We start from the raw sequence: 57,671 nt of genomic DNA, 5'->3' as shown, positions 1-57,671 counted from the left end.
CAATATATCCCAGGTTTATTACAGGTTGCCTATCCTATTATTGCTGTAGCGGTTAGTTGTGGCGCTGTGTTATTGGTTCGGGGCATCCAGAAAAAAAAATTGAATTATTTGATGGTTGGATCGTTCATCTTTATCGGGAATTTTTTAAACGCCAGTTTGAGTGGCTACAAAGAACCCATTATTATTAACATCATCATATTAAGCTGCCTGTTTCTACCTTATTATAAAAAAGTGATTATCTGGGGATCTATTCCCATCGCGTATATTTTGCTTTATTTTTTACCTACTTATAACACTGTTGTCAGGCAATCTTGGTCTGGCGATGTTTCGGCAGAAGAGGCCAGAACAGAAGCTTTTGAAACCCTGCTTGGCAATGAAAACCAGGAAGTGATTGAAGAAACCAACTGGACCTTTTTAACCAATAGGTTGAGTGAAATGGACATGTTTACCAAGTTTGTAAAGTATGTGCCGGCACACCGGGATTACTACGGTTCGGAAATTTTAGCTGATTCGTTTGAGGCACTGATTCCACGAATCTTCTGGAGAAACAAACCTAATATGGAGGAAGTTTCGATGGCCAGGGTTTATGAAGCAGGAGTTGTGAGTAGATATTCGAATGTTTCTGCCAAAACGCGGCCTATTGTTGATGCTTATTTAAGCTGGGGCATTCCAGGCGTGTTTTTCACCATGCTGCTTTATGGTATTATTATGCAAAGCATGTGCAATTTGGGCGAAGAATTGTTTGGCAGTTATGAATTGGGTTGTGTGATCGTTTTTAACAGTTTGTTTCAACAGATGTGGCGGGGCAATAATTTTGAGTTTATGATCAATAACTTTTTTTACAGTGCTCTGATTATGATTGCACTTTGTAAGTTGTTAATCGTGTTGAAAATATTGATGCCTAGATTTGCTTTAAAAAAGGAGCAATTTCTAACTTAAGCAAGATCTATTCGCTTCCCAGTAGTTCTATTACATATCACTAACTAATGAAGATTATCCACATCACAGCTTCCTATAAGCCAGCATACACCTACGGAGGCCCGATACAAAGTGTGGGAAAACTATGCGAGGCATTACAAAAGACTGATTCAGAACGTGGAGAGCCTGAGAATAGTATCATCGTTTTGACGACATCGGCTAATGGCAATAATGAGCTTAACGTGCAATCAGATAAACCTGTTCTTGTTGATGACGTTTTAGTAACGTATTTCAAAAGATGGACTAAAGATCATAGCCATTTATCGCCAGGATTATTATTGAGATTATGGCGAACGGTCAAAGAGCCACAACCTGACAATGAAAAGATAATCATTCACATCCATGCGTGGTGGAATCTCGTTTCTGTTTTAAGTTGCCTAATTGCCGTATTGCAGAAGATGACTATTGTCTTATCTCCCAGAGGAATGTTAACCTCCTATAGCCAAAATAATAGAAATTCAATTGCCAAGATTATCATTCACAAATTGATTGGAAAAAGACTTCTCGAAAAATGCCACATACATGCAACAAGTGAGCAAGAAAAGATAGAGATACTAAACATTGTCAAACCTAAAAGTATTCATGTGATTGCCAATTTGGTAAATATTGCAAAAGCGGAAGAATGCAAATCGAAGAGTGTTGACAGCAATCTCTTCAAATTGATTTTCTTATCTCGTATCGAAGAAAAAAAAGGATTAGAATTTCTGTTTGATGTATTAAGCCTCCTTGAATTCCCATGGAGTTTAACAATTGCTGGAGGAGGAGAAGAAAAATATATAGAAAGTTTAAAGTTAAAAGCTAAAGTACTGGAGATTCAACAACAAATTGATTGGCTGGGACCAATAGGTAACGGAAGTAAGTTTGAACTGATGTCAGTACATGATTTACTTGTACTGACTTCGTTCAATGAGAATTTTGCCAATGTGGTTATTGAAAGTTTAAGTGTCGGAACCCCTGTTTTGATTTCTAAACAGGTTGGATTATCAGATTATGTTCAAGATAAGAATTTGGGCTGGGTTTGTGAGCTTACAACTAAAAGTATACAAGATCAACTAATTGCAAGTTACCTGGATTTAAATAAAAGAGAAATTATAAGAAATACTGCTCCGACTATTGTTAGGGCCGATTTCAAAGATCAGGTCTTGGTTAGGAAATATTTGCAACTTTACTACGGGATTTTAGCATAACGATATACCTAGTACTGTATACAGAAAGACCTGGATTATAGTGAAACAATGAATAAGAACTTTACCTTCATCATACTAACCTTTAACGAAGAGATTCATTTGCCTCGTCTTTTGGCATCAATTCATGGGCTAGATGCGCAGGTTAACATTTTAGATAGCGGAAGCATCGATCAGACTACCAAAATTGCAAGGGAATTCGGTGCAGAGGTAATGGTAAACGAATTTGTTAATCATCCGCGACAGTGGGATTTTGCACTTAAGGCGTTCAAAATCAACACTCCATGGACAATAGGTCTGGATGCTGATCAGGTGGTGAGTCCAGAGCTTTATGAGATGCTCGAAAATTTTAATGATAGGCTTTATCAAAATATCAACGGGATTTATTTTAATCGTAAAAATTACTTTCAAGGCCATTGGATTAAATATGGAGGTTATTATCCTATTTACCTGCTCAAAATGTTTCGTACTGAAATCGGGTATTCTGATCTGAATGAAAATATGGATCATCGATTTATCGTTACTGGGAAGACATCGATATGGAAAAGAGGATATATTATCGAAGAAAACCTGAAGGAGAACGATATTAACTTTTGGTTTACCAAACATGAGCGATACAGCGATCTAGTTGCGCGAGAAGAGTTTGAGCGAAGTAAAAATTTCAGAATTCAAACCATCAAACCTAAGCTTTTGGGAAATCCGGATGAAAAAAAGGCCTGGCTCAAACGTTTATGGTGGAAATTACCCCTAGGAATGAGACCCTATCTATATTATGGATACAGAATGATTTTTAAATTTGGTATCTTTGATAGTAAGACAGCAAGAAGATTTCACTATTTGCAAGGGCTATGGTTTAGGAAGCTTATTGACCAAAAGATAATGAACCTCAGAAAAAACAATGATTAAAGATAAAAAGGCACTAAAATTTGTAGTTAGCCTATTATTATTTTATCTGATATTTAGTCAGGCGAATCTCTTCATGAATAGTGTAACAAGCTATGATGGAAAATATTATATGCCATGGTTTGCCGAAAATTTTAATTACATACAATGGTTGAGAATGGCAATTATTTTACCATCCGTGTCAATTATTAAAGTATTCGGATTTTACCCGATTCACAATAATAGTGACATATTGATTGTTGATGGACCTTACATGAGAATTAATTATTCATGTCTAGGACTTGGAGTAATGAGTTTTTTGCTGGCATTCGTGCTGGCATACCCGGCAAAGGCGATCTCCAAAATTAAAATTTTCATACTCGGAATACTCTCGATATATATTCTAAATGTTTTAAGGATCTCAATTCTTGGAGTTTTGATGAGTTTTTTCACGTCACAACGTCAAAATTTTAAATATCACCATGAGATATTTAACATTTTTGTATACATATGTATATTCTCTCTACTGTATTTTTGGATCAAAAGAAATTCGAATAGGGAATTGCATAACTCATAAATTCACATTAAATCCACATTATTGGAAGTAAGATTAGAAAAAAATTTTGACACCGGAGAATTCAAGGTCGGCGCATCATGGTTGAAACAATTTCTGTGGTACTTCTCAGATGTTTGCTTATTTAAATCTAAATTAATTCCTCTAAGTTCAGTGCTGGTTTTTATATTAAGATTGTTTGGGGCTCAAATTGGTAATCAAGTTAGGATTAAGCCAGGAATCCACATTAAATATCCTTGGAAATTAAAAGTCGGAGACTCCAGTTGGCTTGCTGATTGCTATATTGAAAATCTAGATTGGGTGTATATTGGGAATAATTGCTGCATATCTCAGCAGGCTATGTTGATGACCGGAAATCACAATTTTGCTAGTAAGAAATTTGATCTTTTCACAAAACCCATATGTATTGAAAACGGTGTTTGGGTAGGCGCAAGATCAAATATTGCACCAGGGGTCACAGCATATTCACATGCAGTTCTTGCATTTGGAAGTACTGCGACAGAAGATCTAGAGGCATTTGGCATTTACCAGGGAAACCCGGCCACAAAAATAAAACACAGATCGATAAAGTAATCTTTGAGACTCTTGATGGCCTAGCCTATTTCAAACTGGGCCATTTGCATTTACAAAAGTTTTGTTTGTCCACTTAATCCTCACAAAGGCTACAAATCCAATTACCCCAATAAGATAGTAAATATGATCATCTATCGGATAGTCATCGGGATCGTAGCAATCAAAAGGATCAGAGGGATTATCGCATATGATCTGTGCCGTTGCTGTAGCTGAGATTAAGGAAAGCATGCCCACCACGCAAACTATCATCAAAAATCTGGAAAATGTACTTCTCATCTTATCCTGTTATCACTTTCTTATAAACTTGCTTTTACCTATCTGGTTGCCGCTGACCACATCCTTCACCACGACCACATACATCCCCGAGGGAAGTTGGGAAACCGTATGTTCCGTTCCGCTTCCTGACAGGACTATACTTCCAACCATATTATATATGCTTACCTGGACCTTGTTGTCCTGTATAGAACGGTCGAGCTTAATGTTAATCTGTCTTTCGGCAATCGTCGGATAAACACTGAACGACTGAGACGCTAACCCACTCCTGCTGAAATCCAGGATCTCGATCGAGCTGTAAGTCACTCGCCCGCTAGGTTCAACCTGTTTTATTCGGTAGTAGTTAACATTCTTATTGGTATTCACATCAGTCTGATTGTAATCCCCGAACGCCGAACCGACATAACTGGCATTTATCATCCTCAGACTGGCAAAGTTAACTCCGTCCACCGATTTCTCCAGATCAAAGCTCAGAGTCTGCTTTTCGTGCTGTGTATGCCATTTAAGTATTGCTGACTCGCCGGATTTCGAGGCCGTGAAACTTAGCAATTTATAAGGTTGGGATTCCCTGTCAAAGATCAGGGAAAGCCTTCCGGCGCCGTAGCTCGCTTCAATGGACTTATCTATTGTAAAACTATATTCGTTTTTATTCAACACATCGATATCCTTACCCAGATAGCTGTCCCTGAGGATTACTCTATAGTCATATACCGGAGTAAGATCAGTAAAATTTATTTTTACCTCCCCCGTTTCATTGTTATTAACATATAGCTTTACCTCTCTAATCTGTTCTACCTCAGGAAGAAAATTGATCACAAGATTTTTCCCATCACTACTAATTGAAGAGAGTTCGACAATATTGTTCGTACTATGAACTGCATCATAACCGCCAAAGCCTGCACTATTGCCAGATCCAAATACAAGAGCTGTCTCCTCATAGCTGAGTTTGTTTGAGATCGACAACCGCATCACCGGTTGCGGTGAAATATTAGGGCCTGGTGTTCCCATGGTTTTATCAGCACTCATGAGCGTCATCGTTCCCAGTGAGTTTTCTGGGGCCGATAATAAACGTGCAGGAGCATTGATGTTCGCCAGCTTATGTGTTTCGTTAAAGTTTACTATTCCGCTTCCTGCAGTACTCTTTTTAACGTAGAATCCCTGGCCAGTCTGTATATAGCCATCAAAGCTGTGGTCTGCAGCACTAGAACCCCAGTTCGCATATACCCCGCCGCTCATTGTAGCAACAGCACCACCTGGCTTAATGATATTAACAAAGTTGTCTATTACACCGCTATTGCTATTGTAAAACTGACTGAAACTGATCGTGGAGGGATAGGGATTTCCCAGAGCGTAGTAGCCATTATAGATATCCCCTGAAATATTACTATTAAAGATAGTACGAGAGATCGTGTATTTATTGATCGGACCGGTATATGTAACCGCGAAGCTTTCAGGAACTGCATAAATCTGGTTGGTAGTGCTGCCCGCATCAATTTTAGTTCCTACACCAAAACCTCCCGAAACTGAATAATTTGAACGGTCCCCACGATAAAACAAAAAGAAGCCGTCCCCTGCAGGAGCTGGATTATTAATATTGGTAAGTGGTGAAAATGATTGCGTGGCAGTAGACTCTATAAATTTGGTAATGGTAGTCGCATAAGGACGTTGACTGTTTCCGATATCAAAACCTCCCCCATTGTTACCAGTGATGATGATAGAGGACTGCAACTGTTTATAGGTTTTAGTTGTGAGTGTAGCATCATTGATCGGCGTAGAAACGAGCCGGGTGCCCCGCCAGTAGTTTTGTAAAGGCGTACTCCCGTTTAATCCTCCGGTAAACCAAGACTCAATATTGAGATTGCCGAGGATATCTGAAGTCCCCGAAATCAGCGGGCCGATGTTTGCATTTGACGAAGCAGTGGATTTCAGGGTTACCCCGCCCGCACCAATCCCAGTTGTGTTAAGTGTGCCGCGAGTGATTGAAATCAGTTTCAAAACATCTATTCTACTGTTTGAACTAATGTTAACTGTTCCAGTTGAGCTATTGTTTATAGATAAATTGTCTAAGGTAGTCACTACTGAAGAACCGAAGTACTGCTGTGATGGTATACTACCATTGAAATTTAATGTTGAATTTGCTGAATTCAATATTTGTCCACTGTTGTACACATTACATCCCACATTCAGGATTTTTCCTTGCAAACCTAAAGAAGAACCATTTGCGATTGAGATGGCATAGACACTTTGATCTGCGGACAATACTGGTGCCTTACCTGCAGGAATTATAATTGAAGCAAAGTTTCCTGAAGGTGCACCTGATACGTTCGTAATCGAATTCGTCCAGTTACCAGGAGTGGTGAAATTGGTATTGTTACCAGTAAAGGTGTAAATTAAACCAGGAAAACCAGAGGCAATTGAAAGGTTTGCAACAATACTGCCTTTCGTAATCGCAGATGGATTATTCTGATTACGGAATTCTGATAAGAGCCAATTGGTAGATTTAGCAATATTAGATATGCGAACCTCATCAATAATACCATTAAACCAATATAGATTTCCGCCCTCTCCAACACCAATAAGCAAATTTCTTCCTGAGGTGGCAGGAAGGGAATTACTTCTTCTCTGACGCTCAACTCCATCCACAAAAGTGGTGACAATATCTCCATTGAAAACACTCTGAACATAATACCAGTTATTTAAGTTCAATTTTGTTGAGGTACCAGAAACGTTTGGATAAGTATCTCTATTACTGAAGGTAGTCCCATTAGTACTTCTGTTCTCCGATTCTGGAATCAAGTTATTTAGTCCAATCTTATAGCCTCCTTTTTTTGCAGGAAGATCCGGGTCAGTATTGGAGACAGATTCTATCTCCTGATTAGTAACCACCTTTTGATCATTTGCAGCTCCGGAAAGATTGATCCAAGCAGAAATTGTATAAGATGTGCCAGTAACGGCATATACAGGGCTTGCAGCCACACTTATCTGTTGATTACTTCCATTGTAAGTGTAAGCATTCCCGACCTTACCACTAGTAATGAGATTAGATGCATTCATATTCGATGCTGTTCCGACAAGTGCTGTGGTTGTAGCATCAACTGTTGAGCCGGAATAAGTAGATTCGTTAAAATGAAAAACTGCCTTATAATCAGCTGTCCAAGTATTAGAAGATACATTTGCAGGAGCTGAGGGATTACCAATCAAAATATTTAACTTTTTATTAGCTGATCCAGAAACAAATGGAAGTTTAACCCACACCAGAAGCGATCCTGTTGCAGGCACATATTTTTCTATATCGTAGCTGAGTGCAGCACCAAACTCATCAGTGAACGATATATCGTTACCTGTGGATGAAGTGACTTTTCCAAAGACTGGAGTGGGTGCACTTAAATCACAATCACCGGATAGTTTTAAATTATCGTCAACAATAGATATCAAGTAAGGAAAATTCACTTGAGTACCTGAGATGATACCTGAAGTATTTAAGGTTACCGGCAAAGTATAACCATAGTTAGTATATGCTGAAGAACTAAGTGATGCGATCTCAGCAGGTGAAAGCTCGTAACTAGAAATCTGTATATCATCTAATGATCCATTGAACCACCAGTTTGTAGCTATATTTGTCCAGCCATTGGTGTTATCGTATCCTATTCGCCAAAACCCGGAATATGACTGCGCAACTGTATTCGGATTGGTTCCCTGCAATACCCCATCAACATAGAGTTTCATACCAGTGCTGGACATCATCGCAATAGCATTGTGCCATTTATTGTCAATTACAGGATTAATAGATGGAATAGTCACCACGCTACCCGGATAAACGCCAAAATACAGCTTTCCATCACTACCAATGTACAATTGTCGATCATAACTTCCGCTAGATCCCGTTTGATTACTACCGAAGCCAATTAGTTTGCCCCCAGCAACCCCTGATTTAAACCAAATACTAATGGAAAAAACTTGCGGCCCATTCATAGAGGTTGATGTACTAATGTAATCATCAACTCCATCAAATGAATACGCACTATTTGCATTTCCAAATCTGTCTGTGCTAAGAGTTGCAGGACTTCCTGAAAAAGGTTGGGGTGTTCCGTTGTTATTGCTACCAGCCACATCCAGTGCATTCCCAGAAAAGGGATATGCGAATAAAAAACTGGTATTCTGGATTCCGGAACGAAACGTAGTTGAACTAATGCTTTCCCTAACAGTATATATTCGCCAAACATAAGATGTGTTAGGGTCAAGTCCGGTGGCAGTATACGACAGTACCCCGCCTAATACTTCTGACTCGAAGGTAAAAGTTGCTCCACCATCGGAAGACTTGTATATGGCATAACCTGTCGCATCTGCCACCGCTTGCCAATTTAATGTCATTCCGCTTTGACTGATATTTGAAAATGTCAACGCAGCTGGAGCAGCAAGCAAAGTCGGAACAAATGTAAACCTCTGATTACTAGCAGGCCTCGTATTAATGTTGCTGGTCTCGGTTGTCGTAAGTACGCCAGCAGAAGTTACCGACCTAAACGTTCCTGCATTTGGTCCATTGATACCAATTGAAGCACTTGGATTAGAAAGGGCGGTGCTAGCATTTACCTGAGTATAATTAAACTCAATGGATCCATTTGATTCATATAATCTGATTTGAAACGACATCCTACCGTCAGTTGCAGTTGCATCCCACCTAACAGACAGAAATTGAATCGTGAAGGTTCTGGATCCAGGCGTCCCAGACGTCATATAGGACACTGTGCTTCCAGTTAATGATAAGTCATCCCACAGAGGTGCTAAGACATTTCTTTGAATACCATTTGTTAAATTATTCGGCGCCCCATAGTTGTTATTAGTTAATATATTATCAAAACTAATAAATCCATTGGTTGAGGCCGAAACCTCCGTGAAACGATTTCCCATGTACCAAAACTCAAAACCAATGGGGATACCACTTAACCTTCCACTATTTAAATCTCCAGTAGTTACTGTAGAAATTACTATAGGAGATGGGCTTAATGACACAAAAGTGGCAGTGGAAGCAGTAAATGTGTAATTACTTATAGCTTGCGACCTAACTTGAATAGAGAATGAAATAAATAAAAATAAAAAGCATAACAATTTCTTGAACGAGGTAGATTTTTTTGCCATAAATAGGGGACGATAGTTACACTACAAAAATAGTGAAATTATTGCTCAGGGAGTAAATTTAATAAATTATTGTCTTGACAGTTATCAATAAACTTTAACATAGAATTAAGGACTATTGAAAAATAAGTTTGCGATAATAATACATGCTTTTAGTAGTTTTTGTCTGATTACCGCTATTTACGTGTTTTTGAATTGTACAGTTTTCAAATAAAAGACAATTTCAAATGTTTGTTAAAAAATACGTTCGTTTCTTGACTTCCATTAACAAATGGTTATCACAGATATCCACTATTGAAAACCATAATTTAATAAAACATTTCGGTACGCTTGAACCAGAATTTGCTTCTAACTTTGCCAAAAATTTAGCAATGATCAATTCTCTCCATAACGAAATTAATGAGATTAGGTTAAGAAGCACTTCAATAGAAAGTAATAATTATCAGCTACACTATTATCTGCATATTTGGTTTAATGCGTTATCAATGATATTGGCAAATGGATTCCATCTGTACTGATTTATTCGGATCTGTTATTCGGTTTTTTCCTTCAATCGATGCTTCTCGTTTAATATTTTAATTCTTAATTTTGGAAATGTTCAAAAGCTGGATCCAAACAACAACTTTAATAAAATTTATAACATTCTTTGTGTCATTAGTTGCAAATGCGCAAACTCAAACTAATGGGAGTCAATCAAATAACCTCATAACAGCTGTACCTTTTTTATTGATCACACCTGATGCTCGTGCGGGTAGTATGGGAAATGCCGGGGTAGCTGTTGAGGGCGATGCAAATAGTTCTAGTATTAATGCTTCTAAACTCGCCTATTTGACTCAAGATTATGGCTTTGCCATATCTTACAGTCCATGGTTAAAAAATCTTGTACCAGACATTAATCTTTCATACCTAAGTGGCTATTATAAGTTAAATGATCGTAACACCATAGGAGCTTCCATGCGTTACTTTTCGCTTGGAAACCTGAGCATAATTGATGAAAATCAACAAGACTTAGGAAGTTTTAGTCCCAGTGAATTTGCCGTTGATGCCTCTTTTGTCAGAAAATTTGGTGAGGAGTTTGCTTTGGGGACAACACTACGATATGTTCGGTCAAATCTATCCTCTGGCTTATTCGGCACTACGCAGCAAAATTCTGCCGGCCAGGCTGTTGCCGTTGACGTCTCAGGAATCTTCAAAACTAGAACGCAATTTCTAAATACCGATGCTACCCTCTCTCTTGGAGGAAACATTTCAAATATTGGAACCAAAATGAGTTATTCTAATGGCGGAACAAACTATTTTCTTCCAACTAATTTAAAGCTTGGAGGAGCAACTACTTTTGAACTTGATGCTTTAAGTGAATTCACGATTGCCCTTGATTTTAATAAGCTGCTCGTGCCAACCCAGCCTATATATGATATAGACGGTAATATAATAAAAGGAAAAGATCCAAACCGTTCAGTACCTGCGGGAATTTTTGGTTCATTTGGTGATGCCCCTTTAGGTTTCAGTGAAGAACTCAAGGAAGTTGGCATTTCTACAGGGATCGAATATATGTATGACAAAAAGTTCGCTCTACGCGCTGGCTATTATTATGAGAATCCACAAAAAGGCGATACAAAGTATTTTACTGCCGGTGCTGGTCTTCGATATAATGTTTTTAATGTTGACTTGTCGTACTTGGTGGCTAGTCAGCAGCAAAGTCCACTAGCCAACACATTAAGATTTAGTTTGCTATTTAACTTCAGAAACACTAAATCTATAACTTGGGACCCGAAAATAAGATAAATTATATTGAGAATGTCGTTAAATTCATTTCGTTAAGCTTACAGAATACCAGTTATTGTATTAATGTTCATCAGAATTATTGTTAATATGGTTTTATTTTTAAATAAATTATGAATTAGTTTTCTCAAAATAATTTGTCATTTCATTGATTGGGAAAAAAGAAAATCTGTTTTATTTTATTATTCTATGCCGAAAGTCCATCAATCCCTCCTTGTGATATCAACGAAATTCTGAAATAGTTGTTCCAATGGAAAACTAACCCATTATAATCATGAACATCATACTTGCTTCAACCTCCACCCTATTTGGCGGCAACTATCTGGAATACCTTAAATCAGAAATTATTTCGCTTTATCAGAATATCGATGAAATCGTATTTATTCCCTTCGCCAGACCAGGAGGAATTTCACATGATGAGTACACTTCAAAAGTGAAATCCTTCTTTGCAACATTAAATATAAAATTAACCGGATTGCATGAACTGCAAGATCCGAAAGCGGGAATTAATCAGGCTAAAGGATTTTTTACCGGCGGAGGTAATACCTTCCTTTTAGTGAAAAAGCTGCATGATCTAGGGTTAATGGAAGTTTTAAAAGAAAACATTGAAAGTGGCAAACCTTACCTCGGTTGCAGTGCAGGCAGTAACATCGGCGGAATCAACATGAAAACCACCAATGATATGCCCATTGTTTATCCTCCATCTTTAGATTGTATGGGTCTTGTTCCCTTTAATATTAACCCACACTATCTAGATTCAAATCCGGACTTAAAACATAATGGAGAGACCAGGGAAACCCGTATAAAAGAATTTTTGACTCAAAACGATACTAAAGTAATTGGTTTGAGGGAAGGAAACTGGATTAGAAAAGTGGGCGAAAAAATTACTGTAGAAGGAACTGAATTAACCCGCATTTTCGAGCAGGGTAAAGCCCCGTACGAGTTGAATCCTGGTGCGGTATTACTTTGATCATCATGTAAATAGCCACCTAAATATCGGCAGATAAGTATCGCCAACAGAAAATGAATAGTCAATTTTAGAAAAGCGGAGACTTTGACGAAGATTAAGTGGTAACCGAATACTTCTGTGTGGACAACATATTTATCGTGAATAGTTGTATTAGATAGAGTGGTAAAATCTGTGTCAAATCAAACTCATAAAAGGGGTAATTAATTAAAAACCTAATTAGGATTAATACCGTATCTCTAATTGTACATCTGGAACTAACTGATGTATAACTTAGGTTACCTTAGGCTAAGCCTGAGAAATATAACATAACGCACTATCACTTTTAACACACAATTTAAAAGGGATTTATAAGCAGATACATTCAGTTGTATCTGCTTTTTTTATGCCAAATGATAATGAAAGCTCTGATTGAATGATATACATTTTTTTTTAAACCGAATAATGCTTCAAGTTAACACGCATTAATTAGACGATTTTTTTGTATCATCGTTATTAATACTGCGCTCACTCTTCTTAATTGATCCTTTAAGTTTTCCAAATTTCCAGTTCAGTGAGCAGCTTACACGTCTGAACGGATTTTCACGAATGCGCTCCTGTGTAAAATTGACGCCTTCTGTAAAACTCCTGTATTCCCGGTTTTTTTGAAAAGGGTTCGCCACCATGGCAGATACCGTTAATTTATCTTTTATAATATCCTTGCTACCACTAAATCCCAGGTAATAATAATTGTTTGATTGCCCTTGCAACATTACATCTGGTGCTCCATAATTAAAAGACACACTTGTTTTCCAGGTTTTCTCAAATTTATAACTGGTAGTAAAACTAGAGTATCCGGTTAGGCCACTGTTTTGTGCCAGCACTCCATTAATCATGCCTTCCAGCCAAATGTAATTTATATTGGCACTAACGTTCAGATTCCATTTCGCCGTTAAAGGATAATTAAAATTGGCATTGGTACCTAATAATCTGGTTTTACCAATATTAAATGAAGTAACACGGGTCAGGTTTTCTGCAGGGAAATAGGTCGAAACTTCCTGTTGGGTATTGTTTGCGAAATTATAGCTTAAGCTTAAGTTTAACGATCCTTTTTTAAAGTTGCTGTAGGTCAGTTCGAAATTGTTACTTAATGTCGCCTCTAAATCAGGATTCCCGAAATATTCAAAATTAGGTCTCGATTTATCTACAAATGGGTTCAGGTTCCATATTCCTGGTCGTTGGATTCTCTGGGTAAAACCAAGGCTTAAACTCTGACTGTTTTTCAAAGTCCGGTTAAAAGATACCGATGGGATCAGGTTAAAATAGTCGGTTTTTACACTTGTGCCCGTAGTTTCAAAATTGCCTGTAACATAAGTTCCTTCCAGGCGGGCGCCTGCTTTAAAAGTCCAGTTTTTGAGTTTGAGTGTATAGGTATTGTAAACCCCAAATATATTCTGATCATTTCCATATACATTGCTCTGAGCCGGATCGATGATGTAGCTGTTTTGTGCTGAATTAAAACCAAGGTATTGGAAATCACTATCACCACGCCTTAATATTGCCTTTACTCCGGCTTCGAGCGTTACTTTCTTCCAGGGATTTACGTAATCAATCTGCGCTGTTTGTTCCTGCGAGCTGCTCACATTATCTTGCCTGTAATTTACACCTGTAAAATTTAACCGATTGTTAAACATTACATCGTTGGTTTGCGGCTCTGAACTGTCGAAAAACTTATAGGAAAAAGTTAACAGGTGTTCTTTTTTATCCTTGAAACCTTTTTGATAATTGAAAGTATAATCTGTTCCTCCCCATTCATAACGGGTTTTCCCATCGAGATCATAGGAAGATAATACCGAACCATCCCTTAGATCAAAATGCTGACTCAGGTTTTGTTGATTATAACCGCCGTATGGATTAATTTCTACTGTTATCAGATTCAACGAGTCGATCTCATAACTCAGTTCTCCTCCACCCCAGGCCCACTTATTGTCGGTTTGCTGAAAACCTAACGAATTCAGGCTTGATGGGATCGCTACGCCGCGGCTGTTTCTTGCATCCGTGATTTTTACGCCATCTACCTGCCAAACGCCGGTACCTGCATACAAGTTTGCGCCAAAGTTACCCTGTTTAATGGTAAAGTTCATGTTTCCGCTGGGTCCACCTGGAGATTGGTAACGGGCATTTAGGTTTCCGTTGTAGCCATTGTCCATCTTTCTGGATGTGATGATATTAATTATCCCTGATAATCCTTCGCTTTCATACTTCGATGGTGGTGTGGTAATGACTTCGATTTTTTGCACACCGGCTGCAGGCATACTTTTTAAATATTCTTTTGGATCACGTGTCAGAATGCCTGAGGGCTTCCCATTAATTAGAATCCGGTAATTACCTGTTCCTTTGAGTTTAACATTGTCATCCGCATCAACTGATAATAGGGGAACCTTTCGCATCATATCCATCACCGAAAGCACCTTACTTTCTGCATCTGCCTGAATATCGTAAACAATCCTGTCCGGCTCCTGCTTAATCAGCGGCCTGCTGGCTGCGACAGCAACTTCTCCAAGTTCATTACCTGATGAAACCACTAGAATTTTATTCAGATCCGTATCACGGCTGAGCTTCAACAGAATCGTTTTGGATTTATATCCTAAGGCGCCAATAATAACTTTGTAGTTTCCTTCCACAATTCCGGAAAAAGAAAATTTCCCTTGTTCATTGGAAACAGCACTTTTGATCACAGTTGAATCCTTGCTAAGCGCTATGGTAACAAATTCTCCTGGTTTACCCGAAACGCTATCTATTAGCGTTCCTGAAAGCTGAAATTTGTTTTGCTGGGCCGTAGCCTGATTTGAGATGAGGATGCATTGAAAGGCAATGCATAGCGTTAATAAGTATCTGCTCATAAAATAGTTTTGTCTGATCGGCTATATGCGATTTGTTATATACTAGATGCAAAAAAATTGAAAGTGTTGCATGGACAATGAATATTTTTTAGAATAATTTGCAAATCAATCAGATATTTTAATTTATCAACATCATGCAGGTTATGGAATAGGTGTGAAAAACCTGTAAATGCTACGACTGAAAACAGCATGACTCTGTTATAGTTGATCGTTAAGTTTAACAGTCGTGCAAAAAATCAGATTGGAATAATAGGCCAATGGGCGTTAAAATATGAGTTTTGAAGCGTTCCTTAAAGCAATAATTAGTTTCTTGGCGGCACCAGGCCAGTAAACTTTTTTCTATTGCGCAAAAATCACTTGGACCTCAAGAATAAAAAATGGTTAAAAACAATTCTCGGAATAGATTGTCTGAATATATAGTTTGTTTGGTTTAGTTTTAAAGACGGATGTCAATAGAACATAAAAATATAGCCCCTTAGAAATATGGGGCTTTCTCTTTTTATAGCCTCGCTGAAAAGCATTCTAAACGAATCACATTCCTTTTCAAACAGATAAAACTAAATTGATGGGCAGAAAGCATGGTTAATATAAACTTTGTCAAACCTACATAGCGATTTTGTATTTCCTCACGGTCTATAAAGCAATCAGTACCTAGACATCAATCATACAGTCCTGAGTTAAAGGTAAATTGTTATCTTTTAAAATTAGCAGAATTTGTGCGTTCATTAACTTCCGCATTGATATCCGGCGTCTGAGTGGATGGAACGGCTGAAGACTGAAGATTGGTCTTTTGCATCTCTGAAAAGTCTGGAAACAGTTGCTGCCTGGTCAGGGGAACCATTTCAGTATTGAAGACGTCCAGGCGTTTAAGCTCCGGGTTTGCGCAAACATAGACAGGAATCTTCTTTCCATCAAGCTCCATAGATAGAGAAATTAAATTGCCGTAACTCAGTGCCTTAATGCTCGCCATTTTTTTCTCCTCATCCTGAAAATCCATAAACGGATATTTTTCAACGGTTTGCTGTAGGTTAAAGCCATATTCAGGAAAAAACCATTTTAAAGGATGCTCGCCACTTTTATCGGTTACTCCAAGATCGAGCTTGAACCAGACGGTCACTTTTTTCCGGCTATCTTTTTCTAAGTTATCCAAATCCTTGACAAAAATGTCCTTTTGCAAAGAAAGCCCGCTCATGAGCTTATAACACTGAAGGGCGGTCATTCTATGATCCTGTACGATGTCGAATCGTTTATTTACCGGTTCAGGGGAATTATAGCGTTGCAGTTTAGCCTCAACGGCATTTAAAAAATAGACCTCACTGGTCGCTGAGCGGCTGAAGTGAATCTCAAAGTGCATGGTGTCAACTCCTTTTGAAGGGTCTGAGCGAAATTCTGCCGGGATATAGCGTTGATTGATACCGATAGAGAATGAGCGGGATCCTTTGTAAATCGCATCCTCCAATACCGAATTTAAGCGTGTCCCAAAGCCTAGATAGTCGAGTGATTTCTGCAAATAGGCTAAGTTATTCTGGTCCATGGATTTTCTGTTTTAAGTGAATTGGTAATTGAAATGAACTGACTCATCTTGATATTTTTCTCATCGCAGGTTCTGTCTGCCGGGCAGGGATACCTTCGGCCTGGTGCCTCAACTTTCCTGCACCCTCCATTTCTGAAAGCGCCTGATTAAACGCTGGCGTTCGGTGATCGAGCTGCTGGGCGTTCTCTTTGAGCGCACCAATGCCCCGGAGAAGCAGATAGCTGATACCGCCATCAAGCAGCACCGAAAGCACCAGCGCTTTGCGGTCAGAGAGTATGCCATGGGTCGCTGTAGCGCGATGCCTTAAACGGGTACCGTCTTCGAGTTCCAATACTTCTCCTCTGCGAAAAGTGGATTTTTCCTCCTCCGATAGCAGCATGCCATTCACACGGTCAGGAGCCTGTACTTTGGAAACATCATAGCTAACAAAGTCTTTAGTTACCGGATCGTATTCAACGTTCAACATGGTTGACCTGCCCTCTTCCTGCTCGACAGCTTTGCCTATAAAACTTCGCTTGCCGCTGATCAGGTCCTGAGTTTCCTGCTGATTGAGCAAAGGATGAACGCGCGGCTGTTTGTAGATAGGATGAATGAATAGTTCTATTTCGCCTGAATCCTGCCTGGCTAGCGAAAGCCTGGCATCTAACCGCTCAATAAGAAAATCTTCTCCTTTGATTTCATGCAGAGAGATCAGATCCGTTCGTCTTCCAGCAAGCAGGGCCTGGATCTGGGCAGGAGAAAGCATTAACTGTTTATCATGATAAATTCCTAATGCTTCAAGCTTGGAAAGCGGAAGCTCCTTCACATCAAATGGTGTTTTCATAATTTCATCTTTTATTGGTTGGTGATGGCATGTTATTTTTTAATGTTTCGCCTGAAATCTGCTCACGAGAGATCAATGGGTGCTGAGCGAGTTTTTTTTCCAGCAGCGCGGCGTACAAGGGGTCTGAGCTGGAAAGGGTAAATTGTATGCCAGAAGGCAGTTGTTCCATGCGAAGCCGCCCCTGTTTCAAATGCCCATCGACCCGATATATGCGGTCCTTGTAAAGGATCTCATCACCCGTTGAAAGGAAAGGTTTTGAGTTTTGCATTGCCGTTGGCATCATCGTGGGATCAAGCTCAATACTTTGTTTTCGCTCGATGGCTAATAAATATTCAAAGATTTTCTCCGCATCAGCCGCCGCAGCATGAATTTCAAAAGGAGTATCCTCTAGCACTGAAACCCAACTTTCCACATACGCCGCATGTTGTCCGGGATCATGCCCGATTCGAAGTTCTGATCCGATCATCATGGACGCAATTTCCGCCCTGAGCTCTTCTTTGCTATATTCGACCATGCCATTATTGAGTAGACTTGCCCGGTCTAACCTGGAGGGGTGTCCTGTCCAATGCGCCAGTTCATGTAGCGCAGTGGCATAATACAGTTCTGCAGCTGCAAACTGGGACCGATCAGGCAAAGTAATTGCATCATACCTCACATCATAGTAAGCCGAATCAATGTAACGGTGATCGATCTCTGCACTGCTGTTTTTTATCAGCGCTTCTGCCCGTTCTATAGGATCCCAGGAAATTTCTTTAGTGCCTGTTTTCGCTATGGCTTCAAGTCCTGATATTTGCTGGCCATTAAACACCCAGGCACATGAGACTATAGGCCTGGATAGTGGAAGCCTTTGCTTGATTGGATTCCCCAGCTCATCAAAGACGACTTTACCTTTCTCATCACGCATCGTTTTTTGCTCATGGGTTTTAACAAACTGGATCAAAGTCCCTTTTTCGCCTTTGAGAATTTTGGCGCCCATGGATTCGGCCTGTTTAAAGGTTAGCCACCTGGGATCCTCGTAACCGGAAAGCAGCAAATTCATGGCATTAATTCCCCTATACCGGTTACCACTTTGCGCATTATAGGGCAGCATCTGAATAGGGATTCCCTCTGTATTCCAAGGCTTTTGCCAGGGAGCAGTCCCTTTTTTCAGTTGCTCAATTAGTGTTGATGCAACCTGTTCATGCAAGGGGCGTAGTTTACTTTCCATCATTCGCCTCCTCTTCTGTTGGTAACTGATCTGCCACTTCCACACCATACTGTTTTGCCTGAAGCGGAGATAATGAGACTGAAGTGTCGTGATGAAGTAATGAAAGCAGCACAGCTAATGGCAGCTCATCGTTTTGAATGGGCACTAGATTTTCCATAAGATTGTTTTGGTTTATAGTTTTGAGAATTTTAAGGGCTCGCAAGGGGTCAATGAATTTTCCGGCAACGCTGATCGATAGATGCAGATGAGGCGCAGTGGATCTGCCGGAGTTTCCTGAGATGCCTAGTACCTGTCCACCGTGCACCTGCTCAGAGGAGATGACAAAAACTTTGGAGAGGTGAGCATAAATGCTTTCTATCCATCCATGGTTAATTTTCACATATCTTCCAAGGATGCTGTTTTCTCCGCTATCACTCACCGTTCCATTCATTACCGACATCACCGGCTCATAGCGAGCGCGCAGGTCTGTTCCGGAATGAAACTGCCATATTTTAGTAATGGGATGTTTTCTCAGGCCAAAGCCACTGGTTGGAATTATTGTGTTCAACGGCCAACTTACCTGTGCTTTCAGCGGGCAACTGCAGCATAGCGAAATTAAAAGCACAGAAAGTGGAAAGACGGAAGCAAGGGTTCTCATCGCCCTGGATGATGATTGGCCTGCTGCAGATTTTCAGCCAAATGCATACGCTCACCAAGCGTATCAGTAGCCAAGGCGGCGGCAGATGGAGAATGCTTTAAAAGCTGAAAGGCATCCAGCAAAGCAGATGGGTCTCCCCGATCCTGAAGCATATTTACTTTGAAAAGGGTTTTAAAATCTCCTAAAGGTATGCTGCCGGAAGCCGACATCAGCAGCTGATAAAGCGCATGTCTGTCTTTAAGCACATGGACCTGATCAAAGGCAAACTGCTCTTTTTCCAGAGTGGCAAAAGTAATATCTACTCTTCCCAGCATCTGGTCAACTGCGGAAATAATACCGATCTGCATCTGTTTAGATTCACCATCACTCCTGTCACTGACCATTGCGATTGTTCCATTGAAATTTTCCATAAAGTTTTTGTTGAAGTTTGGAGTTAGCCGTTTGTTCTCAGGCAGCGCAAAACCACGCCGGCCACTTCCTTATTAATTCTTGCAAAATTCTCTGTGAGAACCCTTGATTTATGGCCTTTGAAATCATAATACCTGGGAAGTTCTACTGGCTGGGACTCTTCCTGGGCGATCGCTTTAAGATCCAAATTGATTTTGCAGTTGACCACTGAGGGAGAAAAACTGCCTTTATATGCATGATCGGCTTCTCTGGCCAGCATCCCTACCATTTCTCCAGTGCCAAGTGAGGCGATTTTACCTGAGGGAATCAGGTATTCCAGCCGCTCAGATAAAGAAAGGGAGGTTTTTGATCGGTCAATGGAGAGACTTTCTGATTCCTGTTTGATCTTTCCAAAAAGCTTTTCCAGCCAGTCCAGCGTCTCTTTGCTCCTCACGGATCCTGAAAGCACATTTCCTACGACCGAACAGATGGTATTGGCGACCTCTTTCCCGTAATGCTGATGGAATTGCGGAAGCTCCTGCAAACCCATCAGTACCGCTACTTTATTTGAGCGTGCCGTGGCAATCAGGTTTTCGATGCGGTGTACGAAAATGGTCGGAAGCTCATCCAGTATCAGCGCGCTTGGCAGATTGCCTTTGGAATTAATTAATCTGGTCAGCCTGTTCAGCACTACTGAATAACAGGCGGAATTGATATTCTGAGTCGAGGGATCATTTGCTAACACCAGTATAGATGGTGAATTCTGATCACTGATTTTAAGCGAGAAATCATCGCCCGAGAATACCCAGAATGTTTCCAGGGTGGCGAGCCGGGAAATAAATATTTTCAAAGTGCCCACCTGCCCCTCTAATTGATCAAATGCCTTGGCTTGGTAAGCGCTCATGAATGGTGATAATAGTGAGGCCAGCTCTATATTGCTGACCAGGCAGTCAAAAATTTCCTGATAAGACCGGTTTAAAAAGGCGAGCACATGAGGAAGCGAGGAATAGCGGCCCGATTCATAGCGGGCAAAAAAATAAATGCAGGCGGCTAAAAAATTTATAGCACTTTGGGTAAAAAACTGATCACTACCCCCTGACTTGTCCCCTTTTTTTAGTGCTTCTACCAGCGCTTCAGCCGTTTCTGCAGCATCTGCGAGGGTGGCAATATAATCACTCCGGAAAACATTTACCCTCCTGCTCATTTCAACCTCGTTTAAGTTGATTACATTGAATTTACGCCCGGATGGGGAAACCTTTTCCGCAGCTAAGTAGCGCCGGTAAGCCAGCGAAGCCAGATCGGGAAACTTAAAATCATAAAGACACATCGCGTATCCCTTATCGATCAGTTGGCGGATAAAGGGAATTACTACACCAAAAGACTTTCCGGAGCCGGGTGTACCAATAAGCAGGGTTCCCCTGAATATATTTTCAATATTGATAAATCCTTTTCTGACTCTTTTGTTATAGTAAAACAGCATAGGAATACTCACCGCGTGCGGGATCTTGCTTGGCCTGGTCTCCTGCATAAACGATTCCCCTTCCACGTTCCACTTATCTTTTCCCAGTTCGGAAGAAATGATTTTTGAAATGTTATCCATCGATATTTGCAGTGCGATTGTCCCACTTAAAAGCAGCATACCGTATAGCACAGCGGCAACCATAGGTGAGATAAATCTCCAGGAAACCTCCACTGAATAAAGCAGAATACCAGCATACAGTAGTACAAGACCAATAAATAGCGGAAAAAGGATGTGCCGCTTGGGAGAAAGCGTCCTTTGCTTTTTACTCCTTGTTCCAATAGACACCAGCAACACCAGCAGCATCATAAAAATCCTGCTGTACAATGGATGCTTATAAATCGGAACCCGGCCCATTACCTGGTGCAGATTCACCAGCGCCAGCATCGATTGCAGATGAATCCCGGGAATGGCCGGAATGATAATAAAATACAACAGATCCAGGAATACAAAAAAATAAATGCTAAACTGCAAAAACCGGTGTAGCCCGATCAGCTCGCTGCGTTCTTCCATGTCGAATTAAGAGTTTAAAATGAAGCTAACTTTGCGTGCTCAAACTTTGGCTTGGAAAGCAGCGGATTCTCTGGTGAGTGAGCAGGCAAAAAAGGCTTAAAAGCTGTCTGCCGAAAGGATGTCGCGATAAGCTAATGATAAGCTGACCAGTCTGGATGAGGGTTGCTTTTCGCTTAAGGCAATGACTAATCTCTTATCTGAGGAAAATGTAGCTTTAGCCAAGACATATATGTTTCTCCCCCGCTTGGAGAATCTCTCCAGGGGATGCAATGCTTGCTTTAATTCCAGGGGAAACTGCTGAAAGTTGGTGGCCTTCATGATTTTTTTATCACTGATGGTAAAGCTTATCCGGTCAATCTGATATTCCAGCTCCGTAGCATTCTCAAAGCCAAGATCCAAAAAAATCAGCTCTCCGCAACACAGTATCTGATGGACCTTGATGCTGATGCCTTGGTTGCTTGCCGTGGCCAGCGACTTATTGGGTTTATTTGTTATCACTTCTATCGCCTTTGCCTTGATCTGAGGCGTCGATAACGATGGTACTGCAGGCACGAGGGGAAGCATATCTCGGGGAAGTATTTCTATTTCGCTGTGGGCCTGCGCTGCATCTGATGGAATCAGGATAATGCGATACTGGGCCAGGAACTGTTCCCCGGTAACAGTCAGAATACCCAGTTCACGGGGATAGATAACAGAAGAGTCCTGGCGCAAAATCCGAAGGCGAAGCAGATTTTTAAGCGGCAAATCTCCAGAAATTCTGCTACTTGGTAAGTCGACATAACTGATGGGCTCCGGTGAGCGTAAATGAACAGCGCTTTTAGCGCTGATGTAAATAATGGGCAATGGATTTGAGCATGCCTCAGCTGGGAAAACCCGACAGCAGAATGTAAAAAAAATGATGATGGTGGCACTTAATTTTTTCATAACAGAAGTTTATTTTTTAGTGATTGATGCATCTATCAAATAGACCATTGAAGGATAGCGTATCGTTGCTTTGTTGGAACGGATCAGTCGGTTCACCGCTCCGGTAGTCGATTGAAACATCCGGCCGAGTAGACTCATGAGCTGCTGGTTTTGATCAATTGATGATTCCATAGTTATTCCGGAAACCGAGCTAGATGCCAGCTCACGGCTAAATTCACGGTAAGCTGATGCTGGCACATAGATTCCCTTAATCCCGTCTAGATCATAAATCTCCAGCTTCACGGGCAAAACAGCACCCCGGTTTGCAATTGAAGTGATGCTCATCATTACCCTTTGCGCAGAAAACCCGGTAATTAGGGCATAAATTAGAGTGCCTTTCTTTATTAATTGTCCCCCGATACGGATATCTTCCAGCAACCTGATGCCAACGCGTGAGCCATTGAATCCTGTCAGTGATTGTTCAATCATCGCCTGCATCAGTTCTGGAGATTCCATCGGTGCAAAAAGCGTCAGGGAATCTGCAGGCAGGTATTGTTGCTTTCTGGCCTGAAGTGGCGGCGGATCTTCCTTTAAGGGGCGGTTGTCCATTCCCGTTTTTGGTTTTACAGGTGATTTTATTGGCGCGAGTGAGGCTTTGTTCATACTATCCACAATGGCCATCTGCGCGCGGAATAGCGCCATGGGATCAGCGGGCTTTTCGGGCGCTTTTTTTACTGATCGATAATAGGCGGACAAAATTTCCTCCAGCTCTTTTTGATTGGAGCTTCTGTTTTGCATTCGTGGATTTCTATCGAGGTAACTTGCCCTTGCTGCGGACAGATTTGCCCCATGTGCTAAAGAAGCATTCCTGCGGGATTTCAGGGCGGCGCCAATGGAATCAAGCATTCTTTTTTCCTTACTATTGTAAGCAGATGTCGTTTCCTCTTCACTTTTATCAAGCTCTATGGTTTCCAGGGCGGTATATCCATCCCCTTTTTTGTACCGCTGCTTAAATGCTTCGAGCTTATCTTCAATTCCCTTGCCGCTAACCTCAGAAGATACCCCTGAAATGCCGGTCTGTAATTCAGCCTCCGGCGGTCCGGAATCTTTTTGTAATGAGGAGATACTTCGATAAACATAAAACAAGAGCAGGATGAATGGCAGACAAATCAAAGGGATGACGTAGCGGGGCTTTTTAAAGTCTACTTTGTTCATGGCCGTATTAACTTTGAATTAAGTTGCTGGATTCTATCTAGTATTTCCTCCATCCTTAAGCTATCTTGAGCATCCGGTATCTTTTTATCCAAAAAGGTTTTAAGTTCTGCTTGCAAAGCCATTACCTCAATCAATGCTGCAGGACCCGCTGGGAGTTTAAGCCCGGGCGCAGTTTGGAGGGTAGTAAGCATCGGTTTAGAAAGCGTTGGCTGGCGAAGTACAGTGAAACTCAGCAGTGCTGAGAAGGCCATGGCAAGCACCATCACAGCGAAAAAAAAATTGGGGTGGGATTCACTTCTTGATTTCAGATAAGCGGTTGCCCGGAAAAAAAACATGGCAAAGCCCGTCCGGGCAGCAGCCAGATAAATTTTTGGTTTGTTCATAGATAATCGGATTAAAGTGGATTTTTTTCGACCGTCGAACGGTCCTGATTTTCAAGGGTTTTCCATGCGGTAATTAACACCGCATGGGGGTTATGTTCTGAGCGTGCAGGCAGGTCCCTAAGACGTCCTTCGGTGATCAGCGATCTGAGGGTAACCGAACTTTTCCGGTCAATCCGCTGGGTGCCGTAATACCGGAAATAACCGCGTTTTTCATCAAGGGTGATCGAATCCATACGGATGGTGAGTACTGCAGAAGAAGAAAGCACAGCGCTGAAAAAATTACGCTCTTTTAGGTTATTATACTGCTGGGCGCCGCTTTCGTCAATCAGGTACATTGCCTCACGCATCTGAGACTCAATAAAGCGCTCATCAGGAATGAGCGAGAAAAACAGGGTATGAAACCTGGCGACATGTGCCCTGTACTCAGCTCCCCTGTTGAGTTCAATATCCGTCCTTTTAGCCAGCATGGGATTGACACCATCCTGAAGCACATAAATGGATTTCCGGGAATCAGATACCTGCCGGTAAGCAAAATAAGATACGGCAAAGCAGATGGCTAAAGCTAAAAAAAAACTTGTAGCAGATAAAAATGTAGCCAGGCGTACCTTAGCCTCAATATTCTTGACGATCATCTTTGCTATCCTCCCGCGATTGCAGCCGTAGCCATGTGACTCATCCTCGACGCCCCGCTGCCCATTGCGCTCGCTGCAGAACTTACGCCCGAGGTATTCACAATCCAGGTGGAAATACTCGGAACGGTAAACATCGTGAGTGCGCCGATAATAAAAGTAATGATGACCACCCCGAAAGAGAGTACACCATTTGCAGCAAACCAGCTTAATTTTTCGATACTTTCGCCATCGCCACTGAGCAGTTCGGTGTATCTGGAAATCTCAGCTTCCAGCGCATATTGCTGAAAGAGCGAGGCTACATACATCACAAGATATGCAATACCTGAATATAAACTTACTGATATAAACCGGGCGATCCATTCAGTAAAGGATCTTTGATACCAGGGCAAAATGCTGGCCGCTACTGAAAAAGGCCCCAGGATAATTAAGATGGTGGAGAAGATAATCTGCACGATGAAAATCACATATACACTAATTCTCAGCACCCAGATGGCCAGGGTTTCAAGCAGTGAACTGGCCAGAAGCTGAAGGCTAATCTGCAAGCGGTTCCGCATCTCTACTACCGGGTTCCAGACTTCAGCAAAGCCGTCCTTGACCGAACTTTTTACCGATTCCCAGGCATTTTCATACCAGGTATCCGCTTCTGTTTTGGCCACTTCGGTACTCGCCTGAAGCTTGAAGAGTTCATCGGCAACATCCACCATCAGTTTTGCCCGGTGCAAACGAAGGTCATTGATCTGCGTCTGGCTGCCATCAAAAAGCTGTTCGGTTCTTTTTTCGACCAGCTCGCCCGGATAGGCAAGCACTTTGGTAAAAGCAGGCCACCAGAGAATCACCATGACCAGTCCAAAAGGCCGCAACAGGGGCATAATTTCCAGCCGCTTATCCCCCGAAATCATCCCATAACTTCTGGCAGCGAAAAAAATGAGCATGAATATCGCGCTCAGAGCCTGCGCGTCTGCTAAAAATACATCGTAGTGACTCCATATGGTATCCTTCATGCCTTTTAAAAAATGCATCATTCCTTCTTCGTATACGCCGTTCCCCTGAAGATAATTGAAAGTTTCTTTAAACGAATCCGGCACGTCAGCCGCTAAAGTATTACCTTGACGAGTGAAGAAAATACAAAATATGCTGTTTTCATAACTTTGAGTTTTTGAGTACTTTATCCGCGATCGCTATGTCACTTAAACGCTGGTCTTTAAATCCCTTAGACCTTTCTTTGATCTTTTGTCTTTGCACGGAAAGATTCAGGTAAGTTTTGCTTCGCCGAATTTTATCTTCCCATGCAGCCTGTAATTTGCGGTATTCTAAAAGTAACCGGTGGTATAAAAGGATTCTTGAGCCTCTTTCCATATGGGTTGTCCTGGCCAGATGAAGCCGCTCGGCTAATGCCTGATGCTGCTGGGTATACCAGGAGATCATGCCTGTTTCGCTTAAGTATTTTCTTTGCGCCAATGTTAATGAGCCTAAAGGAATTTGCGGTAAATTATCGAGCGGCGATAGCGCTGAGCGGTAATAAATATGCCATAAAGGGTCAGCGCCGGATAGTGCTGCGGAATAAGCGGTATAGTTGGATAGCGCTGTATTGCGCACCGTATCAGCATGCAGTTTATAGGCATCTTCAGAAGATTTCATTGCCGCAATCAGTCCAAGCCGGAGCGTCTGAGGCCCGGCGGGTCCCAAAGGGCGAAGGTCAGTATCGGGATAATTGGGATGCAGTCCCCAGGTTATCCAGTACATGGGATTGAGTCCTAAAAATCCGGGTTTGGGCGTAAATTTATCAGCGTCCCAGGATTTAAACACCATGCGTTCCTGCTGATTGATGATCGCCTGATCATGAATGGCCCTTTGAGCGATAATGGTCCGTGGTAACCAGAGCAGGCAGAATAAAAAAGTTAAAGCTTTCATTTTTTTAGCGTTTTATAGTTGTTAATGATTTTTAAAACCAGTTGCCTGTCAATGTTGATGAAATCCTTGAAAGGGTTTAGTTGGGCGAATAGTGAACGTTGTGAGGCCCAGTACATACTTTTTCGCATGGAATAAACCAGAGCCCTGATCACCCTTAATTCAAGAGAAATCTTTTTAAGCAGCGCGTCGCGTTTTTCGAAATTTAGCAGCAGGTCACTTTTTTCTGAAAGCACAACTGAGGATACATTTTCAACCAGCCCTGCACCCCGCTGGCGAAGCTGTCCAGATACCTGCTCTGCGAAAAGAAGCAGATGTGGATGTTTGGCCGCAAAGTCGATCATCTGATCGGTTTCCGAAAAAACCTCCGCGATAAGTGTGGGGATTTCCCTCACCGCAAGGATACTTTTGAGTCCCTGATCTACCTGGGTAAGTGAGCGGTAGATGAGATCCTCGGTCAGCACCAGTGCTCCGATATTTATTTTTATATCAGAAAGCCGATCATGAATGGTATCGTAGTAATGATGGGTGACCATTTCAGCAGAAATCCTCGCCATACCATTTTCGTTTACGGTCAGAAAATGATCGCGATCGAAAACGATCATCTGCGCGCCGGAAGGGCCGAAAAGTCCTGCACTCAGGAGTAGCAATATCCACTTTTTCATTTGTTAATCTGTTTGAGCCTGGAAAGAATAGTTGATGCCAGCTGTTTATCCCGCTTGCCGGCATCAGAGAAGAGTTTACCAGCAGGCTTGATGTTTCTTTTGGCAGCCAGCAGGGCATTCACTAAGCCAGAAAGATTAAGCGAAATGGAATGAAGTTCGCTGATGACAAAGCTGCTTAGCATTTGACGATCGGACCGGGACATGGCGCTTAATTCTCCGGCGCTTAATATTAATCCGTAGAGGTAACGAAGTAGCATTTGTGAGCGGTCTGCAAAATCAATTTCGCTTTCGATGGCCAGCAGAGATAAGCCGGGTGAGTCGCGCAAAAGCTGCATTAGCCGCTGCTGATCGCCGCTAATTTTATCCACCAAGGGAATGGCTTCCATTCCAATCTGAACACCCTCTATGACCATACCTGCGGCAGAAAACTTTTTCTGGATATTGCGGTAAGTTGTTTTAAGCTGGCTCGCCTGCGATCTGTTGATCTCTTCAGTGGCGGTGGAAATGGCCTGTTTGCCTCTAAGCTCGGTTTGCCTGGAATACTCCGAGCGGTTGTTATCCACAAGCTGATGCAGCAAAGCGACATTGATCTGCGCCAAACTACTGGTCCACATCAGCATTAATAGCGGGATGAATACCCTTCTCATCTTTTCAAAAGTTTACTTTTGCTCAACACCTCATCTGCAATACGTTTATCTAAATTGATATAGCCTGCATAGGGATTGATTGAATTCCAGAATCCGCGTATCGAGGCCCAATACATCACCCGGTAGATTCCATAAACCACTCCCCTGATAATGGAAAGCTCGGTCACAATTTTCCCGAGAAGTTTGGCGCGCTCACCGGAATCCATCAAATTATCTTTAGATCCGTGCAGCACAAAACTGCTCACCTGTGCAGATAAACGCAACGCCCTGGCTTGAAATTCTTCTGCCCCGCTTTGGGCAAAGAGCAAAAGGGCCGGATTTTTACCTGCAACAGAAATGGCTTTCTGCCCATCACGAATAATATCTTGGGTGATATCATAAATGTCAGCTACAGCGAGTAAAGAACTCACCGCGGAGGAAACTTCACTTAAGCCGCGAAAAATCCGGTTTTGCAGTTCATTGGCAATGCCCAGCTCAGCGCTTACCGCAAGTTGCGCGCGCTGCAAGAGGGTGAGTTTTTCACCAGTAGAGCTCAGCTGGCTGTTGATCATCACTGATTGAGTGGCCATCGCAGCTGAGGTGGTAGGGTCTACGTAAATCTGCGCTAGTAGCTTTCCTGATCCGAGGATCATAAGCAGAAATAAGAATCTTGGTTTCATGTCTACTGGTTTAGGTTAACTTTTTTGATGAATTCGCTTAAAGAAAGATTAGCGGCCTGAAAATCTGAAATAAAAGCATCCAGGCCTTTTCTGTATTCCCCATGCAGACTAAGGTATCGTTCCAGGGCCCGCTTTTCAGGTTTTTCGGTTGAAAAAGTCATGTATTGCTTTAAAGAAACCTCTACGCCATACACCTCCCCGGTGCTGCCCCTTTTGATATACACTTCCTTGAATTTACTGCGCCCTTTTTTATTGTCGAGCTGATTGATGGTAAAGATTTTTTTCTGTTCTCCTTCGCTCAGCGAAAGCAGTGAGGCAACCTTTTCATAATCATCTCTAAATTTGCCCTGATCTAAAAGACAGACGGTATCGGAATTGGCAATGATGCTGTTTTTTACGGTTTTACTCGAGATAATATCTTCCAGCTCCTGGGTCACTACAATCGCCTCTCCATAGAACTTTCTAACTGTTTTATACATGTAGACCAGGTAGGAGGCCATAAGCTCCGAGGCGATTGCTTTATCGGGTAGGTCGGCGGGATTACTCCCGCTTTCCCCCCTAAGAACCGTACGTGAGAGTTTCCCCTCATACGGCTCAAGCAACTTAAAGCCCATATATATGAGCCGGCTCATGTTAACCTCAACTTTAGTTGGTCGTGGCTTCTGCGGCAGGGTTTATGTACCAATGTGATGGGAATGTCTTCACCAAACCTGCGTTTGTTAATAGCCCATTCATCATCCGCATTTATATCCCTACCACATAAATCACATTTACGGTTTTGCTTCAACCACAATGCTAACAGGGTCTTTTTACCATCCAAAGTTTCAAGCATTCTAAATACTTTGCGCTTTTGAAAGTAAGGTTCCCATTCCTGGTCAAAAGGGTTTGCATCCTGTTTGATCTGAATATGCCTAAGTATTTTAAAGTCGTACGCTCGTTTAAGGGAAAAGACTTCGCTTGTTCCTTCGTGTCCAGGCGTATCGGTCGCAAAACACCAATTTCTATTCTTGATACTGCGGAAATACCTTTCTGAAATCCAGTATCTTCCCTTTTTAGGATGTCTCCTTAATGCCCAAGACCATAGCTTGTGAAACATCAGGAAATCAACTTTTCTAAAGGTATCTGAGGCTGAACTAGTTTTAAAGTAGTTCGCCCAACCAGTTATTACAGGGTTTAATTGTCTGATGAGAACATCCTGGCGACTGGATCTATTGGCACGAATGATGCCTCCAATCTTTTCGGATAGTTTCAAAAGACTTGCCTTTGATGGTGTAGTCATAACAGAACCATTATCATATTCACGAATATTGAAGCCTAAAAAGTCGAATCCGTCAGTAATATGCATTATTTTGGTTTTCTCGTGCGAAAGTGATAAACCTCTTTCTGCAAGAAATTCCTTAATTAACGGCAACACTTCTGTTTCCAATTGTCCTTTGGTTCTACCCGTGATAATGAAATCATCAGCATAGCGGATCAATTTTACCTTAGGTACAATTGCCACCTTGTTGACTTTTCTGATTTTAAACTTGCTTGCAATCAATGACTGCAATCCATCCAGTGCAATATTGGCCAGAGTTGGTGAGATGATACCTCCTTGCGGAGTACCCTCGTCAGTGGAAAAGCGCTCATTCTTAAAGATAAAACCACATTTCAGCCACTTTTGGAGAATGCTTTTGTCCATTGGAACATTAGCAAGTAACCGCTCATGGCTGATGAGATCAAAGCATCCTTTGATATCGGCTTCAAGTACCCACTCTGGAGAATAACTCTTTGATAGCAGGCTATGTGCAAACTGCAATGCATCCTGAGCGCAACGTTCCTTACGGAAACCATATGATGGTCCGTCCGCTGTTGTTTCAGCGACTGGCGCTAAGGCCAATAGATACAACGCCTGCATTGCCCTGTCTTTCATAGTCGGAATTCCCAGAGGACGTTCTTTACCATTACTCTTTTTAATATTAACCCGTTTTAACGGTTGAGGTTGATAACCTCTCCTTTTCAGGTCGTTGATCGCCCGAAATTTAGCAATTGGGGTAGACCACAATTTGTTGTCCACTCCCGCCGTATTCCTACCTTTGTTAGAGGTTACCCGCTTTACTGCCAAAGCTTTGGCATAAAACGAATGAGTCAGCAGCCATTGCAAAGCTTTCACTTTGTTATGCCTGAACTCTTTCTGAGCCTTTACAAGTCTAACTTGTAGCTTTCTAACCTCTGATTCACACCTGTCCCAGTCAATACTGTTCCAGTGGAAAACTTGGTCAGAAGGCGCACACGATTTTTCAATTACGTTCATTTGCTTTCCTCCTTTTGAAAGTTCTAATAGTTAATTGTAATAAGTTACTATACGGAAGTCTGCCCGCTTTCGCGTGGGGTGACATTGAAACCCCTATCCAGCCCATTACAGGATGGCCTTCGCTTTTTCCGCGTTCTTATACCCGCACCGCTATCGGCTTCCCTTGCGGTTCGCTTTCCTGATTAAAACAGGAACGGTACGGGCTTACCGAGTTCTACATAAGTGACAAATGAATGGGTTAGGCTCAGTCTATCCACCGGCAGTGCTAATGTTCGTGTATCCCATGCTTGGACTGGGATAACCGACTGCTTCCCTTTTGGGTTATAGCCTATCAGTATCTTTGGCTAGTGCGAAGTTACGATGGTTCAATCGACAGTTCACTTATGTTAGCCATACCATTCAACCTTGAGCCCCAACCTTATGATACTAAAGATTGTTGCTAAGCCTCACGGCTTATGCTCCTTCATCCGAAAGGGCTTTTTTACTCGGCAGCTTCATACAAAACCGTTACCAATAATGCATGTGCCGATAGGTTACTGCTGACGAAACAGCAGGTCTGGTCACATTGCCAGACAATCACTTATGCAACTTCTCGTCGCACCCAGGCCTCTTCTAAAATCAATGCTTTGCGCTGGTGGTGTCGAAGCCGCATTTTTTGCAGAAAGACATCCATGATAATCAGGGTGACTATGGGAAAAAGAACTTTATGTTCCCGGATGGAATCAATTTCAAACACAACAAGTCTTTCTTCGAGTAAAGATGCATCAGTGGATAAATTAAGCAGCTCCCCGAATTCTTGCCCAAGACAAAACTTTTTAAGCACAAAGCGGTAAGAGACGTAATCAAAAGAGATGTGATCTTCCTGGCAAATGCTTTCAATGCGGGCAACTGAATAGTGATAAAATACGTCAAAGTTCAGCTGTGCAGAATTATCATTGCTGGCGAAGTGATCGGTATAAAACGAAGCGATGACGCCGGAGATTACGGTATCTTCTACCGTAGAAACCTCGCCTTGTGGCCCTTTGAGCAATAAAAAAACGAGCGTTTTTAAAAAGTCGCGCTTTTCGATGTTGTATTCATCGATACTAAATGCAAAAGGATTCATGGTGATGGGCTTCTGCTCAGAATAAGTGAGGTATTTACCCTGGTAATAAGCGCAGAGGCCACTGTAAGAATGCCCGGTATCTACGATGACCACATCCATATTATAAAGCAGATATTGTTCTACCAGGCTGTTCATAAAAAATGATTTTCCGGATCCAGACCCGCCAAGCACAAATTTGGACCGGTTGGAAATCCTTCCCGATTCCATTGGCAGGTCTGCGGGATCTATGGCGATGGGAATACCCATCCGGTCAGTGAAGCGGATCGAAAAATCTGATTTTTCATTTCGTTGCAGCTGCTCTTTGAACATTAGGCATATCGCTGCCTGGCTGGGCAACAATACCATATCATAGCCTTTAAGCGTGGTCGCGTTTGCAGGCAATGAAGCTCTGAAAAGCTCCAGCTGGTTATAAGCATTTTTAGAAGGGATAATTCCGATAGAAAACAGGGAGGATTCAATAAAGTTGGAAACCTCATCGATCCTCGAGGCTTGCGCGCAAAGCATGATGTTAAAGTGCGCATGAATCAATAGCTGATTATCCCTTGCCACCTGAGACAGCAGCGATGAGATATCTTCCATGCAAAGCTTATTTGCTGGATCGGGAATCCCTGAATGACGTTTTTGCTTTAAGGTTAAAGAGGAGATAATTGACCGCTGGGAAGGAATGGAAATCACCTGGTTATAGATCATGCAATCATAACCAGGAGTTTGATGGAGGAAGGCCAGGTTATCCATTGCAAATTCGCGCATGCCCTTTCCATCATTTTTGAGCTGGTAGGCGGCTATGGAACCAGGCAAATCCATCCGGTCACAATCGATCAGTGACAGGCAGCGAACAGATTGTTTTCCAATATCAATCTGGTTATCTCTCGCAGAGATATTTTCTCTGGCCACTTGCTGCGAAGAGAAATCCATCGCCAAACACTGGCCGATATAGCGGTCCATCTGGCCTTTATTGAGTAATGCTGGGTTTAGTCCGGACTCTTTCAGCAAATCCAGGATTTTAAAGACCGTCCTGGAAAAGGTGCTTAGAGATTTGGCATCGAAGACATAAAATCTGCCGCGATCAACCTGCCTGGTTAAAATAAGGTAAGTTTTAATCTCATGATATTTTCGGCCGGAAAAATGAGCGTCATAAGACTGCTGAAGATATTCCCGGCTTTCGGCAGGCTTGTAAGTTCTTTTGATGAAAACATCCTGCTTTTGTAGCAGATGCCCCTCTCCCATGATTTTAATTACTTTTATCAGCAGCTCATGGTAATTTAAATAGCCCGGCTCATCAGCGCAAAGGAAAGTGACGGGATTTTCTATTTGCATGATCACCGAGAAATCCCCCGCCGCAGTGTAAAGCAGATCAATCCCGGCAATACTGCTATAACCAATGTAGGGCAATTCGAAAATTTTCGTTTTCATATCCTGATCTTGTTTTGATGTACAAAAATCCCGGTATCTTTTCTTTTATCATGCAAACCTTTCTTTTGCCGGTGTAGGGTATATGCGAACATTCCACCCCCTAATAGCAGACTTAAAAAAACACCCAGATACATGTTGAAGATCGCTCCGAATAGCCCACCGGTAAATATTCCCGAGGCCAGTGAGCCAATACCCCAACCGATGTATTTACCTTTTAATCCTTTGTAGCTTAAGGGCTGCTGGAGACCTTTGTAGATTGAAAAACGCTCCATGGTTTATTCCTTACACGCCAAAGAAGGCTTTGATGACTACAGAGACCAGCACCAAAAAAATGCATGATCCTCCCCAGCTCATGACTTCTTTACTGATATCCCTATCACCCGAATTCCACTTGATGTAGACCATAATCCCACCGATAATACCCACTACCGCTCCTATGGCTAGCGTGAGTGTGGATACCGGGTCGATATAGCTGGTCAGTGTAGAGGTTGCGGCATTGATTCCGGTGGTTCCTCCCCCGGTTTGTGCATGTGCACCAACAGCAATCGCGGTCATTCCTAGAATGATAATTGCGCTTTTTTTTGTTTTTTTCATCTCTGATTTTGTTTGATTCTTAATAGATCACAGTCCGAATAATCCCCGTAGAAATACGCCGCATAGGTTTAAAAAAATACAGGAGAACAACCAACCGGTAACCTGACTATCAACATGGTGACGTCCCGCCTGCCAGTTGGCAAAAACCCTGAGGCCACCTAATAGTCCTGTAATGGCGCCGATGACGAAAATGAGATCTGACAAGGAAAAATAATAATGCCTGATCTCAGCGCTGGCCTGGTGAAACTCTGACAGTCCAGGCACCTGAGCAGCGCTGGTTTGGGCCAGAATGCTGATAGTCAGGTTAGTTACCGAAAAGATAACTGCGACACGCGGGCCCATTTAATAGGCAATTTTTTTGATACACTCAATTGATTCACTCTTGGCCGCGGCCATCAGTCCTTCGAAATCCTGCTCACCTGTTGCGCTAAGGGGTCCTGTTTGAAGACTTGTATGATCGCCGGGCAACTCATCGTCAATCAGCTCCGAGCTGTCTATAGCTTCCTGGAGATCAACAACCTGGAAAGACAGGTTTTGAGGATCTGACTGGGAGCGTTCAGTTTTTTTTAGCCACAGGTCTAGCGATAAGTTAAGGGCATAATAAATAATATAAGCCATTCCCAGATAGGAAATAAAGTTGGTCCAATACATAATTTGCATTTTAGCGTTTAGGTTCGATATAGCTGGAGTAGAGCAGGTTAAGTGAAATTGCCAGTTCATAAAGGCATGAAGGTGGCAGGTTCATGCTTCTGAGCTCAAGCATGGCCGGATGAAGGGAAATCGCGCTTGAAAGAACGCCAAGTGATCGCAAAGATTTTTGCTGCTCGAAGCATTCATCATCAAGGCTACCAGATGAGGTCATATTGGGGAGAAATATACGGCTGGACATCGGAGAAATCTTCGAGCTCAGAATGGCAAATCTGCATGCAGCGGTCGTGCTCAATAATCCATAGTGAAAGGGAATAATGAAGATTTCCACAAGCGTCATTAAACTCATCAGCGACTGACTGGCGAATAACTTTGGCAGATCGAGCAAAATAATTGCATTTTTTTCAGTTTTTAGCTTACCAATTAAAAATCCAATCTTGCTTAGGTCCGAAGTAAAGAACTCAAAGGGAAGCCGCTCGTTTAACAGCATAGATTTAGAATACAATACTTCCAGGGATCCGTCATATGTCAGATCGATGAGAAAGACCTGTTTTTTCTTTTGGGAAAAATAGTGGGCCAATAAAAGAGCAATTGTTGTGCAGCCGCACCCACCTTTTAGGTTACTTAGCGCGATAATCATGTTTCAAAGTATTAGCTTAAGAGACCCTATCTCGACCGGATTTGCCGCGTGATACTTTCAGTCCTGAGCGGAGAAATGAGCCGATCCAGACCCATGATATCTCTTCCAGCCACAACACGGCGGTTAAGATGATCGATGATGGTAAAGCCGGTGATCTGATTTTTATTGAAGTGGTAGCAAATTTCTATTTTTTTAGCGAGTAGGTGATCTGAAAGCTCTGAACGAAATGCCCTGAGTTTTCTGGATGAATCATGCGGTAATGACTGGTACACTGGAATGCAGGTATTATCCTTGGTAAGCAAATTGGAATTAATCATCCACCTGATTTCATCCAGATGTTTGGTCTCTATCCGGGGTTTTACTACCATATGCTCAATTTTAGCTTCACTGATTTTAAGCAAAACCTGCCCATACTTTACAATGTAAAAAAATCCGCGCTTGCAAAATCCACGATAACCTTTCTGCCTGAGTAGGGTGCTAAGCTGGTGAAGGTTTGAAAAGTGGTAAGTGAGTAGAGGCGAAATATCCCGTTTAAATTCGGACTGTAAATCTACTCCTAAAATCCGGTGGATCGCTGCAAGCGCCCGTGGGCGATCAAAACTGTCACTAATCTTTGACCTATCCAATCTGACATCAGTGGATACTAAATGCAGATGCGTATTAGAGGTATCTGAATGAGAAAAAATCAAATAGGGTTGGTTAGCATAGCCCATTTCATCCATCCATCGCTCAGCGAGATTTCCCAGCATATCTACAGACATCGATCTTCCTCTAACTGATAAAACTGCATGAAACTGATCGAAACGGCTGAGTGAATTTAGCGATGATACCGCGCCAAGATAGTGTTCAAAATCTGCACAAGTCGGCTTGATTAGCCCATGAACCACACCAAAATTTTTATAGCAAAGTAGCTCCGCGCATCCGCTACTAACTTTTTCCATATTGTATCTTACCGCAGGAAAACCTGTTGAAGTTGTAAAAAGCCTGACAATCAATCTCATTTTAGCCCTTTCGTTCTATTCTCATCAATAACTTACGAATCTGTTGCTCCAATTTTTTCTGTTGCAGCTGGTAGGAAATGATAAGCGTCTCAAACTTTGCAGTATCTAAAATTTTGAAGTCAATCCCTTTCTGCTGACCATCAATACTGGCATTAAGCTGGCTCATCTGCATTCCAATTTCACTTAATGCCAAGAGCAGTTTGGCTGAGTTAATATTGAGTATATCCGGATGCAAAAGACGGTTCCGCACCAGCTCAGATTTATTCCAGCCCAGATCATTGCAGGTCCTGTTGACCACTGAGAGTTCCTCATCTGAGAGATAACACCTGACAAGGTTGCCCCGCTTTCCACTTCTTCGTTTTTCCATTCTAATTTCCTTTACCTGTTGCGTAATGAAATGTTATCAGCGTTTACTTTTCTTGTGTCAGGAACTTTCCCAGCATTGATCATCGCGGTTAGCTTTTCATTGAAATCATTATAGCCTTCATATCTACCGGATTGATCCATCGCCTGGGGAAGCTCGGACAACGCCAGCATCGTCGCTTTTTTTCCGGCGGCGTCATGATCAAAGAAGAGCTCAATGGTCTTATATTCACCTGCTCTTTGTATTGCGGAGTGGAGAAAAGAAAGCGAATTGAGTACAAGTACACTTGCATCCTGTAACGGAGAAAGCTTTTTCCAGGTTAAAAAATCCATCATGCCCTCAAAAAGCACGATTAACTCAGGATTACCGGGCATAAAACTCATTGCTTTTTTACCTAAACATCCTTTGAAATAAGCATTACGCACCTCCCATCCGCCTAGCTCATTTTGCCAGCCGGCGGCGAACATTTCTCTTCTGGTACCATCGTTTAACTTTACACTGTAATAAAGTTCTTTCAGGTAGTTAGCTGAGACATCCAGTATCCCTCTTCCCTGCAGATAATTCCTGATGGACCTGTTACCACCCAGTTCTTTGCTTTCCCGGATGATGTAGCCGGGCGAGTGGAGTATCAGTTCGGTCTGTCTGGGCACAAATGGTCTGCCCTGAATTTCGTTGACCGAATTCCCTGAAACTTTGATCAGTTCCTCCATCGCTTCCCTGAAAGAAAGATTACTCCAGTAATGGAGCGCAAAATCTATCACGGTCCCCCCTTTACCCATACCGTGATCATACCACAGGCCAGCTTTTTCATTGACGCAAAAAGAAGGAGCGGAATCATTGTCTCTCAGCATGGATAGGTAAAAAAGTTCTCCTCCACTCTTTCTCAACGGTTCATATCCAAGCCTGCTTAAAGTTTCGATTAGCGTAATGCTTGCTCTGATCTGGTTCAAATCAAATCTGGGATTTTCCATATGTCAGTACTTTGGAGGAGAAAAGCGGTTGATAACTGTTCATATATCATTCATAAAAAAACAGGTTTGCCGCCTCATGCAACAAACCTGGTTGGATGAGGATAAAGCCTCAACATATTTCCGGAATTACTCAAGTCAGTTTTTAAAAACCGGGCCTTCGCCTGCCAATGCGTTTTCAGCTCGGGACTCTCACCTCCGCCTTCGCAAAATTTCCGGCTTTCGCCGGATAATATTTCATTCCCAAATGTCAAAGACCAATTGTTTGCTGGTCAAAAATCATGATGGAATCATTAGGGATTTGACACTATTGCCAAAGTGCCTGCGATTTTTCAAAAAAAATCAAGTCTATCGAAAAGATGGAAGCAAAAGAAAGTTGGAGTTGAATGAGCACTGGCCCCGACGCCAGAAAAAGGAACTGAAAAAATTTCAGCTTCACGCTGAAAAAAATGCAGAGAAAATGAAAAAAATTCAGAAAACCGCCATTGAAAAGCCCTTAAAAATGGTTGGCACAGGAGTTGAACAATAAGTAGCGGGGCAGCTAAAGTAAAAGTCCCCACGTAAGTTAATTGATTTATAGTCCATTTTTTTTATTAAACCATTAAAAAGGAGAACACGCTATGACATTGGTTAAATTCAATCCAGAAAAGAAAAACAGCGCATTATTGCCAGGCTTTAATGACATTTTCGAATCCGTACTTGGCGACACATTTTTCACCGATCGCCGCACCGCAAGCGTTCCTGCGGTTAACATTTCAGAATCAGCAGAAGCCTACCAGATTGAACTGGCGGCACCCGGGCTTAAAAAGGAAGACTTTAAGGTATCTATTGAAAAAGATATACTGAGTATTTCTTCCCAAAGGTCCGAGGAGAACAGCTCAGAAAGCAAAACTTACAACAGGCGTGAATACAGCTACGCCGCTTTCACCAGGTCATTCACGCTGCCTGAAAGCGCAGATACAGACAGGATCAATGCCAGCTATACTGACGGGGTATTGAAGCTGATCCTTCCTAAAAAGGAGGAAGCCAAAGCGGTATCCAGACAGATTGAGATCAGCTAATCGCCAAAGACAAGAAAATCCCGCCCCGGGCGGGATTTTCTTATTGCACCAAAATAAAACCGAAAGCCACCAAAGCTAAAAGATAAAGCCCATGGAAACCGCATTTTTAATTACGGTCACGCTCAATCTGCGAGATAAAAAACTTCCCTATGGAAAATTCAGCCTTGGCAGGGACAAAGCGTCCTCAATGCAAATATTTTCAATGCTAAAGGGTAAAGGTGGGTCCGAGCATTCATGCTCCATTCAGATGAACCTTACTCAGGAAATCACCGGACTTCCCGTTCCAATAGGCATGATCCATTGCAGCCTTGAAGAGTTAAAGGAAAATGTTTCGGTCATTTCCCGAGAAATCTTTCGCATATCCCAGCTCGAAGAGGGTGAAATCATTCCACTCAAATAAACAGAAATCACCAGATGGCATTTAGCAATTGGCATCGGCGCCCGGAATAATGAAGAAGAACGCCAGCTGTGAAAACCATATCTAAAGACAAAATTTCCTGTACACAATCCAATCAGCAAAAAAACAATGACAAAAAAGAAGATATTCATCGTCGAGGATGATCTCATGCTTCTGGAAACTATCCAGGATATTCTGCGTGATCATGGCTATGACTGCCAGGGATGCTATCATCCGGAAGATGCACTACGATTAATGGAAGCTTATCATCCTGATCTGGTCATACTGGACTACATGCTTCCTGAATGGAACGGCGGAGAACTTTGCAGCGCGATACGGTCCATTGACCGTTTTGAATATATTCCTATTATCATTACCTCAGCATACGCAAAAATTCTGCTTTCGCTCTCTGAATACGGTTGCGATGCGGTACTCGAAAAACCCTTTGGGATACCAGAGCTCATGGGTCTAATCGCATCACTATTGTCTTCAAGGCGAACAAATAGCGACTTATTGCCCAAAATTAAATCCGTCATTAAAAGTGCACTGCCGGAAATATTAACGGGTCCAACAAGCGCATCCTCTGCCTGATCCCGCAAAAAAATTTCCATTATTTCGCAAACGAATTAATGTAAACAGCCGCCGGAGTCCAGGAAATGCCAGAATATCGCGTATTATCAAGTTTTGGGTGCTGGGTAGTGAACATCGAATACATGTACTGCGCTTGCTGCCACTTGGCATACAGCTCATGCTCTCCCGCTGGATACGCAGTGCGAAGCTTCTGTATCGTCTCCGCAAAGTCCCCTAAGGAAGATAGCTGCTGTAGTTTAAATTCTCTTCCGGTTACTTCTCCAACAATCTCATGGATCTTTTTTGGACTAACCTGGAAGCTTGCAATATGTAGCGCTCTTGGCGACTGATCATCCATGGCCGCCTCAGCAGTAAATTCAGCAGTGTTATCCATTGTGGTGAAATCAAGCTTCCAGTCCTGTCTATCTCCCCAAAAAGAGATGCTTTTGTCTTTTAGATTAAAAACCGGGGTATTATATTTAAGTATATCGGCAAATGCCCCGTTGAAAATAGAACACGCTTTAATGGAGCTGCGATCTAAAATATCCCTGAACTGTCTTCTCAGATCAAAATTTCTATTTTCACCGGCAACCAGCTTAGTATAATCGGTACAAAAGTCAGATGGAATAAATCTTGGTACACCAGCGCTGAGCGATGCATCGAGAAGTCTTTTCTGCAGGTCTATGATCACTTCGCTAAGTCCAGCAAGGGCAGAAACCACGCAGTTTACATCTTTGCAGGCATTTTCGATTTCCGATGCGTTATTATAATCCACTTCGATAAGCTCTAATCCCATTTTAATCAAAGCATGGCTTTTTTCCGGATCGGCTGAATGTCGTACAGCCGCCCTTACACGGCCACCTCGTTTGATTAGTTCCCTGCAGATCCTGCCGCCAAGATTGCCGCTCGCACCAGCAACCAATATTATTTTTTTCATATCTATGATTTAAACCTTTATAAAATTACTAAGCTAAAAAATCCAGAACAGCGCCTAAGACTTTTTCAGGCTGCTCTTCGAACATATAGTGTCCGCTATCGGATATACCGATAATTTCCACATTGCTTGATACATAAGGAAGTCCCATTTTCATATAATTATAGCTCACATAACTCCCGATACCTAAAACGGGCATCGAAAGCATCTGATACGTTTTAGAATCCGCTATATCTTGGACAAAACTGATACCAGCAGTTAGATGCTCGAATGCTCTCCGCCGCATTGTAATGGTAAGTGTAGACCTGCCTGTCAAATTCGCTCATTTTACCCTCATCTATCATCACATAGCTAAAAAGATAATCCAGCAGATAGCTAAATCTTCCTTCTAATATTTTTTCGGGCAGGGCCTTTACCTGATTGAATCCCATCCACCAGGCATAAGGCATATCGCCATCCATTTTTTCACCAAAAGTTCCCTTGGCAGGAATCAGGGGCATTTGCAGCATCCCTTCACTTGGGTGCGAACCATCGGCAACAATTACCTTTCTGGTATACTCGGGGTAGTTAAAGGCAAAGCTCATCGCTACCATTCCGCCAATATCATGTCCCATAATATTTACCTGATCATGTCCTAAATATTTAATCAGTTCGAATATGTCCTTGGCCATGTTCTTTTTATCATAGCCCGAAGCCGGTTTTTCCGAACTGCCCATTCCCCTGATGTCTACAATAATCACGCGGTAGCACCTGGCCATCTCCGTGGCAATAGGATGATAAGAGTACCAGGTCTGGGGCCATCCCGGTAAACAGACTAAAGGCTGTCCGCTCCCGCCCTCTACATAATGCAGTTTAGTTCCGTTTACATTTGCGTGGTGGTTGGTAAAACCTGGAAAGTTTTTGATCAGCTCATCATCAGCGAACTGGTTTACAGCTAAAGCATGTTGATTATCCATTTGAATTCTTAATTTTTTATGATCCAAAAGTAATTCCCTCAAGCGCATTTGAAACTACCAATTGGTAGAAAATACATTAGCGAATATTTTTCCTGATCCTGCTTAAGGCATTCGGTGTGATGCCCAAAACTGCGGCAAGCTGTTTTACGGGCGCCTTTTGAAGAAATTCCGGGTTATTCATAAACTCCAGATAGTGTTCTTCAGAAGAAAGGGTCTGAAAATTAAGGATCTGGTCAATCATCCTGACCGAGGTTTCCTCCCAGATCTTTCTTCCAAAAGCCTCCCAGGCGCTGATATGCGCGTATAAAAAATCCATATCATTCTTATCTATTACCACAAGCCTGGTTTCCTCAATCGCCTCGATATTAAACCTGGAAGGCCTCTGAGGGTTTAAACTCGAAATCTCGGTAAAAAACTCATTTTTAAAAGTCACCCAGGTTGTATTTTCCTGGTCGTTTAAGTCATAGAAAAAGCGCACGCCTCCCGAAACAATAAAAAAATATTGATTGGCAATCTGCCCCTTGCGAAGCAAAAGCTTTCCTTTGGAAACCGTTTTTTCCCTGCACCTTGAAATAACCAGATTTAGATTTGACTCTTCAATCCAGACCATTTTCTTTATGAACGCTATAAATTCTTCCATTCTATTTTTCAAAGCATCGTGCTCACTTGCTATTTTTATTTATCAAAAAGCCGTATCAAGAGCTAAGGAACAAATATATTTTGAACATATGCTATCATTCTCCTATCCAAATTATCAAAGGCCAGTCAAGTTATAGGTTAGGATAAAGCTGAAGTTTTTTAAAAGTATATTAAGCCTTTTAAAAAAAGAGATAGGCTAGAGAAACGAATAGGATCAACGTTTGATCACTCGCGAAGACTTGAAATTTACCCAGGAATTATTAATTATCCCAGATGTCTGGAAACCATCTTATCTGATTTTACCCTTGTTTAATATTAATCAGGGTTTTGCATAGCGAACGGTACTACACTAATACTAGGAAAATTCGCTAAACCAATCAAGGTTAATACTCCACCCTGATCATCACTACCAGCAGGATTCCAGCGGTTCTTCAATACCAAACCCCGGCAGCTTACATTGAACCATCTTTTATTGTCTCTTTCAATTCTGGTCCTGCCGCCACCCATTCTTCAAAAGCCTTGATTGCATCACTAGCCATCATTCGCTCAAAGCTGATATCCTGCTCCTCTATCTTTTTCCCTAACTGTTCAATTATGAATTCATCACCAAATCCTGCCCATTCAGCATCCCGCTTGGTATTCCCATAATACACCTGAGAGATATTTGACCAGTAAATTGCACTCAGGCACATTGGACAGGGTTCAGCACTTGTATACATGATACATCCACTTAAATCAGCCTTACCAATTTTTTTTGAAGCAGATCGGATGGCATTGATTTCAGCATGAGCAGTAGGGTCGCAGTCCCGGGTAACGGTATTTTGCTCCGCACTCAATATTTTCCCATCTCTGACGATGACGCAACCAAATGGGCCGCCATCCAGGGTTTTGAGATTTTTCTGGGATAACGAAATCGCCTTTTGCATAAATTTCTGATGTGTTTCCATATCCAATCAACAGATAGAAAAGCAAGAAGTTTCTAAAACAATGATCAGGCTTTAAAAGACTTGGGCACATATTTATTTTTCTCAGAAATATAACCTACTATTTTATGTCTCATCTCATCGAGATATTTCGTGTAGCTTACATTCTTCCTTCTGCCTATCGAAATAAATTTCCGGTATGCCACTCCCAGATCAACATTCAGGCTCTGCTCTAGCCAATGTACCACCTCTGCAATCTCCAGCTTCCCATTGTTTAGTGAACCAGAGAGGAAAATTCCATAAGCAAGCTCCACCAGCTTAATTTTTTCATCAGTCCACTTAAGCTTTCCTCTTAACAGAAGCGCATCAGGAATAACCGGCTCAGCACGAACGTAAATCAGCCTGATTCTTTCCAAGATGTATCCCTGTAATTTCTCCAGTGCCCGGAATTTAGCGAAATTATAATCGTGATTCGTGGAGAAACCGTCATCACAGACCCCGATTACGCCGATTCCCGCCACGTCAGGCAGCAGCGAATCCAGGTTACGGCGAAGAAAAAAAATATCATCCATAGCCTCTTCTTCCCTGGAATAATAACTATATAAAAAACTATGTAGCGAATAAAAGCGCTTTATAAAGCTGAGCTCGGAGATATAATAATCCCGGATCATATCATCTGTGCCAACGGGAACACCTGAAATCAGGTTAAAAAGTTCCACTTCATAGATATAAAGCATATAGAACCTGGGCTTCACAAACTTAAAAAACATCACTTCATCCAAGTCAGTTAAAAAACCCGACCGGACAACATGCGCTTTCAATTCTTTTAATGCGCCTGAAATAGCCGCAAGGCGGCGTGGGTAAAACTCAGTGTTGCTCCCCAGTTCAAGTAATTCACTTTCAAGCTTATCATATAATCCATCAACAAATTTAGTATCCATAAACAAAAAATAAAGAATGTTAAAGAATCAGCCACTGCTTCTGATGATAAATCCATCATACAGAGATGATCATCAAATGAATAAGTGATTATTGATATATTTATAGCAAAATACGCGGCCAGGCGTTACAACGTTAGTCCTTCCCTAGCATTACCAGAAAATCCTGCTGGGGCGATGGTAATCTTTCCCGAGCTGATATCTGCAACCAGCTTCTCATTATAATCCTTGAACCCTGCATAAATCCAGGAGCTGTCCCTGCTGATATCCAGATCGGATATAAATGCTTTGGTCGCCGCCCTCCCCGCCCGATCATGATGAAAGTATAGTTCAATATTATCATACTTAATAGCTCTGGCTTTTGCCGTCTGCAACATAGAGAGAGAATTAAGCACCAGAATAGCCGCAGGATCCTTCGGATGCCATACCCTCCAGCTCAAAAAATCGAAATATTCTTCGAATACGCAGAGCCTTTTCGCTGAACCTTCAAGAAAGCTCATGCCTTTATGGCCCAGGCAACCCTTGAACTTTTTATTCCTCACCTCCCATCCCCCGTTTTCGTTAGGCCAGCCAGGTGCAAAATATCGCCGGAGCTTATTTCGGTCATCCAAAGCATAATAATAAACCTCATACAGATGGCCCTTCGCTACCGAGCCAATCCCCCTGCTATCTAAATATTCATTTATTGCAGCATTACTCCCCAGTTCATCAACCCTTTCGAATTCATAACGCTGAAACCGAACCGGTCTTTCCTTTTTCACTTCACCGGAGGGCACGCTTTTTAAGCAATCAATGTCGACTTGGCCATACTCCACAATCTTGTGCAACACTTCTTCAAGACCAGAGGGATACCAGTAGGCCAGCGCAAAATCAATTACACTTCCGCTCCTAATCCCTGAAACCCCTGCTCCACCATGGTCACACCAGACACCAAATTTTTCGTAAACACATAGCGAGGCTGTATATTCCTCCCTTAGCATACTCCGGAAAAAATGTTCGCTATTAGCTACTTTCTGTGGAGAATAACCCAGATTCCTTAGAAAATCAATTAGCGATACCTTCTCCTTGATCTCATTAACATTTAAAAAACCAGACATAATATTTAATTTAATCATTCAAAAATCTGAGTAGAAAAAATTAACTTTCCAATATATGCACCGATGACCAGTTAATAAGGGCCGATGAGGCGGAACAATCCAGCAAGTCACATATTGCTGTGAAGTGAACATTTCGAAAAATTATGCAGTAAAATTATCACATCCGCTGTTTTGGAACTTGCCAAATCCTTACTGATGATCATCCGCCAACTGTTGCACGCTGCAAAAGAAATATAAAATCATTGTGATACAAGCCAGAGCGTGTGGCTGAAATGTTTTGAATGATTTTGACCACATTTGATTCAAGCCAGGGTTAAATGGTTAGCACTTTACTTTGATCTTAGCGCGGGAAATCTAAGTTCAACAAAAAGATTTCTACCTCTATGTTCATATCTCAACTGTCCTTTTTCTTTAAATCGCCCTTTGAGGTATGCATCAAGACTGGCGAATTCAGTTTTTAATTCGCCAGAGAGAAAATGAGCTTTTAGGTTTTCAAAAATGATAGACAGCATTTGATCAGTTTCCTTTACTGAAAGCGTCGGCACCAGCTTTTCACCTGTAAATTCGCAGTTTTTAAGCAGCGTGATAAATAATGGCATAATTAGCGATTTTGGAATGATGTAGTCTGTACTTGGCCGACTTATTTTTAAGTAAATGGGTTGACTCGCAATTATATTTTTAAGTTCAAGTCTGATATTTAACTGGTCTAATTCATCTGATAAGCGCAGAGATGTTGCAGAGGATTTTCTCGAAGTCGTGTAACGTAGAACCTCAACAAATTGATTGATCACTTGCCGACCAATTTGATCTGTTTTGATTAGTCGGCTACTGATAAAACTCATCATACTAAAAAAAAAGTGATAGTCAATGTGATCGTTTAACATTGTCCCTTTATGCCGGTCCAGTAAGCTCTGGGTAATTTGATCCTCGAGCATTTTATTGTATTGTGACTGAATAAACAACAGCTTGTTTTGCTTTTCCTTTTCAAACCTTAATAAGTTATATATCCCGATGGCAGGAAAGGCGAAAGCAGCCGAACGATAAAAATACCCGGTAATACTTTGCATACTTAACAGTTGCTGACCGATTTCACGGCCAGTTCCCAGCATCAAAAGCATATCTACCACCAGTTTCATTGCGACGAATATTGATGCAACAAGTAATATCAGCGCTGCTGAAATGGCAATACTTTTAGGATTTGACCAGGACAGTCTGGGGAAGGTTATCTTATAAAGCACATAAAACAGCACAATATTCACTGTGAAGTGTAAAAGAGAACTCATGATTTGGGGCATCACACCTACATAGCCCCAGGCGAGTAAATATTCAAAAGTAAAATATCCAGCCCATAATGCAATGTGCCATATCACATTATACGCTGGTCCGGGATTTTTTTCCATATACACAATATTGGTATTTCACCCCCCAAAAAAGGGCTTATACAATTAAACAAAGCATTAAATAACGATGAATCACATGTTTACTGCATGAAACAAAAGATCATCACAAAGCTTAATGCAAGAACAGTTTTTGTATTTAGACAAAGGGGTAACATGAATGTAAAGACAACTGACCCTACGACAGTATTTACCACATTGCTGACCCATGTTTAGCAGGACTTTAAAAATCAACCGAGCTTGCCCAATAGGCGATCTGATAGATAGGCATGGAAAATTTCCGCATAATCGGCGCCGATGGACATCTTCTTTTTCATCGGCCCCATAATTACCTTTCCCGCGCTGAGGGTAACAATGTGCTTTAAGTTAATAATGCAACTCCTGCTAATCCGCATGAATCTGCTATCCTGCTGGAGATATTGATCGATAGCGTTTAGCGTCACATTCATCTCATATATTGTTTCTTCCGTATATATTTTAGTATAGTTCGTACCCGTCAGTGGTTCAAACATAACAATATCCGCTCTGCGGACCCGCGCTGAGATTCCTTTGATCTCTGTAGGGATGAAAAGGTCATCATCGATCTCGCTATTCGATTGCAGGGGCTGAGCTGACCTGGAAATCAATTTAGAAATACATTCCACGAAAGCCAGCTTACTGACCGGTTTTAATAAATAATCATCCGGACTCGCCGAGAAAGATTTCAGCGCATATTGCTCGAATGCTGTGATAAAGACCAGATGCCTGGTATTTGCTCTTATAAGTTTCGCGAGATTTATTCCGTCCAGTTCCGGCATCTCAACATCCATAAATACGATATCAATGTTGTGGTGTTTTTTAATGCCAGCAAGCGCTTTAAGTGAAGAAGAGTAAGTCTTCAATAAGATTAAATCCGGATGGGCACGTATTAATTTTTGTATTACTGACAACTCATGAGTTTGATCATCGACAGCAACACATTTAAGTTTTGTGGTCATAATGAACAATAGTTTTTCAGCAAAATTAGCAATTACAGGAATATTTGCGCCTACTTTATCACACAAAAATTAAGATCTTTGGTCTTTGAACAAATTCCATCCTTAAATATTCTGCTTCCATCATGATAATATGGCTTTATACCACTTTTATCTTTTGCTGAGAAAAAAGATGTTAAAATTCCGCAGCTGAGGTAAACTCACTTAAAGATGTTTTTATCCATTGTATTTGAATTCTTCAAAATCCGGAAGTCTATAATACCATTTACCTGAGATTTTGGCGGACTGAATGGTTTTAGACCTTCTAAGCCTGAAAAGTGTGGCTGTACTAATATTTAGTAGACGTTTGATATCTGCACTATCGTACCAATTGGTTATCAGGCTTTTCCGATAGATATCAAATGAATTGAGTTTCAAAAGGATATGCTGCTGGACTCTCATCAGCTCGTCAATTCTTTTAATGATGTCTTCATTCATAGGAAAATGCATTAGGTGAGCATAGATAAAATTACATGGGTTAAAATAGTTTGCAGATGAATAAATAAAAAGTTGATTACCTAAATTATTGCGAAAATGAGTTTTGAAATTTTTAAAGATTATCTAGCCAGCCATGTTCCATTAGATGAAAATCTGTTGGCTGAACTACAACTTAGGACAAAGGAATTTACAATCAGTAAAGGTAATTTCCTGCTTTTACCAGGAGAGGTGAACAGATATACCTATTTTATCGCCTCTGGGTTCTTCAGAAGTTTTACACATGAAGAAGGCTTTGACAGGACGCTGGGCTTTTTTGGTTCCGGAGAATTATGCTGTTTAACAACCAGTTACCTCAAACAACAAAAAAGTAAACAGGGCATTCTATGCGAACAAGAGGGAACAGTTTACAGGGTGAGCTATTATGACTGGAGAGCATTGGAAGATATATCGGCAGAATTTTTACGACTAACCAAAAAAATATTAACAGATGAACTACTAAAACTCATTGATTATAATGAGTTAATCAGAACCTCATCTACCACAGAACAATATTTATCGCTAAAGAAACATCATCCAAATCTTTCCATGCTGGTCAGCCAGAAAAGTATTGCCTCTTATTTGGGTATTTCAGAATCTACAATGAGCGGGATTATCAAATCATTACTTTTTAGTTCAAAGAAATAAGCTTGCTGTTTCTTTAAAATTTGAACTGCTGTTTTCCCTCGCAGCAGCAAACTTTGTATAGACAATCAGTTAATATATGTCTATAGTTACAAAAACTGCACGCCTGGAAAGGCTGCTCTCACTCATTAGGCGAGGGATGGTCAGTACTTCGGTTAAAACCGGGGAACTGATGGCCTGCAGTGACCGCACTATAAAATCTGATATTGCCCGGTTACGAAAAAGTGGATTTGATATTCGTTACAATCGGGGTATGAGAAAATATAATATCATTGAAGACTAATCAAATTAAGCAATACCGGCTCGGTGACCTTCCTGGGAAATACCAGAAACAGGATTGGCGAGGTCCCCGAGACTGAGCCTGCAGATGATTGATAAAGCCCGAGGTGCTGGAAAGGAAAAGGCCGGGCATCTGGTAAAGGGAACGTGGAGACAACCATAAAGTGCAAAAAAACGGGAAGGGCAGTTCAAAGGTTGCACCGCTTTTTTAAAAGAAAAATAAATCAGGCTAAAGAAATGAAAATTTTAGACACAGCAAAGATGACACAGGTAGCAAGGATCATTTCCATCGTGGCCACACCTACCTATATGGTGGTGCTGCTTACCGGATTTATCGTTTGTTTTATCATTGTGCTGATCCGGATTGATATCCATCTGTGCAAACTAGCCTTGACTGATTGCAATACCGAAAAGAGGGTTATTCATAAATTCATTCACAACCGTAAACATGGCCTATTCAAGGTTATCCCGGATGATGCCGGCAACATTATCCGGGAAATGGAAACCTTGGTCATTATGTTATGAAATAGTTTCCGGCGAGGTCCGCCAAAGGACAACCTTAAATAAATAAAAAACAAAAGTTTTTGGAACACTTTTTTGATTCTATAAAAAGTCAAAACATATGAACAGATCGTTCAATTTTAGAAACATTGCTGTAGCAGCAATACTTTCCCTTGCAGGTGTGATTGGCTTAAGTGCCTTTACTCAACCTGAAAACCTAAAAACCGTAGAAGAAAAAAGAGCTAAACAATGGTTCGTGTATACAGGAAGCGACATAGCTGGTGAAAGCAATCAGCTGAATTACACCGAATATACCGCTGGTGGAGAGCCTGAGGATTGTGGTGGTGGTGAAATGCGTTGCGCCATTTATGCAGAGCCGGTAACCGTTTCAGGCACCGTAAGACCTGATCTATCTCAGATTGATGCATCCCAAACCAAGCGTCAACTGCAACCTTAATTTTCAAGTAATCAAATCGTTGGCGCCCAATCACGCCAGCGGTTTGATTTTTTGCAACAGTTTTCGCCTGGAAATTCATGTAAACTAATCATATCCATCTTCTAGGCTCAGTTCTGGGGAATCCCGCTCAGCTCGATTACACTATTTGGTATTGCCAGCGCATACCTTCGGTCATCGGGCAGCAATTCAAAAATATTCCCATTGAGATTTCGCTTGAGGGTTTTCCTAAACCGGCTTTCTTTATTAAGCCTTTTCAGATCTGCCCATCTTAAACCTCTAAAAAGCAATTCCTTCCTTCTTTCAGTGAGTACAAGACCCAGTACATCTGCTGTATTGGTAATAGAGTATGGAACAAATTTGCCAGTGGCGTACCTTTTTAAAAGCAGGACGTTCAAGTCTTCCAGTGCTTCTGCACCAGATCCTTTCCTGGCCTTACTTTCTGCGCGTATCAGCAGCATTTCATCTGTTGCAATCCCGTTGAAAAGGTTGTTGGCAGCATAATAACTTCCCTTGAAACCAAATCCTCCGCCCGTAGCTGCCGTGAAAGCCTTGAAATATAATTTCTTTCGAAGATCATTTTCTGAATAGGAACGGTAAAGCGTACTGTCAATCCGGCCATTGACAGAGTTGGTCTGTGGGATAATGGCAGTGCTGAACACAATTTCAGCATTAAAGCGGGGCAATGGAAAAGCGGCAGTGCTATTTAAAATGTTATAATCAATCAGTGTATTTTTTAATTGAAGGCACGAATCTGCGTAGCGTCCTGCATTCTCATAATCCTGCATCACCAGGTAGGTCCTGGCCAGTAAACCAAATGCGGCAGGACGAGAAGGACGCATCACATGTTGCGGAGTAACAGGAAGTAGCGTTGCAGCCATTTTCAGATCCGCTATAACCTGGTCATAACATTGGCGGATACTGGATCGTACGGAGACTTCATTAAAATCTGATCCTAACCGCAGCGGGATTCCTAAAGTATTAGTTGCCAAGTTATGATCATAGGGCAATGCCCATACCTGCAGCGCTTCAAGAAAAGACCTAGAACGATATAAAAGTGCCGACCCCTTAATCTGATCATACTCACTAGCATTGGAGGGAATCCTTTCTAGTTTCTCTAAACCCTCCAGCACCACATTGGCCTTATAGACCGGAATGTAAGTGGAAGCCCATTCTCCCGGAGTTATATTATCGTTGAACACATCCCTTTCCCATATATAAAGATTTTTTCTGGATACTGAGGTAAGGGAATTCCAGACATTATCAGGAAGATAATAGTCATCAGAGCAGACCTCAAGAGCGGGCGCAGAAATGTTGTTCATATCATCGGCATAGTCCAAGAGTGCCTGCAGATCTGCTATAGTTTTAGGGATCTGAATGGATTTTTCCGGTTTTGCATCCAGGTATTTTTTGCAGCTGCCAAATAGGAGCAATATTGCCACAAGGTGAAAAAACGTTAAAATTCTAGCGTAGTTTTCGGTTGGTTTTAATCTTTTTCTCATCGTCTTTATTTTAAAATTGAGCCCTTAATCCAAATGAAATCATTTTTGGCGGGCTGATGTCATAAGGGTAGTCTGGGTCGATGCCGTCTTTATTGGCGGCCCAAAGCATTCCAAGATTTGAAGCATTCGCTGTTATGCTAAGATCCCTGATCGGTAGTTTTTTTAACTTTATACCAGGAACACTGTAAGCTATAGATACATATTGAAGCCTCAAATGATCGGCACGCCTTACCAGCGTTTCTGATCCGGCATAAAAAGCGTCCCGGTTTGGATCAGCCGGGTATACAAGGGAAGGGATGGTGGTGAAAAGTTCATCACCTTCTTTTTGCCATCGGCTCATATAGTCCGCATGCTGTACCCAGCCCGCAAACAGTGAACTGTATGATACTGAGTTCTTCCGGAAATAATAGCGGAGTTTATAGGTGATGTTAACGGAGAGTTCAAAATTTTTATAGTTTAGCGTATTTCTGATTGCACCGGAGACAACCGGTGTTGATGGGCCATTATAGACAAGGTCCGCAACCTGGGTTCCACTACCTGTAATCGCTGTGTAATCAGTGCTGACCTTATCCCCAATGTATCCCAGTGGATTTCCATTTGCCGGATCAAGGCCGGCTGCTCTATAACTAAAGATAGAATATACCGGGTATCCCGCTACCGGGGTAATGAGGTTACCCTGAGGCGTAATGTAATTAGATCCCTGATAAGTGCTCAGGTAATAATTCCGGACCCGGTTTTTATTGTAAGCCAGTAATAATGTACTTCTCCATTTTATCTTGGCGTCTATATTTAATGTATTCAATGTCAGATCGACCCCCTTACCACTCATGGCAGCGACATTTTTACGCACAGTAGTGACCTTCAGCCCGGTTGTGATATCAATTAAAGCATCGCCCAAAAGATCTGTTCCTCTTTTTTGATAGTAATCCAGGCTTCCGGAAATCCTGCCGCCGGAAGTCGCAAAATCGATTCCGATATTAAACATGCCGGTTTTTTCCCATCTTAGATCTGGATTTGCAAATTTGTTGATCACTGCCTGGGTAAACCCAGTGAGCGAATTTGGACTTCCTGTGTAGCTCATCGTCGTAAGGGCAGAGAGCGAATTATCAACATTCCCACTGGTTCCATAAGTGGCTCTGACCTTGAAGTAGGAAAAGGTCGAAGGCGGAAAAAATGCTTCCTTTGTCAGGTCCCAGGCTAACCCTGCTGACCAAAAAGGTCTTCCCTTTTGGTTCGTTTTTACTGCAAAAATATTGGACTGGTCCTTTCTGATACTTCCGGAGAAACTGTACCTGCCTAAATAGATATATGCCCCACTGGCATAATAGGCTATAGATCGGTTATCTGTTCCGAAAAAGGTATTGTTGTTGCCGATAGTTGCCGTCCCTCCATAAAATAACGGATAACTGTTGACCGGATCGACAAGTCCTGTTGCCACGCCAAGTTCATAATTATAACCAAAGGTACGGTAAGCATTACCATTAGTCCGGCTCTGGCCTACCTCAGCACCTATTACTCCGCTGATGCTGTGATCGCTCCATGATTTATCAACATCGACTTGCGTCCTGAGATTCTGAGAGGATAGATCAATCTTATTGAGGTCTAAAATGGAACCTCTAGGAATGATGTACTTCGCGACACCAGTCACCTGATTGAGTTGGGTAAATTGATTAATCATGTTTCTGGTGAAAAAACTTCCTTCCGTATTAAGCGTTTTCCCCTCTGTGATTTGTTTTTCAAACTGATATCTCGCGCCAGCTTTCAGCCATGGTAGAATCCGGTACTCCAGATTAACATTCGCCAGAAAATCCTGTGATTTTCTCGAACTCTCTGCGTTTTTATAGTCCTCCAGTGGGTAATACCTCCAGTCCAGCAGTTTTCCACCGCCAGCTGTAGCAACATAACTTTCACGATAGATCTTGGGGATCGCAAGAGAATTACCTTCCCTGTCAGCAAGCAATGCATAAGGGTATAGCCCTTGAGATACTCCTGATCTGATCGAAGACGGATCCGGTTTTCCGGACAAGTTTGTGGTTGCGGTATACAATAGACCCGTTCTCAGGGAGAGCCTGTCGCTCAGATTAAAGGCGTTTTGGGCTTTGATTGATAACCTGTCGTTTGTGACAGACAGTTGGTTCTTTCCCTTATCGTATCCCGCTGAATAAAAATAGGTATTTTTTTCACTGCCGCCGTTGATGCTAAGCGCGTACTGCTGATTGTAACCTTTGGAATATAAGTAGCGTTCGATATCCCCTCTTAAATCATTTCCTTTCAGATCTTCAATTTGTTTATCAATCTGGACCTGTTCTTCGGTTGTTGCGGCAGATCGTTTCCTGAGCAGTTCCACTACCGGTGATACTACAGGATAATTACTAGTGTTCTCCAGCAGGGATTGGTAATAGCCTTTTGAGTATAGAAACTTTTCAAGATCAATATAATCGGCAGCGGATATAAAATTTTGGTTTTTGTAAATATCCGGCCTAGATGTTATGCTCAAATTGCTGTTCAGCGAGATGGACATTTCCTGATTTTTGCGTCCCGCTTTCGAGGTGATCACGATAACACCATTACCAGCCCTTGCCCCCCAAATAGAAGATGCAGCTGCATCTTTTAAGACCGTAATGCTCTCGATGTCGTTTGGATTGATGTTGCTGATTTCACCTGCGTATGGGAAGTTATCCAATATGATAAGGGGAGATTTTGAGGCGTTGATACTGCTGATTCCTCTTACCGTTAACCCCGGACGCTGACCATCTCTATCAAATGACACTGCCGGAGTCATGCCTTCCAATCTGTTCAAGATGTTTGGACCAAATTGTGCATTCAGCTGTTTGTTATCAACCAGGTCGACGGAGCCGGTCACCCGTTCCCTTGCTTTTCGTTCATATCCGGTGGAAATTTCGACTGAGCCAAGATCAAGTGAATCTACTTCGAGGACTATTGATGTTACCGTGCTTTTGCTTAGGTCAAAAGGAATCAATTTTGTCTTGAACCCAACAAAGGATGCTTTCAACTCTCCTATTTCCGTAGTGGTAGAAATAGAGAATTTTCCATCGCTATTAGTATTAGTCGATTTTTTACCTATAGTGAGTATGGCTCCGGATATAGGGTTGCGGTCATTGGAAGAGATAACAGTTCCAGAAAGAAGTCGTTCTCTTTGCTGTGCTAGCGTTTTAAAAGGACAGCAAAAGTAGGTTAAAATGAATAGCGTAGCCGAAAAACCGACACGCATGCAATGGTTATATATTAATTCTTTCATTCTTTATTAAGATTAGAGCGTGGAGCAAAGTCATCCTTGAGCGGAAAATTAATCGGATTTCCTTTAACTATTTTCTGAATATTTTTGATTGTGGCTCCATTAATTCCAGTTATCGCCCTAACAATCCCTTTACTGTCGATAAAGATTTGATGTGATATGCTTCTGTGAGGAAAATGGCTGTTGAGAATGGAGTCGTTGAGTATAAAGGGCAATTTTATTCCCTTGGCATAATCGTTATTTTTCAGGAATTTGCTTAGTATTTCGTTAGTGTTTTTTGTGACAAGTACTACCTGTGCTTTATCTCCGAACATTTTTCCTATTGAATCGAGTTCAGGTAATGACCTTATGCATGGACCACACCATGTGCTCCAGAAGTCCAATATCAAAAGTTTTCCTTTGTATTGTTCAAGACTATGATTAACAATCTTTCCCTCCTTGTAAACAGTATTGTTCGAGTTCCACAGGCTACCTGGAACAGTATCTCCAATGGAAAGGACTTGCTTTTGTGCAATTTGTCCGCTTGAGTCTAATGCCAGGAAAAGACATATGTTGAAAAAAAGAAAAGTTTTGGCAAGATTTTTTAAAATAAGTAGCCTGAATTTATACATCACTTGCAACAGTAACTGCATGAGTGTCCCTGGACGGTCATTGTTTTTGAGATTTAAATAAAAACAATTTATAAGTAAAAGGCATGGCACAGCCATCACGGCTATAATTATTGGTTTTTCCATGAGTTTGTTTGATTAGTTGAAGGAACTTTTAGATTTATTCATAGAAAACCAAGGCAGGTTATCATTAAAGAACCTATTTCTATTTAACCATTCAGTTTACCTGCCTTGATTTTGATAGGTTATACCGGGTTCTTAGGCTTTAAAGCATAAAGCCTATCGAAGGGATAGTGGTTGCTTAAGCTCATGTTATCTAAAATTGAATTATATGGTGTGCTGAAAATTCAGGCAAAAACCAACCCTTCCCCCATAAAATCATGCGGATACGGTAAATCGTATTTGTTATTAGGAAAAAGATACTTACCTTGGGATTGCGAAAAACCATGTACTGCACCTTTGCCTGAACAGCAATAAAGGGCTGGTACCAAGCTGAATTAACCCGCCGGGACTTTGTGTGCTCTCTTCACACTAGCCTCTGCTCATTTGGGCTATATTTTGACTTGGAATTCTGGCACGTATTACGATGGAGAACAGATGACGTTCTTTAATAATAGTTGTAGGGAATAATTACCAATCACTTCATCGAAGTGAATCATTTTGATGACGGTTAATTTTTTCGTTTTCATAAAGGGTTAATTTTTATGTAAAACGATGCAGGCTCAGTAAAAGCATATAGGCAACCAGATTGGTTAAAAACCAATAAGGCGAACTTCAAAGCTTTTGGTAGAGGTACCGTCAAGAACCGCTCAGACAAAGATCTGAGTTCGCAAAAGACTAACATGAAGTCCGCCCTATTGAATAAGATATCACGAAGATAGCAAAACTCAATAGATACGGCGAACTCACGATCGACTCATGCGAAAATTGACGGTTTTCTACCACGAGAGACATCGTTAAAGCCGGGTTATATCCCAACTCTATTTGTCGCTATAAATAACTGATAACGAAGATAAGTATAATTTATTTATTAACCAACATGTTGGTTAATTTTTTTTAAAATTATGGAGAAAAAAGTAATCTCTGAAATAGATTACCTATTAATAGAAGAAGTTAAAGCATTAAGAGTAAAAATGGGTATCTCAAAAGCGCTACTTAGTTCAAAACTAAAACTGGCTGGAAGTTTTGTTGGTAAGGTTGAAGACCTTAGCCAAAGAGATAAATATAGCATTAGACACCTTCCTCTTTTAGTGAAAGCTCTAAACCTAAAATCAATAGGCCACCTTTTTCCAAAGATACCTAGCAATAATATGATTGAAATAACTTACGAAAAAGTTCCGAAGCTAAATAAAGACGGAAGTGAGAGTAAGCAGTTTGAGGAAAAAATCATTCAGATAGTGCCAGTAAATTAAAACCTAGCGTAATATGAATTATTGGTGGGTAAATCACAAGCAAACTTATCAGACGGAAGTTGGTAGTGGACATTTCTGGTCTCCAATCAAAAATAAGAACAGTAACACTAACAAAAGTTATACAAATCAACCTAAACCTAAATTTGCTGTAATATTTTCGTTTACACAAACGGCAATAACAAAGTGGTCTATATTATTCGTCAGCTTTGTTTTTTAATATTCATTCTGATCTGATCAACTCAAAAGTTTTTTTGAGATAATTCCTGTTTCTGAAAAGTTAGACATCAGTATAACAACTATATATTAAATAAGAAACTCAATTCTTTTCGGTAACTACTAAAACACTGGTTAGTGACCAATTCCAAAAAGGTGCTATACACGAAACGGAAACAATAAACTCTATATATGAGTTCGATTCTCGTCGGTACTGGTGATATGAAAGTTATGAAGCTCTTTAGGTAGATTGCTGGCAATGTAACAGGAAATCGGTTGTAATTTCTCTTGTCAACCTTAGATCATTTCTGATGTATTTGATCCAAGTAACAATCAGATTAAGAAAATTTTAAAATATGGTATCACAACTGACCGACATTGATGTCGGTCAGTTCGATCAAGATTGGGATTTCGCTTGTTGAAAGGCAAATGATTAGATTCTGATCCGATTATGATCCGATCCTTTTAAAAAGACAGCATTTGATTATGTGAAAATATACTGCTAATATTGACAAA

General features: G+C 41.5%; 57 protein-coding genes (1 of these 57 running past the window's edge). 15 read left to right on the top strand and 42 right to left on the bottom strand.

Translation table 11 applies throughout. From position 1 onward, the window contains the following. The 5 genes in view from R2Q70_RS06695 to R2Q70_RS06680 are tightly spaced (at most 48 nt apart) and all read left to right on the top strand, a layout consistent with a single transcriptional unit that may run on beyond the window. On the top strand, nucleotides 1-939 hold the 3' portion of the coding sequence (locus R2Q70_RS06695) for an exosortase Y-associated Wzy-like protein (RefSeq protein WP_316806868.1). It extends 501 nt beyond the left edge of the window; the window shows 939 of its 1,440 coding nt (coding positions 502-1,440); the start codon falls outside the window, past its left edge; the stop codon is at nucleotides 937-939. A 47-nt stretch (nucleotides 940-986) separates the two neighbouring features. After that, nucleotides 987-2,165: an XrtY-associated glycosyltransferase XYAG1 gene (locus R2Q70_RS06690; protein WP_316806867.1), complete on the top strand. Its 1,179-nt coding sequence runs from the start codon at nucleotides 987-989 to the stop codon at nucleotides 2,163-2,165. Between the two features lie 48 nt (nucleotides 2,166-2,213). Beyond that, nucleotides 2,214-3,068, top strand: a complete 855-nt coding sequence (locus tag R2Q70_RS06685; protein WP_316806866.1) for a glycosyltransferase family 2 protein — start codon at nucleotides 2,214-2,216, stop codon at nucleotides 3,066-3,068. Continuing rightward, nucleotides 3,061-3,621 (top strand): exosortase Y, encoded by a 561-nt coding sequence (gene xrtY / locus R2Q70_RS21895; protein WP_410478358.1) that lies wholly within the window; start codon nucleotides 3,061-3,063, stop codon nucleotides 3,619-3,621. Before R2Q70_RS06685 ends, xrtY begins: the two co-directional genes overlap by 8 nt. Before the next feature lie 21 nt (nucleotides 3,622-3,642). Beyond that, nucleotides 3,643-4,191, top strand: a complete 549-nt coding sequence (locus tag R2Q70_RS06680; RefSeq protein WP_316806865.1) for a WcaF family extracellular polysaccharide biosynthesis acetyltransferase — start codon at nucleotides 3,643-3,645, stop codon at nucleotides 4,189-4,191. Between the two features lie 30 nt (nucleotides 4,192-4,221). On the opposite strand, the gene R2Q70_RS06675 is transcribed toward R2Q70_RS06680, so the two are convergent. Together R2Q70_RS06675 and R2Q70_RS06670 are read right to left on the bottom strand one after the other, a co-directional pair. Beyond that, nucleotides 4,222-4,467, bottom strand: a complete 246-nt coding sequence (locus R2Q70_RS06675) for a hypothetical protein (protein ID WP_316806864.1) — start codon at nucleotides 4,465-4,467, stop codon at nucleotides 4,222-4,224. A 12-nt stretch (nucleotides 4,468-4,479) separates the two neighbouring features. After that, entirely contained in the window at nucleotides 4,480-9,114 is a 4,635-nt protein-coding gene (locus R2Q70_RS06670) for a DUF2341 domain-containing protein (RefSeq protein ID WP_316806863.1), read from the bottom strand. 1,077 nt (nucleotides 9,115-10,191) lie between these two features. Here R2Q70_RS06670 and porV point away from each other — a divergent pair. After that, entirely contained in the window at nucleotides 10,192-11,382 is a 1,191-nt protein-coding gene (porV, locus tag R2Q70_RS06665) for a type IX secretion system outer membrane channel protein PorV (RefSeq protein WP_316806862.1), read from the top strand. 271 nt (nucleotides 11,383-11,653) lie between these two features. Further along, complete coding sequence (gene pepE / locus R2Q70_RS06660) at nucleotides 11,654-12,349, top strand: dipeptidase PepE (protein ID WP_316806861.1); 696 nt, start codon at nucleotides 11,654-11,656, stop codon at nucleotides 12,347-12,349. A gap of 461 nt (nucleotides 12,350-12,810) precedes the next feature. Here pepE and R2Q70_RS06655 read toward each other — a convergent pair whose 3' ends face one another. The 27 genes from R2Q70_RS06655 to R2Q70_RS06525 form a co-directional block, all read right to left on the bottom strand. Further along, a complete protein-coding gene (locus tag R2Q70_RS06655; RefSeq protein WP_316806860.1) occupies nucleotides 12,811-15,228 on the bottom strand; it encodes an outer membrane beta-barrel protein in 2,418 nt (805 codons plus the stop codon). A gap of 691 nt (nucleotides 15,229-15,919) precedes the next feature. Then, nucleotides 15,920-16,762: a hypothetical protein gene (locus R2Q70_RS06650; RefSeq protein WP_316806859.1), complete on the bottom strand. Its 843-nt coding sequence runs from the start codon at nucleotides 16,760-16,762 to the stop codon at nucleotides 15,920-15,922. A 43-nt stretch (nucleotides 16,763-16,805) separates the two neighbouring features. After that, the gene (locus tag R2Q70_RS06645) at nucleotides 16,806-17,585 is read right to left on the bottom strand and encodes a DUF4099 domain-containing protein (RefSeq protein ID WP_316806858.1); all 780 of its coding nucleotides are present in this window, start codon (nucleotides 17,583-17,585) and stop codon (nucleotides 16,806-16,808) included. A 4-nt stretch (nucleotides 17,586-17,589) separates the two neighbouring features. Further along, nucleotides 17,590-18,795 (bottom strand): ArdC family protein, encoded by a 1,206-nt coding sequence (locus R2Q70_RS06640; RefSeq protein WP_316806857.1) that lies wholly within the window; start codon nucleotides 18,793-18,795, stop codon nucleotides 17,590-17,592. Further along, nucleotides 18,782-19,429: a M23 family metallopeptidase gene (locus R2Q70_RS06635; protein WP_316806856.1), complete on the bottom strand. Its 648-nt coding sequence runs from the start codon at nucleotides 19,427-19,429 to the stop codon at nucleotides 18,782-18,784. Before R2Q70_RS06635 ends, R2Q70_RS06640 begins: the two co-directional genes overlap by 14 nt. Then, nucleotides 19,426-19,839, bottom strand: a complete 414-nt coding sequence (locus R2Q70_RS06630) for a hypothetical protein (protein WP_316806855.1) — start codon at nucleotides 19,837-19,839, stop codon at nucleotides 19,426-19,428. The genes R2Q70_RS06635 and R2Q70_RS06630 overlap by 4 nt, the downstream gene beginning before the upstream one ends. Before the next feature lie 23 nt (nucleotides 19,840-19,862). Further along, nucleotides 19,863-21,848, bottom strand: a complete 1,986-nt coding sequence (locus tag R2Q70_RS06625; RefSeq protein WP_316806854.1) for a type IV secretion system DNA-binding domain-containing protein — start codon at nucleotides 21,846-21,848, stop codon at nucleotides 19,863-19,865. 96 nt (nucleotides 21,849-21,944) lie between these two features. Further along, nucleotides 21,945-22,772, bottom strand: a complete 828-nt coding sequence (locus R2Q70_RS06620) for a DUF4138 domain-containing protein (RefSeq protein ID WP_316806853.1) — start codon at nucleotides 22,770-22,772, stop codon at nucleotides 21,945-21,947. Nucleotides 22,773-22,781: 9 nt separating this feature from the next. Beyond that, nucleotides 22,782-23,966 carry a conjugative transposon protein TraM gene (gene traM / locus R2Q70_RS06615; protein ID WP_316806852.1) on the bottom strand — a complete coding sequence of 395 codons (1,185 nt, stop codon included), beginning with the start codon at nucleotides 23,964-23,966 and terminating at the stop codon, nucleotides 22,782-22,784. Continuing rightward, entirely contained in the window at nucleotides 23,963-24,349 is a 387-nt protein-coding gene (locus R2Q70_RS06610) for a hypothetical protein (RefSeq protein WP_316806851.1), read from the bottom strand. Before R2Q70_RS06610 ends, traM begins: the two co-directional genes overlap by 4 nt. Nucleotides 24,350-24,360: 11 nt before the next feature. Beyond that, nucleotides 24,361-24,981, bottom strand: coding sequence for a conjugative transposon protein TraK (traK, locus tag R2Q70_RS06605; RefSeq protein ID WP_316806850.1), 621 nt, complete (start codon nucleotides 24,979-24,981; stop codon nucleotides 24,361-24,363). 5 nt (nucleotides 24,982-24,986) lie between these two features. After that, nucleotides 24,987-25,982 carry a plasmid transfer protein gene (locus R2Q70_RS06600; protein ID WP_316806849.1) on the bottom strand — a complete coding sequence of 332 codons (996 nt, stop codon included), beginning with the start codon at nucleotides 25,980-25,982 and terminating at the stop codon, nucleotides 24,987-24,989. Nucleotides 25,983-26,121: 139 nt separating this feature from the next. Beyond that, nucleotides 26,122-26,892 carry a hypothetical protein gene (locus R2Q70_RS06595; RefSeq protein ID WP_316806848.1) on the bottom strand — a complete coding sequence of 257 codons (771 nt, stop codon included), beginning with the start codon at nucleotides 26,890-26,892 and terminating at the stop codon, nucleotides 26,122-26,124. Further along, nucleotides 26,889-27,554, bottom strand: coding sequence for a hypothetical protein (locus R2Q70_RS06590; RefSeq protein ID WP_316806847.1), 666 nt, complete (start codon nucleotides 27,552-27,554; stop codon nucleotides 26,889-26,891). Before R2Q70_RS06590 ends, R2Q70_RS06595 begins: the two co-directional genes overlap by 4 nt. Next, nucleotides 27,551-28,201 carry a hypothetical protein gene (locus tag R2Q70_RS06585; RefSeq protein ID WP_316806846.1) on the bottom strand — a complete coding sequence of 217 codons (651 nt, stop codon included), beginning with the start codon at nucleotides 28,199-28,201 and terminating at the stop codon, nucleotides 27,551-27,553. The genes R2Q70_RS06590 and R2Q70_RS06585 overlap by 4 nt, the downstream gene beginning before the upstream one ends. Continuing rightward, nucleotides 28,198-28,860, bottom strand: a complete 663-nt coding sequence (locus R2Q70_RS06580; protein ID WP_316806845.1) for a hypothetical protein — start codon at nucleotides 28,858-28,860, stop codon at nucleotides 28,198-28,200. Before R2Q70_RS06580 ends, R2Q70_RS06585 begins: the two co-directional genes overlap by 4 nt. A gap of 2 nt (nucleotides 28,861-28,862) precedes the next feature. Further along, nucleotides 28,863-29,492 carry a hypothetical protein gene (locus tag R2Q70_RS06575; protein WP_316806844.1) on the bottom strand — a complete coding sequence of 210 codons (630 nt, stop codon included), beginning with the start codon at nucleotides 29,490-29,492 and terminating at the stop codon, nucleotides 28,863-28,865. After that, nucleotides 29,489-31,153, bottom strand: coding sequence for a group II intron reverse transcriptase/maturase (gene ltrA / locus R2Q70_RS06570; protein ID WP_316806843.1), 1,665 nt, complete (start codon nucleotides 31,151-31,153; stop codon nucleotides 29,489-29,491). Before ltrA ends, R2Q70_RS06575 begins: the two co-directional genes overlap by 4 nt. A 580-nt stretch (nucleotides 31,154-31,733) precedes the next feature. Further along, nucleotides 31,734-33,671 (bottom strand): TraG family conjugative transposon ATPase, encoded by a 1,938-nt coding sequence (locus tag R2Q70_RS06565; protein WP_316806842.1) that lies wholly within the window; start codon nucleotides 33,669-33,671, stop codon nucleotides 31,734-31,736. Then, complete coding sequence (locus R2Q70_RS06560; RefSeq protein WP_316806841.1) at nucleotides 33,668-33,943, bottom strand: hypothetical protein; 276 nt, start codon at nucleotides 33,941-33,943, stop codon at nucleotides 33,668-33,670. The genes R2Q70_RS06565 and R2Q70_RS06560 overlap by 4 nt, the downstream gene beginning before the upstream one ends. Nucleotides 33,944-33,953: 10 nt before the next feature. Continuing rightward, nucleotides 33,954-34,226 carry a DUF4134 domain-containing protein gene (locus R2Q70_RS06555; RefSeq protein ID WP_316807323.1) on the bottom strand — a complete coding sequence of 91 codons (273 nt, stop codon included), beginning with the start codon at nucleotides 34,224-34,226 and terminating at the stop codon, nucleotides 33,954-33,956. A 66-nt stretch (nucleotides 34,227-34,292) separates the two neighbouring features. Continuing rightward, nucleotides 34,293-34,607, bottom strand: coding sequence for a DUF4134 family protein (locus R2Q70_RS06550; protein ID WP_316806840.1), 315 nt, complete (start codon nucleotides 34,605-34,607; stop codon nucleotides 34,293-34,295). Beyond that, nucleotides 34,608-34,916, bottom strand: a complete 309-nt coding sequence (locus R2Q70_RS06545) for a hypothetical protein (RefSeq protein WP_316806839.1) — start codon at nucleotides 34,914-34,916, stop codon at nucleotides 34,608-34,610. Between the two features lie 10 nt (nucleotides 34,917-34,926). Continuing rightward, nucleotides 34,927-35,553: an AAA family ATPase gene (locus R2Q70_RS06540; protein ID WP_316806838.1), complete on the bottom strand. Its 627-nt coding sequence runs from the start codon at nucleotides 35,551-35,553 to the stop codon at nucleotides 34,927-34,929. Nucleotides 35,554-35,579: 26 nt separating this feature from the next. After that, nucleotides 35,580-36,494 (bottom strand): relaxase/mobilization nuclease domain-containing protein, encoded by a 915-nt coding sequence (locus R2Q70_RS06535; RefSeq protein ID WP_316806837.1) that lies wholly within the window; start codon nucleotides 36,492-36,494, stop codon nucleotides 35,580-35,582. A 61-nt stretch (nucleotides 36,495-36,555) separates the two neighbouring features. Further along, nucleotides 36,556-36,921 (bottom strand): hypothetical protein, encoded by a 366-nt coding sequence (locus R2Q70_RS06530; protein ID WP_316806836.1) that lies wholly within the window; start codon nucleotides 36,919-36,921, stop codon nucleotides 36,556-36,558. 11 nt (nucleotides 36,922-36,932) lie between these two features. Next, a complete protein-coding gene (locus R2Q70_RS06525; protein ID WP_316806835.1) occupies nucleotides 36,933-37,889 on the bottom strand; it encodes a toprim domain-containing protein in 957 nt (318 codons plus the stop codon). Between the two features lie 76 nt (nucleotides 37,890-37,965). Here R2Q70_RS06525 and R2Q70_RS06520 point away from each other — a divergent pair, with 76 nt between their 5' ends. The 4 genes from R2Q70_RS06520 to R2Q70_RS06505 all read left to right on the top strand — a co-directional run bounded on the left by R2Q70_RS06520 (nucleotide 37,966) and on the right by R2Q70_RS06505 (nucleotide 39,935). Further along, nucleotides 37,966-38,415 (top strand): hypothetical protein, encoded by a 450-nt coding sequence (locus tag R2Q70_RS06520; protein ID WP_316806834.1) that lies wholly within the window; start codon nucleotides 37,966-37,968, stop codon nucleotides 38,413-38,415. A gap of 91 nt (nucleotides 38,416-38,506) precedes the next feature. Continuing rightward, a complete protein-coding gene (locus R2Q70_RS06515; RefSeq protein WP_316806833.1) occupies nucleotides 38,507-38,947 on the top strand; it encodes an Hsp20/alpha crystallin family protein in 441 nt (146 codons plus the stop codon). Nucleotides 38,948-39,038: 91 nt separating this feature from the next. Beyond that, complete coding sequence (locus tag R2Q70_RS06510; RefSeq protein WP_316806832.1) at nucleotides 39,039-39,347, top strand: hypothetical protein; 309 nt, start codon at nucleotides 39,039-39,041, stop codon at nucleotides 39,345-39,347. A 126-nt stretch (nucleotides 39,348-39,473) separates the two neighbouring features. Then, nucleotides 39,474-39,935, top strand: a complete 462-nt coding sequence (locus R2Q70_RS06505) for a response regulator (RefSeq protein ID WP_316806831.1) — start codon at nucleotides 39,474-39,476, stop codon at nucleotides 39,933-39,935. A gap of 19 nt (nucleotides 39,936-39,954) precedes the next feature. On the opposite strand, the gene R2Q70_RS06500 is transcribed toward R2Q70_RS06505, so the two are convergent. The 10 genes from R2Q70_RS06500 to R2Q70_RS06455 all read right to left on the bottom strand — a co-directional run bounded on the left by R2Q70_RS06500 (nucleotide 39,955) and on the right by R2Q70_RS06455 (nucleotide 48,249). Then, nucleotides 39,955-40,851 (bottom strand): NmrA family NAD(P)-binding protein, encoded by an 897-nt coding sequence (locus tag R2Q70_RS06500; protein WP_316806830.1) that lies wholly within the window; start codon nucleotides 40,849-40,851, stop codon nucleotides 39,955-39,957. A gap of 28 nt (nucleotides 40,852-40,879) precedes the next feature. Then, nucleotides 40,880-41,056: an alpha/beta hydrolase gene (locus R2Q70_RS06495; RefSeq protein ID WP_316806829.1), complete on the bottom strand. Its 177-nt coding sequence runs from the start codon at nucleotides 41,054-41,056 to the stop codon at nucleotides 40,880-40,882. 10 nt (nucleotides 41,057-41,066) lie between these two features. After that, nucleotides 41,067-41,804: an alpha/beta hydrolase gene (locus R2Q70_RS06490; RefSeq protein WP_316806828.1), complete on the bottom strand. Its 738-nt coding sequence runs from the start codon at nucleotides 41,802-41,804 to the stop codon at nucleotides 41,067-41,069. A gap of 76 nt (nucleotides 41,805-41,880) precedes the next feature. Continuing rightward, entirely contained in the window at nucleotides 41,881-42,444 is a 564-nt protein-coding gene (locus tag R2Q70_RS06485; RefSeq protein WP_316806827.1) for a Crp/Fnr family transcriptional regulator, read from the bottom strand. Between the two features lie 451 nt (nucleotides 42,445-42,895). After that, on the bottom strand, nucleotides 42,896-43,390 hold the full coding sequence (locus R2Q70_RS06480) for a nucleoside deaminase (protein WP_316806826.1): 495 nt from the start codon (nucleotides 43,388-43,390) through the stop codon (nucleotides 42,896-42,898). A 44-nt stretch (nucleotides 43,391-43,434) separates the two neighbouring features. Continuing rightward, nucleotides 43,435-44,307: an RteC domain-containing protein gene (locus tag R2Q70_RS06475; protein WP_316806825.1), complete on the bottom strand. Its 873-nt coding sequence runs from the start codon at nucleotides 44,305-44,307 to the stop codon at nucleotides 43,435-43,437. Nucleotides 44,308-44,432: 125 nt separating this feature from the next. Beyond that, complete coding sequence (locus R2Q70_RS06470; RefSeq protein ID WP_316806824.1) at nucleotides 44,433-45,401, bottom strand: toprim domain-containing protein; 969 nt, start codon at nucleotides 45,399-45,401, stop codon at nucleotides 44,433-44,435. A gap of 329 nt (nucleotides 45,402-45,730) precedes the next feature. Next, complete coding sequence (locus R2Q70_RS06465) at nucleotides 45,731-46,801, bottom strand: histidine kinase (RefSeq protein ID WP_316806823.1); 1,071 nt, start codon at nucleotides 46,799-46,801, stop codon at nucleotides 45,731-45,733. Between the two features lie 227 nt (nucleotides 46,802-47,028). After that, nucleotides 47,029-47,841, bottom strand: coding sequence for a LytTR family DNA-binding domain-containing protein (locus R2Q70_RS06460; RefSeq protein ID WP_316806822.1), 813 nt, complete (start codon nucleotides 47,839-47,841; stop codon nucleotides 47,029-47,031). Nucleotides 47,842-47,988: 147 nt separating this feature from the next. After that, nucleotides 47,989-48,249 (bottom strand): helix-turn-helix domain-containing protein, encoded by a 261-nt coding sequence (locus tag R2Q70_RS06455; protein WP_168187519.1) that lies wholly within the window; start codon nucleotides 48,247-48,249, stop codon nucleotides 47,989-47,991. Between the two features lie 96 nt (nucleotides 48,250-48,345). Here R2Q70_RS06455 and R2Q70_RS06450 point away from each other — a divergent pair, with 96 nt between their 5' ends. The 3 genes from R2Q70_RS06450 (at nucleotide 48,346) to R2Q70_RS06440 (ending at nucleotide 50,167) form a co-directional block, all read left to right on the top strand. Beyond that, complete coding sequence (locus R2Q70_RS06450; protein WP_316806821.1) at nucleotides 48,346-48,933, top strand: hypothetical protein; 588 nt, start codon at nucleotides 48,346-48,348, stop codon at nucleotides 48,931-48,933. Between the two features lie 513 nt (nucleotides 48,934-49,446). Next, nucleotides 49,447-49,734 (top strand): hypothetical protein, encoded by a 288-nt coding sequence (locus tag R2Q70_RS06445; protein ID WP_316806820.1) that lies wholly within the window; start codon nucleotides 49,447-49,449, stop codon nucleotides 49,732-49,734. A gap of 97 nt (nucleotides 49,735-49,831) precedes the next feature. Next, on the top strand, nucleotides 49,832-50,167 hold the full coding sequence (locus tag R2Q70_RS06440; protein ID WP_316806819.1) for a hypothetical protein: 336 nt from the start codon (nucleotides 49,832-49,834) through the stop codon (nucleotides 50,165-50,167). A gap of 107 nt (nucleotides 50,168-50,274) precedes the next feature. Here the strand turns inward: R2Q70_RS06440 and R2Q70_RS06435 are convergent, their stop codons facing one another. The 3 genes from R2Q70_RS06435 to R2Q70_RS06425 are packed head-to-tail and all read right to left on the bottom strand — an operon-like array spanning nucleotide 50,275 to nucleotide 55,656. Then, entirely contained in the window at nucleotides 50,275-51,666 is a 1,392-nt protein-coding gene (locus R2Q70_RS06435) for a RagB/SusD family nutrient uptake outer membrane protein (RefSeq protein ID WP_316806818.1), read from the bottom strand. Nucleotides 51,667-51,676: 10 nt separating this feature from the next. Beyond that, a complete protein-coding gene (locus R2Q70_RS06430) occupies nucleotides 51,677-54,898 on the bottom strand; it encodes a SusC/RagA family TonB-linked outer membrane protein (protein WP_316807322.1) in 3,222 nt (1,073 codons plus the stop codon). A gap of 23 nt (nucleotides 54,899-54,921) precedes the next feature. Further along, nucleotides 54,922-55,656, bottom strand: coding sequence for a TlpA disulfide reductase family protein (locus tag R2Q70_RS06425; RefSeq protein WP_316806817.1), 735 nt, complete (start codon nucleotides 55,654-55,656; stop codon nucleotides 54,922-54,924). Nucleotides 55,657-56,594: 938 nt separating this feature from the next. Between R2Q70_RS06425 and R2Q70_RS06420 the strand changes: the two genes are divergently transcribed. Further along, nucleotides 56,595-56,942 (top strand): XRE family transcriptional regulator, encoded by a 348-nt coding sequence (locus tag R2Q70_RS06420; RefSeq protein ID WP_316806816.1) that lies wholly within the window; start codon nucleotides 56,595-56,597, stop codon nucleotides 56,940-56,942. Nucleotides 56,943-57,671 lie beyond the last annotated feature (729 nt).

It is taken from the genome of Pedobacter agri, assembly GCF_032678665.1.
Taxonomy (GTDB): Bacteria; Bacteroidota; Bacteroidia; order Sphingobacteriales; family Sphingobacteriaceae; genus Pedobacter; species Pedobacter agri_A.
Note: the sequence above shows the minus strand (reverse complement) of the source record. Positions and strands in the feature narration are given on the sequence as shown.

Coding starts and splice junctions, on each gene's coding strand:
- R2Q70_RS06635 (WP_316806856.1), bottom strand. CDS start 19,429: ATGAGAACCCTTGCTTCCGTCTTTCCACTTTCTGTGCTTTTAATTTCG.
- pepE (WP_316806861.1), top strand. CDS start 11,654: ATGAACATCATACTTGCTTCAACCTCCACCCTATTTGGCGGCAACTAT.
- R2Q70_RS06540 (WP_316806838.1), bottom strand. CDS start 35,553: ATGATTATCGCGCTAAGTAACCTAAAAGGTGGGTGCGGCTGCACAACA.
- R2Q70_RS06685 (WP_316806866.1), top strand. CDS start 2,214: ATGAATAAGAACTTTACCTTCATCATACTAACCTTTAACGAAGAGATT.
- traK (WP_316806850.1), bottom strand. CDS start 24,981: ATGATCGTCAAGAATATTGAGGCTAAGGTACGCCTGGCTACATTTTTA.
- R2Q70_RS06655 (WP_316806860.1), bottom strand. CDS start 15,228: ATGAGCAGATACTTATTAACGCTATGCATTGCCTTTCAATGCATCCTC.
- R2Q70_RS06630 (WP_316806855.1), bottom strand. CDS start 19,839: ATGGAAAATTTCAATGGAACAATCGCAATGGTCAGTGACAGGAGTGAT.
- R2Q70_RS06480 (WP_316806826.1), bottom strand. CDS start 43,390: ATGGAAACACATCAGAAATTTATGCAAAAGGCGATTTCGTTATCCCAG.
- R2Q70_RS06430 (WP_316807322.1), bottom strand. CDS start 54,898: ATGCGTGTCGGTTTTTCGGCTACGCTATTCATTTTAACCTACTTTTGC.
- R2Q70_RS06450 (WP_316806821.1), top strand. CDS start 48,346: ATGAGTTTTGAAATTTTTAAAGATTATCTAGCCAGCCATGTTCCATTA.
- R2Q70_RS06425 (WP_316806817.1), bottom strand. CDS start 55,656: ATGGAAAAACCAATAATTATAGCCGTGATGGCTGTGCCATGCCTTTTA.
- R2Q70_RS06625 (WP_316806854.1), bottom strand. CDS start 21,848: ATGGAAGAACGCAGCGAGCTGATCGGGCTACACCGGTTTTTGCAGTTT.
- R2Q70_RS06445 (WP_316806820.1), top strand. CDS start 49,447: ATGAAAATTTTAGACACAGCAAAGATGACACAGGTAGCAAGGATCATT.
- R2Q70_RS06580 (WP_316806845.1), bottom strand. CDS start 28,860: ATGAAACCAAGATTCTTATTTCTGCTTATGATCCTCGGATCAGGAAAG.
- R2Q70_RS06600 (WP_316806849.1), bottom strand. CDS start 25,982: ATGAAGGATACCATATGGAGTCACTACGATGTATTTTTAGCAGACGCG.
- R2Q70_RS06555 (WP_316807323.1), bottom strand. CDS start 34,226: ATGACCGCGATTGCTGTTGGTGCACATGCACAAACCGGGGGAGGAACC.
- R2Q70_RS06620 (WP_316806853.1), bottom strand. CDS start 22,772: ATGAAAAAATTAAGTGCCACCATCATCATTTTTTTTACATTCTGCTGT.
- R2Q70_RS06590 (WP_316806847.1), bottom strand. CDS start 27,554: ATGAAAAAGTGGATATTGCTACTCCTGAGTGCAGGACTTTTCGGCCCT.
- R2Q70_RS06560 (WP_316806841.1), bottom strand. CDS start 33,943: ATGGAGCGTTTTTCAATCTACAAAGGTCTCCAGCAGCCCTTAAGCTAC.
- R2Q70_RS06470 (WP_316806824.1), bottom strand. CDS start 45,401: ATGTCTGGTTTTTTAAATGTTAATGAGATCAAGGAGAAGGTATCGCTA.
- R2Q70_RS06455 (WP_168187519.1), bottom strand. CDS start 48,249: ATGAATGAAGACATCATTAAAAGAATTGACGAGCTGATGAGAGTCCAG.
- R2Q70_RS06670 (WP_316806863.1), bottom strand. CDS start 9,114: ATGTCGTTTCAAATCAGATTATATGAATCAAATGGATCCATTGAGTTT.
- R2Q70_RS06550 (WP_316806840.1), bottom strand. CDS start 34,607: ATGGGCCCGCGTGTCGCAGTTATCTTTTCGGTAACTAACCTGACTATC.
- R2Q70_RS06515 (WP_316806833.1), top strand. CDS start 38,507: ATGACATTGGTTAAATTCAATCCAGAAAAGAAAAACAGCGCATTATTG.
- traM (WP_316806852.1), bottom strand. CDS start 23,966: ATGAACAAAGTAGACTTTAAAAAGCCCCGCTACGTCATCCCTTTGATT.
- R2Q70_RS06500 (WP_316806830.1), bottom strand. CDS start 40,851: ATGAAAAAAATAATATTGGTTGCTGGTGCGAGCGGCAATCTTGGCGGC.
- R2Q70_RS06595 (WP_316806848.1), bottom strand. CDS start 26,892: ATGAAAGCTTTAACTTTTTTATTCTGCCTGCTCTGGTTACCACGGACC.
- porV (WP_316806862.1), top strand. CDS start 10,192: ATGTTCAAAAGCTGGATCCAAACAACAACTTTAATAAAATTTATAACA.
- R2Q70_RS06520 (WP_316806834.1), top strand. CDS start 37,966: ATGCAACAAACCTGGTTGGATGAGGATAAAGCCTCAACATATTTCCGG.
- R2Q70_RS06465 (WP_316806823.1), bottom strand. CDS start 46,801: ATGGAAAAAAATCCCGGACCAGCGTATAATGTGATATGGCACATTGCA.
- R2Q70_RS06640 (WP_316806857.1), bottom strand. CDS start 18,795: ATGATGGAAAGTAAACTACGCCCCTTGCATGAACAGGTTGCATCAACA.
- R2Q70_RS06505 (WP_316806831.1), top strand. CDS start 39,474: ATGACAAAAAAGAAGATATTCATCGTCGAGGATGATCTCATGCTTCTG.
- R2Q70_RS06435 (WP_316806818.1), bottom strand. CDS start 51,666: ATGAGAAAAAGATTAAAACCAACCGAAAACTACGCTAGAATTTTAACG.
- R2Q70_RS06420 (WP_316806816.1), top strand. CDS start 56,595: ATGGAGAAAAAAGTAATCTCTGAAATAGATTACCTATTAATAGAAGAA.
- R2Q70_RS06575 (WP_316806844.1), bottom strand. CDS start 29,492: ATGAGCCGGCTCATATATATGGGCTTTAAGTTGCTTGAGCCGTATGAG.
- R2Q70_RS06565 (WP_316806842.1), bottom strand. CDS start 33,671: ATGAAAACGAAAATTTTCGAATTGCCCTACATTGGTTATAGCAGTATT.
- R2Q70_RS06485 (WP_316806827.1), bottom strand. CDS start 42,444: ATGGAAGAATTTATAGCGTTCATAAAGAAAATGGTCTGGATTGAAGAG.
- R2Q70_RS06510 (WP_316806832.1), top strand. CDS start 39,039: ATGGAAACCGCATTTTTAATTACGGTCACGCTCAATCTGCGAGATAAA.
- R2Q70_RS06690 (WP_316806867.1), top strand. CDS start 987: ATGAAGATTATCCACATCACAGCTTCCTATAAGCCAGCATACACCTAC.
- R2Q70_RS06675 (WP_316806864.1), bottom strand. CDS start 4,467: ATGAGAAGTACATTTTCCAGATTTTTGATGATAGTTTGCGTGGTGGGC.
- R2Q70_RS06525 (WP_316806835.1), bottom strand. CDS start 37,889: ATGGAAAATCCCAGATTTGATTTGAACCAGATCAGAGCAAGCATTACG.
- xrtY (WP_410478358.1), top strand. CDS start 3,061: ATGATTAAAGATAAAAAGGCACTAAAATTTGTAGTTAGCCTATTATTA.
- R2Q70_RS06475 (WP_316806825.1), bottom strand. CDS start 44,307: ATGGATACTAAATTTGTTGATGGATTATATGATAAGCTTGAAAGTGAA.
- R2Q70_RS06535 (WP_316806837.1), bottom strand. CDS start 36,494: ATGGAAAAAGTTAGTAGCGGATGCGCGGAGCTACTTTGCTATAAAAAT.
- R2Q70_RS06495 (WP_316806829.1), bottom strand. CDS start 41,056: ATGCTTTCGATGCCCGTTTTAGGTATCGGGAGTTATGTGAGCTATAAT.
- R2Q70_RS06490 (WP_316806828.1), bottom strand. CDS start 41,804: ATGGATAATCAACATGCTTTAGCTGTAAACCAGTTCGCTGATGATGAG.
- R2Q70_RS06610 (WP_316806851.1), bottom strand. CDS start 24,349: ATGAACAAACCAAAAATTTATCTGGCTGCTGCCCGGACGGGCTTTGCC.
- R2Q70_RS06585 (WP_316806846.1), bottom strand. CDS start 28,201: ATGAGAAGGGTATTCATCCCGCTATTAATGCTGATGTGGACCAGTAGT.
- R2Q70_RS06545 (WP_316806839.1), bottom strand. CDS start 34,916: ATGTATTGGACCAACTTTATTTCCTATCTGGGAATGGCTTATATTATT.
- R2Q70_RS06440 (WP_316806819.1), top strand. CDS start 49,832: ATGAACAGATCGTTCAATTTTAGAAACATTGCTGTAGCAGCAATACTT.
- R2Q70_RS06645 (WP_316806858.1), bottom strand. CDS start 17,585: ATGAAAACACCATTTGATGTGAAGGAGCTTCCGCTTTCCAAGCTTGAA.
- R2Q70_RS06530 (WP_316806836.1), bottom strand. CDS start 36,921: ATGGAAAAACGAAGAAGTGGAAAGCGGGGCAACCTTGTCAGGTGTTAT.
- ltrA (WP_316806843.1), bottom strand. CDS start 31,153: ATGAACGTAATTGAAAAATCGTGTGCGCCTTCTGACCAAGTTTTCCAC.
- R2Q70_RS06650 (WP_316806859.1), bottom strand. CDS start 16,762: ATGGACCAGAATAACTTAGCCTATTTGCAGAAATCACTCGACTATCTA.